The organism is Serratia sp. ME47 (assembly GCF_903970925.1).
Taxonomy (GTDB): Bacteria; Pseudomonadota; Gammaproteobacteria; order Enterobacterales; family Enterobacteriaceae; genus Serratia; species Serratia ureilytica.
This window is the reverse complement of record NZ_CAJCKE010000010.1, coordinates 113,192-156,947: the sequence shown is the minus strand read 5'-3', so window position 1 is coordinate 156,947 and position 43,756 is coordinate 113,192. Positions and strand designations below refer to the sequence as shown.

41 protein-coding genes, 1 pseudogene and 1 riboswitch (1 of these 43 only partly in view) are annotated in these 43,756 nt (G+C 61.1%); of the genes and pseudogenes, 25 read left to right on the top strand and 17 right to left on the bottom strand.

Annotation, left to right across the window (positions count from 1 at the left end; genetic code table 11):
* The 3 genes from alkA to H7A77_RS12680 all read right to left on the bottom strand — a co-directional run.
* A partial coding sequence (gene alkA / locus H7A77_RS12690; RefSeq protein ID WP_182074280.1) for a DNA-3-methyladenine glycosylase 2 occupies positions 1–1,423 on the bottom strand: 1,423 nt, incomplete at its 3' end.
* Between the two features lie 161 nt (positions 1,424–1,584).
* Entirely contained in the window at positions 1,585–2,424 is an 840-nt protein-coding gene (locus H7A77_RS12685) for an oxidoreductase (RefSeq protein ID WP_182074279.1), read from the bottom strand.
* Between the two features lie 147 nt (positions 2,425–2,571).
* The gene (locus H7A77_RS12680) at positions 2,572–3,582 is read right to left on the bottom strand and encodes an AraC family transcriptional regulator (protein ID WP_033644051.1); all 1,011 of its coding nucleotides are present in this window, start codon (positions 3,580–3,582) and stop codon (positions 2,572–2,574) included.
* Positions 3,583–3,853: 271 nt separating this feature from the next.
* Between H7A77_RS12680 and yegD the strand changes: the two genes are divergently transcribed.
* Together yegD and H7A77_RS12670 are read left to right on the top strand one after the other, a co-directional pair.
* The gene (gene yegD / locus H7A77_RS12675; protein ID WP_047025612.1) at positions 3,854–5,206 is read left to right on the top strand and encodes a molecular chaperone; all 1,353 of its coding nucleotides are present in this window, start codon (positions 3,854–3,856) and stop codon (positions 5,204–5,206) included.
* 51 nt (positions 5,207–5,257) lie between these two features.
* Positions 5,258–5,824 (top strand): GNAT family N-acetyltransferase, encoded by a 567-nt coding sequence (locus tag H7A77_RS12670; RefSeq protein WP_142002800.1) that lies wholly within the window; start codon positions 5,258–5,260, stop codon positions 5,822–5,824.
* On the opposite strand, the gene H7A77_RS12665 is transcribed toward H7A77_RS12670, so the two are convergent.
* Positions 5,821–6,438 (bottom strand): pyridoxamine 5'-phosphate oxidase family protein, encoded by a 618-nt coding sequence (locus H7A77_RS12665; RefSeq protein ID WP_033651545.1) that lies wholly within the window; start codon positions 6,436–6,438, stop codon positions 5,821–5,823. The two genes, H7A77_RS12670 and H7A77_RS12665, sit on opposite strands and share 4 nt — an antisense overlap.
* Positions 6,439–6,499: 61 nt before the next feature.
* A complete protein-coding gene (locus H7A77_RS12660; RefSeq protein ID WP_060660366.1) occupies positions 6,500–7,453 on the bottom strand; it encodes an aldo/keto reductase in 954 nt (317 codons plus the stop codon).
* 269 nt (positions 7,454–7,722) lie between these two features.
* Between H7A77_RS12660 and H7A77_RS12655 the strand changes: the two genes are divergently transcribed.
* From H7A77_RS12655 to baeR, 6 genes are read left to right on the top strand one after another with little or no spacing between them, the layout of a single operon-like run.
* A complete protein-coding gene (locus H7A77_RS12655) occupies positions 7,723–8,976 on the top strand; it encodes an MdtA/MuxA family multidrug efflux RND transporter periplasmic adaptor subunit (RefSeq protein ID WP_033644057.1) in 1,254 nt (417 codons plus the stop codon).
* Positions 8,976–12,095 carry an MdtB/MuxB family multidrug efflux RND transporter permease subunit gene (locus tag H7A77_RS12650; RefSeq protein WP_182074278.1) on the top strand — a complete coding sequence of 1,040 codons (3,120 nt, stop codon included), beginning with the start codon at positions 8,976–8,978 and terminating at the stop codon, positions 12,093–12,095. Before H7A77_RS12655 ends, H7A77_RS12650 begins: the two co-directional genes overlap by 1 nt.
* On the top strand, positions 12,092–15,172 hold the full coding sequence (gene mdtC / locus H7A77_RS12645; protein ID WP_033651548.1) for a multidrug efflux RND transporter permease subunit MdtC: 3,081 nt from the start codon (positions 12,092–12,094) through the stop codon (positions 15,170–15,172). Before H7A77_RS12650 ends, mdtC begins: the two co-directional genes overlap by 4 nt.
* A 10-nt stretch (positions 15,173–15,182) precedes the next feature.
* Positions 15,183–16,613 (top strand): multidrug transporter subunit MdtD, encoded by a 1,431-nt coding sequence (gene mdtD, locus H7A77_RS12640; RefSeq protein ID WP_042785191.1) that lies wholly within the window; start codon positions 15,183–15,185, stop codon positions 16,611–16,613.
* Positions 16,610–17,992, top strand: a complete 1,383-nt coding sequence (gene baeS, locus H7A77_RS12635; protein ID WP_033644061.1) for a two-component system sensor histidine kinase BaeS — start codon at positions 16,610–16,612, stop codon at positions 17,990–17,992. The genes mdtD and baeS overlap by 4 nt, the downstream gene beginning before the upstream one ends.
* Positions 17,992–18,708 (top strand): two-component system response regulator BaeR, encoded by a 717-nt coding sequence (baeR, locus tag H7A77_RS12630; protein ID WP_033644062.1) that lies wholly within the window; start codon positions 17,992–17,994, stop codon positions 18,706–18,708. Before baeS ends, baeR begins: the two co-directional genes overlap by 1 nt.
* On the opposite strand, the gene H7A77_RS12625 is transcribed toward baeR, so the two are convergent.
* Complete coding sequence (locus tag H7A77_RS12625; protein ID WP_046687632.1) at positions 18,705–18,887, bottom strand: hypothetical protein; 183 nt, start codon at positions 18,885–18,887, stop codon at positions 18,705–18,707. The genes baeR and H7A77_RS12625 overlap by 4 nt on opposite strands.
* A gap of 285 nt (positions 18,888–19,172) precedes the next feature.
* Here H7A77_RS12625 and H7A77_RS12620 point away from each other — a divergent pair, with 285 nt between their 5' ends.
* Both H7A77_RS12620 and yegQ read left to right on the top strand, forming a co-directional pair.
* Positions 19,173–19,511 carry a YegP family protein gene (locus H7A77_RS12620; protein ID WP_033644064.1) on the top strand — a complete coding sequence of 113 codons (339 nt, stop codon included), beginning with the start codon at positions 19,173–19,175 and terminating at the stop codon, positions 19,509–19,511.
* 178 nt (positions 19,512–19,689) lie between these two features.
* Positions 19,690–21,042, top strand: a complete 1,353-nt coding sequence (yegQ, locus tag H7A77_RS12615; protein ID WP_046687633.1) for a tRNA 5-hydroxyuridine modification protein YegQ — start codon at positions 19,690–19,692, stop codon at positions 21,040–21,042.
* 216 nt (positions 21,043–21,258) lie between these two features.
* Here yegQ and H7A77_RS12610 read toward each other — a convergent pair whose 3' ends face one another.
* Positions 21,259–21,480 (bottom strand): hypothetical protein, encoded by a 222-nt coding sequence (locus tag H7A77_RS12610; RefSeq protein WP_127897175.1) that lies wholly within the window; start codon positions 21,478–21,480, stop codon positions 21,259–21,261.
* A 29-nt stretch (positions 21,481–21,509) separates the two neighbouring features.
* Between H7A77_RS12610 and yegS the strand changes: the two genes are divergently transcribed.
* The 9 genes from yegS to gutQ all read left to right on the top strand — a co-directional run bounded on the left by yegS (position 21,510) and on the right by gutQ (position 28,909).
* Positions 21,510–22,415, top strand: coding sequence for a lipid kinase YegS (yegS, locus tag H7A77_RS12605; RefSeq protein ID WP_033644066.1), 906 nt, complete (start codon positions 21,510–21,512; stop codon positions 22,413–22,415).
* Between the two features lie 261 nt (positions 22,416–22,676).
* Positions 22,677–23,726 carry a class I fructose-bisphosphate aldolase gene (gene fbaB / locus H7A77_RS12600; protein WP_015378749.1) on the top strand — a complete coding sequence of 350 codons (1,050 nt, stop codon included), beginning with the start codon at positions 22,677–22,679 and terminating at the stop codon, positions 23,724–23,726.
* 236 nt (positions 23,727–23,962) lie between these two features.
* On the top strand, positions 23,963–24,511 hold the full coding sequence (locus H7A77_RS12595; RefSeq protein ID WP_004941528.1) for a PTS glucitol/sorbitol transporter subunit IIC: 549 nt from the start codon (positions 23,963–23,965) through the stop codon (positions 24,509–24,511).
* Between the two features lie 15 nt (positions 24,512–24,526).
* Positions 24,527–25,510, top strand: coding sequence for a PTS glucitol/sorbitol transporter subunit IIB (locus tag H7A77_RS12590; protein WP_042785195.1), 984 nt, complete (start codon positions 24,527–24,529; stop codon positions 25,508–25,510).
* 22 nt (positions 25,511–25,532) lie between these two features.
* Positions 25,533–25,895: a PTS glucitol/sorbitol transporter subunit IIA gene (gene srlB / locus H7A77_RS12585; RefSeq protein ID WP_004941520.1), complete on the top strand. Its 363-nt coding sequence runs from the start codon at positions 25,533–25,535 to the stop codon at positions 25,893–25,895.
* Positions 25,896–25,905: 10 nt separating this feature from the next.
* Positions 25,906–26,685 (top strand): sorbitol-6-phosphate dehydrogenase, encoded by a 780-nt coding sequence (gene srlD / locus H7A77_RS12580; protein WP_047025605.1) that lies wholly within the window; start codon positions 25,906–25,908, stop codon positions 26,683–26,685.
* A gap of 46 nt (positions 26,686–26,731) precedes the next feature.
* Complete coding sequence (gene gutM / locus H7A77_RS12575; RefSeq protein WP_004941515.1) at positions 26,732–27,088, top strand: transcriptional regulator GutM; 357 nt, start codon at positions 26,732–26,734, stop codon at positions 27,086–27,088.
* A gap of 83 nt (positions 27,089–27,171) precedes the next feature.
* Positions 27,172–27,945: a DNA-binding transcriptional repressor gene (locus H7A77_RS12570; RefSeq protein WP_033644070.1), complete on the top strand. Its 774-nt coding sequence runs from the start codon at positions 27,172–27,174 to the stop codon at positions 27,943–27,945.
* Positions 27,938–28,909: an arabinose-5-phosphate isomerase GutQ gene (gene gutQ, locus H7A77_RS12565; RefSeq protein WP_047025604.1), complete on the top strand. Its 972-nt coding sequence runs from the start codon at positions 27,938–27,940 to the stop codon at positions 28,907–28,909. The genes H7A77_RS12570 and gutQ overlap by 8 nt, the downstream gene beginning before the upstream one ends.
* A 39-nt stretch (positions 28,910–28,948) precedes the next feature.
* On the opposite strand, the gene H7A77_RS12560 is transcribed toward gutQ, so the two are convergent.
* The 3 genes from H7A77_RS12560 to thiM form a co-directional block, all read right to left on the bottom strand.
* Complete coding sequence (locus tag H7A77_RS12560; RefSeq protein ID WP_033648850.1) at positions 28,949–29,407, bottom strand: inhibitor of vertebrate lysozyme family protein; 459 nt, start codon at positions 29,405–29,407, stop codon at positions 28,949–28,951.
* Positions 29,408–29,491: 84 nt separating this feature from the next.
* Complete coding sequence (gene thiD / locus H7A77_RS12555; protein ID WP_025303881.1) at positions 29,492–30,292, bottom strand: bifunctional hydroxymethylpyrimidine kinase/phosphomethylpyrimidine kinase; 801 nt, start codon at positions 30,290–30,292, stop codon at positions 29,492–29,494.
* Positions 30,292–31,083: a hydroxyethylthiazole kinase gene (gene thiM, locus H7A77_RS12550; RefSeq protein ID WP_033651555.1), complete on the bottom strand. Its 792-nt coding sequence runs from the start codon at positions 31,081–31,083 to the stop codon at positions 30,292–30,294. Before thiM ends, thiD begins: the two co-directional genes overlap by 1 nt.
* Positions 31,084–31,118: 35 nt before the next feature.
* Positions 31,119–31,215: riboswitch (TPP riboswitch) on the bottom strand.
* Between the two features lie 142 nt (positions 31,216–31,357).
* Here thiM and H7A77_RS12545 point away from each other — a divergent pair.
* Positions 31,358–31,783, top strand: coding sequence for a GNAT family N-acetyltransferase (locus H7A77_RS12545; protein ID WP_033644074.1), 426 nt, complete (start codon positions 31,358–31,360; stop codon positions 31,781–31,783).
* Here H7A77_RS12545 and H7A77_RS12540 read toward each other — a convergent pair.
* Positions 31,780–33,003 (bottom strand): MFS transporter, encoded by a 1,224-nt coding sequence (locus tag H7A77_RS12540; protein ID WP_182074277.1) that lies wholly within the window; start codon positions 33,001–33,003, stop codon positions 31,780–31,782. The two genes, H7A77_RS12545 and H7A77_RS12540, sit on opposite strands and share 4 nt — an antisense overlap.
* Before the next feature lie 95 nt (positions 33,004–33,098).
* Here H7A77_RS12540 and H7A77_RS25745 point away from each other — a divergent pair.
* The 3 genes and pseudogenes from H7A77_RS25745 to rluF form a co-directional block, all read left to right on the top strand.
* Positions 33,099–33,536: pseudogene (locus tag H7A77_RS25745) on the top strand (winged helix-turn-helix transcriptional regulator); the annotation flags it as partial.
* Positions 33,537–33,578: 42 nt separating this feature from the next.
* Positions 33,579–34,382 carry an aminoglycoside adenylyltransferase family protein gene (locus H7A77_RS25740; protein ID WP_369334399.1) on the top strand — a complete coding sequence of 268 codons (804 nt, stop codon included), beginning with the start codon at positions 33,579–33,581 and terminating at the stop codon, positions 34,380–34,382.
* Positions 34,383–34,520: 138 nt separating this feature from the next.
* Entirely contained in the window at positions 34,521–35,390 is an 870-nt protein-coding gene (gene rluF, locus H7A77_RS12530) for a 23S rRNA pseudouridine(2604) synthase RluF (protein ID WP_033651557.1), read from the top strand.
* Between the two features lie 119 nt (positions 35,391–35,509).
* Here the strand turns inward: rluF and H7A77_RS12525 are convergent, their stop codons facing one another.
* The 4 genes from H7A77_RS12525 to H7A77_RS12510 form a co-directional block, all read right to left on the bottom strand.
* A complete protein-coding gene (locus H7A77_RS12525) occupies positions 35,510–35,962 on the bottom strand; it encodes a DUF943 family protein (RefSeq protein ID WP_033644077.1) in 453 nt (150 codons plus the stop codon).
* A complete protein-coding gene (locus H7A77_RS12520) occupies positions 35,955–36,758 on the bottom strand; it encodes a DUF3289 family protein (RefSeq protein WP_182074276.1) in 804 nt (267 codons plus the stop codon). Before H7A77_RS12520 ends, H7A77_RS12525 begins: the two co-directional genes overlap by 8 nt.
* Positions 36,759–36,939: 181 nt before the next feature.
* On the bottom strand, positions 36,940–39,987 hold the full coding sequence (locus H7A77_RS12515) for an autotransporter domain-containing protein (protein ID WP_182074275.1): 3,048 nt from the start codon (positions 39,985–39,987) through the stop codon (positions 36,940–36,942).
* 195 nt (positions 39,988–40,182) lie between these two features.
* Positions 40,183–40,497 (bottom strand): hypothetical protein, encoded by a 315-nt coding sequence (locus H7A77_RS12510; RefSeq protein ID WP_025303891.1) that lies wholly within the window; start codon positions 40,495–40,497, stop codon positions 40,183–40,185.
* A gap of 175 nt (positions 40,498–40,672) precedes the next feature.
* Between H7A77_RS12510 and H7A77_RS12505 the strand changes: the two genes are divergently transcribed.
* Both H7A77_RS12505 and H7A77_RS12500 read left to right on the top strand, forming a co-directional pair.
* Complete coding sequence (locus H7A77_RS12505; protein ID WP_033644079.1) at positions 40,673–41,305, top strand: response regulator transcription factor; 633 nt, start codon at positions 40,673–40,675, stop codon at positions 41,303–41,305.
* Complete coding sequence (locus H7A77_RS12500) at positions 41,302–43,083, top strand: hybrid sensor histidine kinase/response regulator (RefSeq protein ID WP_182074274.1); 1,782 nt, start codon at positions 41,302–41,304, stop codon at positions 43,081–43,083. Before H7A77_RS12505 ends, H7A77_RS12500 begins: the two co-directional genes overlap by 4 nt.
* Positions 43,084–43,180: 97 nt before the next feature.
* Here the strand turns inward: H7A77_RS12500 and H7A77_RS12495 are convergent, their stop codons facing one another.
* Together H7A77_RS12495 and H7A77_RS12490 are read right to left on the bottom strand one after the other, a co-directional pair.
* On the bottom strand, positions 43,181–43,375 hold the full coding sequence (locus tag H7A77_RS12495; RefSeq protein WP_127897174.1) for a hypothetical protein: 195 nt from the start codon (positions 43,373–43,375) through the stop codon (positions 43,181–43,183).
* 159 nt (positions 43,376–43,534) lie between these two features.
* Positions 43,535–43,756: the 3' portion of a peptidase domain-containing ABC transporter gene (locus H7A77_RS12490; protein ID WP_033644081.1), read on the bottom strand. It continues 1,893 nt past the right edge of the window; the window shows 222 of its 2,115 coding nt (coding positions 1,894–2,115); the start codon falls outside the window, past its right edge — the gene reads right to left on this strand; its stop codon occupies positions 43,535–43,537.

Sequence of the window (43,756 nt, the reverse complement as noted above, 5' to 3'; positions counted from 1 at the left end):
GGCGCCAGCGCTCGGCGTAGCGTTCAATCTGGCGCGGCGTCATGCCGGGGAAACGCTGTTTGATCAGGTAGTCGCCGGCCAGGAACACGTCCGGCCACGACCAGGCGCGCATCGCGATATAGCTGGCGGTCCAGTTGCCGATGCCCGGCAGCGCGGTCAGCGCCTTGATGCCCTGTTCGATATCCAGCACGTTGTCGAGCTGCAGCCGCCCTTCCCCCAGCGCGCGGGCGATCTCGATCAGCGCCGCCGCGCGCTTCACTTGCACCCCGAGCGGGCGCAGTTCTTCAGGCTGCAGCTGCGCCACCCGTTCTGCTGTGGGGAAAACGTGGGTGATGCCCTCATGCGGCGTCGCCAGCGCTTCGCCCCAGCGTTCGGCCATCCGCCCGGCGAAGGTCGCCGCCATTTTCACGCTGACCAACTGCCCCAGCACCGCACGCGCCGCCTGCTCGAAACTGTTCACGCAGCCCGGCAGGCGCAGCCCCGGCGCATCGGCCGCCAGCGAGCCCAGCGCCTCATTGATGCGATCCGGCGCGGCGTCCAGATCAAACAGCAGGCGCACCCGGCGCAACACCTCCGTCGTCACCAGACTGAGCGTCGGCGCAATCTCGACCCGAACCCGATTGCGCGCCTCTTCCGGCTGCACGCTGAGCCAGCCGCGGTGTTCCGTGCCGCCCTGGCTGACGGCGATCGAGCGCAGGTAGCGGCGCCCCTCGACCCGCTCCACGCCCTGCACGGCGCGCGCCTGCAAGAAATTCAGCATGCGCGCCCAGTCATAGGGCGGCCGATAGCCCAGGTGAAACACCAACCCGCTGGCGGCGGCCCGTTCACCGCGCGCGCCGCCGCTGCGCAGCGCCGACGGGATCAGGCGGTAACGCGCCTTGAACAGCTCGTTGAAACGCCGCAGGCTGCCGAAACCGGCGGCGAACGCCACTTCGCTGAGCGGCAGATCGGTGTCCGCCAGCAGGCGCTTGGCCTGCAGCAACCGGTGCGACTGCGCGTAATCGATCGGCGAGGCGCCAAACTGTTCGGCGAAGATGCGCCGCAGATGGCGATCGGAAATGCCCAGCCGCGCCGCCAGCGCTTCGCAGCTGTGTTCGGACAGATACCCCTGCTCGATGAGCTGCACCGCCACCTGGGCATAGCGGTTGCCCAGGTCGATCAGCGCCAGGCCGGGCGCCAGTTCCGGTCGGCATTTGAGGCAGGGGCGAAACCCCGCCAGTTCAGCCGCCGCCGCGCTCGGATAAAAGGTGCAGTTTTCCAGCTTCGGCGTGCGGGCGCTGCACACCGGGCGACAATAGATGCCGGTGGAAGAGACGCCGACGAAAAAACGGCCGTCGAATTTGCGGTCACGCGCGCGCAGCGCGTCGTACAACGCTTGCTGTTGAGTATTCATGGCAACGCTCGGGTTCGGTTTTTTCTGCATTATGGGACTCGGCTAGCGCGCTGACGTGCGGAATTCGGACATTAAGTTACGCACCTTCCCACCGTCCAGATTAGCGATTGTCTTTAATGATTATGCGTCTGAACAGCGTTCAGACGCACCATTTTCACCGCCACCGACATAAAGCCCCGCTGCCCGACGACTTATTGCCCCTGGCGCGGTACCCCCAATGCCCGGCGCATCAGCCCATCGAAGGCGCGATCGGACAACAAGCGCCGCAGAAAAATCAGCGGTTTCGCGCCAAACCCCACGACATAGCGCGTTTTCGGACGATGGGCGGCGACGGCTTTGGCGATCGTATCGGCAATCACGCTCGGCGGCGATTGCCGTTTCTTGCTGGCGTCGCTGACCATGGCGTGGGCGACAGCGTGAGCCTGAGCGGCGTACTCGCTCTGGCCGGAAACGCCGATCAGTTTTTCCGCGGCGATATCCGCCCATTCACTCTGGATGCCGCCGGGTTCGATCACCACGACGTCGATGCCGAAAGGTTGCACCTCCATGCGCAAACAGTCGCTGATGGCCTCCAAGGCGAATTTGGTGCCGTGATACCATCCGCCCAGCGGCGTATGTATTTTCCCGCCCATCGACGTAATATTGATGACGGTGCCGGAGCGCTGCGCTCGCATGTGCGGCAAAATCAGCTGCGTCAGCCGAACCGCACCGAACACATTCACATCAAATTGAGCGCGAGCCTCATCCGCAGAAACGTCTTCAATAGCGCCATAGGAGCCGTAACCGGCGTTATTGACCAACACATCGATACGCCCCGTTTCGGCGATGATGGTCTTTACCGCCTGCGCCATGGAAGCATCGTCGGTGACGTCCAACGGCAAAACGCGAATGCCGGCGGCAGCCAGAGCCTGCATGCGTTCAACCCGGCGGGCGGCCGCATAAACGGTATGCCCGCGCTGCTTTAACGTGACGGCGGTGGCTTCGCCAATACCGGACGAGGCGCCGGTCACCAGGATCACTTTGGACTTCATACTGACTGCTCCTTATTAGGATGATTGCGTTGGCGACTGCCTGCGCAGTCTGTATGTTGTCCACTTTAAGCGACGGGCCCTGCCGCAACCATGTCGAACCGCGCCAATCAACTCGCAGAATGCGCCAACGTGAACAGCGCCTCTCGGCTAATTCAGCCGCATCGCCTGGCGAGCCGCTTCCGGCGTTTGCCCTGTCCATTCGTGAAAGGCGCGGAAGAAAGAGTTCGGCTCTTCAAAACCGAGCAAAAAGGCAATCTCTCCGCTGGTAAGGGTCGAATGCTTAAGATAGTGGCGCGCCAATTTTTCCCGGGTGCCGTTGCTCAGCGAACGAAAACTCTCGCCCTCATCTTCCAGACGCCGCTGCAGCGTCCGGCGGCTCATGCCCAATCTTGCCGCCACCGCGTCGATGCCGGCGGTATTGCTGGGAATCAACTCCAGCAGCACCGCACAAACGCGCTCTCCGGTGGTTGCCGTGGCGTCCAGTTCACTGAGGCGACGACGCAGCTCGGGTTCGAAAACGCGCCACATGCCCTCATTCACTGTCAAAAAGGGACGCAAGGCATCTGCGGAGGAGAAAGTAATGCCCGGCCCTGCCCCAGGCGTTACCGCGCAGCCGAAGAAGGCTGCCAAGGGGCGTGAAAGGGCTGCAGGCGGCAGTTCAGGCAAGGTGATACGGCGCGCTTTTACCGGTTCGCGCGTGGCAAGCTGCGCCAGCCGAACATAAAATGCCAGCTCAGCCACCAGCAAAGACGCCGGTACCGCCTCCTCCGCCAACAACCAGCGGGGTGAAATCGTCATTTCGCCTTCAGGGCCGATGGCGAGCTCCAGGCTCATCGGCGCCGTAAGTTGCTTGTATTTCGCTAACCGCTGGACAGCTTGCGCCAGATTGGCGCTGCACAGGGCGGCGAATATCGGAGGGTCAAACGATTCCGTTGACATCAGCGCAACGATTTTCAACGGAAACAACGGGTCGCCCGTTCCTTCCTCCATCGCGCGCCAGAAGCGGAAATATTCTTCCGTAGTGATCCCTTCAGCGGTGCGTGACAACAGATCTTCAGGCAATGCAGCCCGGCGTAAAACATCTGTCGGCTGGAGCCCCAGATCTTTCAGCAGGGTTCTCCAGCCGATATTCATGAGAAAGGTCGAGTTGCGCGTCATGAAATCCTCATCACAGAGTCATAGGGAAAGGCATTCCCCGCTCGGAATACCTGTTGAGTATAAAGAAATGGCGTGCGTCTTGATGGGCGAAGCACGCCATTTTCATAGCCGACTGTGCCATTGCTGCGGCTTGAGCGTTATCCGCACTGAGAAAGTTCGCGCACGCCGCCGCGCCCGCTAAATTTTTCGACACTCGCGCATTGGCGCATTGCCCGCCGGCCCCGTCTCGGGTAAAGTCGCCCCCCTTCATTGGCATGGGGACAAAAAAGAGATGTTTATTGGATTCGATTACGGGACAGCCAACTGTTCCGTTGCAGTGATGCGCGACCACGGCCCCGAGCTGTTGACGCTGGAAAACAACGCGCCCTATCTGCCTTCGATGCTGTGTGCGCCGACCCGTGAAGCGGTGAGCGAATGCCTGCACCGCCATTGGCAGATCCCAACCGGCAGCGAAGAAAACCAGCAGTTGCTGCGCCGCGCCATCAGTTACAACCGCGAAGAAGACATTCCGGTCAACGGCGACAGCGTGCTGTTCGGCCTGCAGGCGCTGGCGCACTACATGGAAGATCCGGAAGAGGTGTACTTCGTGCGCTCGCCGAAGTCCTTCCTCGGCGCCAACGGCCTGAAGCCGCAGCAGATCGCGCTGTTCGAAGACCTGGTGTGCGCCATGATGTTCCACATCAAACGCCAGGCGGAAAAGGTGCTGCAGACCGGCATCGATCAGGCGGTGATCGGCCGGCCGATCAACTTCCAGGGCATCGGCGGCGACGAAGCCAACCGGCAGGCGCAGGGCATTCTGCAACGCGCCGCCGAACGCGCCGGTTTCAAGGACATTGAATTCCAGTTCGAGCCGGTGGCGGCGGGGCTGGACTTCGAAGCGACGCTGAGCGAAGAGCAAACCGTGCTGGTGGTGGACATCGGCGGCGGCACCACCGACTGCTCGGTGCTGCTGATGGGGCCGCAGTGGCGCAACCGCGCCGATCGCCAGCAGAGCCTGCTGGGCCACAGCGGCTGCCGGGTCGGCGGTAACGATCTGGACATCATGCTGGCCTTCAAGCAGCTGATGCCGCTGTTCGGCCTGGGTGGCGAAACCGCGAAAGGCATCGCCCTGCCGGCGCTGCCTTACTGGAACGCGGTGGCGACCAACGATGTGCCGGCGCAAAACGATTTCTACAGCGCCGCCAACGGCCGCGTGCTGCGCGATCTGATCCTCGACGCGGCGGAGCCGGAAAAGGTCAAGCGCCTGCTGAAAGTGTACCAGCAGCGCCTGAGCTATCGATTGGTGCGGGCGGCCGAAGAGAGTAAGATCGCCCTGTCCGGCCAAACGGCCATCAGCGCGCCGCTCAATTTCGTGCAGGCCGATCTGGCGGAGAACATCAGCCAGGATCAGCTCGCCGACGCCATCTCGCAGCCGTTGATGCGCATTCAGGAGCAGGTCAGCGCCGCGCTGGCCAGCAGCCAGACCGCGCCGCAGGTGATCTACCTGACCGGCGGCAGCGCGCGTTCGCCGCTGCTGCGCGCCGCGCTGCAACAGCAGCTGCCGGGCATTCCGATCGTCGGCGGCAACGACTTCGGCTCGGTCACCGCCGGGCTGGCGCGCTGGGCGCAAACGCTGTTCCGTTGACAGCCCGCGGGCGCGGCTCGCCGCGCCCTTGTTCATTGGAGGCTATGCATCATGTCGACCATCCTTACCCTCGACAGCGCCAGGCTGCGGCTGCGCCCCTGGCGCGACGACGACCTGCCGGCCTTCGCCGCGCTCAACGCCGATCCGCAGGTCATGCGCTATTTCCCGGCGACGATGACGGCCGAGGAAAGCCGCGCGCAGGCCGAACGCATCCGCGCCTTCCTGCAACAGCACGGCTGGGGGCTGTGGGCGGTGGAAGTGAAAAGCGGCGCGCCTTTTATCGGTTTTGTCGGGCTGGCGCAGCCGGGCGACGATCTGCCTTGCTCCCCCTGCGTGGAGATCGGCTGGCGGTTGGCGGCGGCCCACTGGGGCAACGGCTACGCCGCTGAGGCGGCGCGCGCCGCGCTGGCGTGCGCCTTCGACACGCTGCATTTGCCGGAAGTGGTGTCCTTCACCGCCGAAGATAACCAGCCGTCGCGCCGGGTGATGACGCGCATCGGTATGCGCTTCGACGGCGAAACCTTCCTGCACCCGCGTCTGCCGGCGGGCCATCCGCTGCAAAAGCACGTCTTGTACCGGCTGAACCGACAAACGTGGCGCGAACGCCACGGCGATTAATACAGCGTATCCTTCAGCCGCTGCGGCAGCGCGCTGTCGTACTCCTCACCGTCGAAGCGCGTTTGGCTCACCGCGGCCAAAATATGGCCGGGGCTGGGCAGCGCCGAACGCTCGAGGCGGCTGGCCTCTTCCCATAACCCCGAACGCAAGATCGCCCGGCTGCACTGGAAGAACACCGCCTCCACCCGAATGCGCAGCACCGAACGCGGCAGCTGGTTACGGTGGGCGAAACGCTGCAACACCGCCGGCGCCACCACGATCTCCGCCCGCCCGTTAATCCGCAGCGTTTCGCCGATGCCGGGGATCAGCAGCAGCAGCGCCACCCGGTTGTCGTGCAGGATATTGCGCAGGCTGTCGATGCGGTTATTGCCGCGCCGATCCGGCAACAGCAGGGTTTTCTCGTCTTCGATATGAATGAAACCGGCCGGATCGCCGCGCGGCGAGACGTCCATGCCGTCCGGCCCCACCGTCGAGAGGGCGGCGAACGGCGCCGCCTCGATAAACGGACGGTAAGCCGGGTGGATGTAGCTGACTTCTTTAAAAACCGAGGGCGCGGCGGGCTTGCCGTACAGCTGTTCCAGCGCCGCGAGGTCGTTGATGATATCGCCAGACATTGCAGTTTCCTGAATGAGTCATATTGACCCCTTCAGCATAGAGCAAAATCGCCGGCGGCTCTTACTCGGCGCTGGCGTGGTTCAGCGTCTGAATGTCGTCCGCATCCAGCGTCAGACGCGTGGCGCTGACCAACTCATCCAGCTGCGACAACGAGGTGGCGCTGACGATCGGCGCGGTGATGCTCGGACGCGCGATCAGCCAGGCCAGCGAGACCTGCGCCGCAGAGACGCCGTGTTTGCCCGCCACCTGATCCAGCGCCGCCAGGATGCGGAAACCGCGCGGGTTCAGGTAGCGTTCGACGATGCGATCGCCGCGCTGACTTTTGCCCTCATCCGCTTTGCTGCGGTATTTGCCGGTCAGAAAGCCGCTGGCCAGCGCGAAGAAGTTGATCACCCCGAGGCCATGGCGCTGCGCCACCCGCTCCAGCTCGGCTTCATACCCTTCGCGCGCATACAGATTGTATTCCGGCTGCAGGGTTTCGTAGCGCGCCAATCCGTTGCTCTCGCTCACCCGCAGCGCTTCTTCCAGGCGATCCGCCTGATAGTTGGAGGCGCCGATCGCCCGCACCTTGCCGGCCTTAATCAACGCATCGAACGCCGCCAGCGTCTCTTCCAGCGGCGTATCGCGGTCATCGTCATGCGACTGATAAAGATCGATATAATCGGTTTGCAGGCGCCGCAGCGAATCTTCCACCGCCTGCTGAATATAGCGCGGCGACAGACCCTGTTTGCCTTCGCCCATCGGTTTACCCACCTTGGTGGCGATGATCACCTGGTCGCGCTTGCCGCTCTTCTTCAGCCATTCGCCGATGACGGTTTCCGATTCGCCGCCCCGGTTGCCCGGCGCCCAGCTGGAATAAACGTCGGCGGTATCGATAAAGTTGAGCTGATTGTCCACCAGCGCATCCAGCAGGCTGAACGAGGTCGCTTGATCCGCCGTCCAACCGAACACATTGCCGCCAAAGGTCAACGCCGGCACCTGAATGCCTGAGCGGCCCAATTCTCTGTTGCTCATCACCTGCTCCTGTGGGAAAAGATTCGCGGGTTAATTATTAGCGCCAACCAGGATAGAACGCTAAAACGGATTGGCTATAAGCTGAAACAAATCACTTATAAACATAGCACGCTCAAATCACCCACTTATTAGGACAATGCTGACGGTTCCTCCATATTTCCTTCATTTTTATGCCGTCCCCGCTGGCTAAACTAGTATCCTGTAAGGAGTGTCATTTTTGTGGCAATGATTGCCCGCACCCCTGCCTTTTGGAGAGAATTTTCGCCGCCATGAATGCAAAACCCCAACGCCGTTCCCTGATGCCGCGCCTGCTGGTTGCGGCCATCCTGGTCATCGCCGCCGTCTTCGCCTGGCGTTATTTTAACGCCGCTCAACCGCCGGCCGGCACGGCCCCGGGCGCGCAGCAGGCCGGCGGCAAAGCGGGGGCCGGTCGCGCGGCGGGCGGGCGGCGCGGCGCGCCGATGTCGCCGGTGCAGGCCGCGACGGCCACGCAACAGACGGTGCCGCGCTATCTTTCCGGCTTGGGCACCGCCACCGCCGCCAATACCGTCACCGTCACCAGCCGGGTCGACGGCCAACTGATGGCGATCCACTTTACCGAAGGCCAGCAGGTCAAAGCCGGCGATCTGCTGGCAGAAATCGATCCCCGGCCGTTCCAGGTTCAGTTGACCCAGGCGCAGGGGCAGTTGGCGAAAGATCAGGCCACGCTGGCCAACGCCCGGCGCGATCTGGCGCGCTATCAGCAATTGGTGAAAACCAATCTGGTTTCCCGTCAAGAGCTGGATACGCAGGCCTCGCTGGTGCAGCAAACCGAAGGCGCCATCAAAGCCGATCAGGGCGCGGTCGACAGCGCCAAACTGCAGATAACCTACAGCCGCATCACTGCGCCAATCGACGGCCGCGTCGGGTTGAAACTGGTCGACGTCGGCAACTACGTCACCAGCGGCAGCACCACCGGTTTGGTGGTGATCACGCAGACGCACCCGATCGACGTGGTGTTCACGCTGCCCGAAGGCAACATCGCCGATCTGCTCAAGGCGCAAAAAGCCGGGCCGGTGAGCGTCGAAGCCTGGGATCGCACCAACCAGAACAAGCTGACGACCGGTTCGCTGCTGAGCCTGGACAACCAAATTGATACCGCCACCGGCACCATCAAGCTGAAAGCGCGCTTCGCCAACGAAGACGACGCGCTGTTCCCCAACCAGTTCGTCAACGCGCGGCTGCAGGTGGATACCCTGCACGATGCGGTGGTGATCCCGACCGCCGCGCTGCAGATGGGCAACGAAGGCAACTTCGTCTGGACGCTCAGCGAAGACAACAAGGTCAGCAAACACCGGGTCACCGCCGGCGTGCAGGACAGCCGGCAGGTGGTGATCAGCGCCGGCCTCAACGCCGGCGATCGGGTGGTGACCGACGGCATCGATCGCCTGACCGAAGGCATGCAGGTGGAAGTGCTGGCGCCGAACGACGCGCCTGCGGCGTCAAAAGCCAAGCGCGAACCTGACGTTCAGAGGAAGTCCTGATGCAGGTGATGCCACCGACCCGCGGCGGCGGCCCTTCCCGCCTGTTTATCCTGCGCCCGGTCGCCACCACCCTGCTGATGGTGGCGATACTGCTGGCGGGGATCATCGGCTATCGCGCGCTGCCGGTTTCCGCGTTGCCGGAAGTGGACTACCCGACCATCCAGGTGGTGACGCTGTACCCCGGCGCCAGCCCGGACGTGGTCACCTCCGCCATTACCGCGCCGCTGGAACGCCAGTTCGGCCAGATGTCCGGCCTGAAGCAAATGGCGTCGCAAAGCTCCGGCGGCGCCTCGGTGGTGACGCTGCAATTCCAGCTGGCGCTGCCGCTCGACGTCGCGGAGCAGGAAGTGCAGGCGGCGATCAACGCCGCCACCAACCTATTGCCGAACGATCTGCCCTACCCGCCGATTTACAGCAAGGTTAACCCGGCCGATCCGCCGATCCTGACGCTGGCCGTCACCTCCACCGCCATGCCGATGACGCAGGTGGAAGACATGGTGGAGACGCGCGTGGCGCAGAAAATCTCTCAGGTGACCGGCGTCGGCCTGGTGACCCTGGCCGGCGGCCAACGCCCGGCGGTGCGTGTAAAACTGAACGCCGCGGCGGTCGCCGCCTATGGCCTGAACAGCGAAACCATCCGCACCGCCATCAGCAACGCCAACGTCAACTCGGCGAAAGGCAGCCTGGACGGCCCGACCCGCTCGGTCACCCTGTCCGCCAACGACCAAATGAAATCCGCCGACGACTATCGCCAGCTGATCGTCGCCTATCAGAACGGCGCGGCGATCCGCCTGCAGGATATCGCCACCATCGAACAAGGGGCGGAAAATACCCGACTGGCGGCCTGGGCCAACCAGCAACAGGCGATCGTGCTGAACATTCAGCGCCAGCCCGGCGTCAACGTCATCACCACCGCCGACAGCATCCGCGAAATGCTGCCGACGCTGATTAAAAGCCTGCCCAAGTCGGTCGACGTCAAGGTGTTGACCGATCGCACCACCACCATCCGCGCCTCGGTCAGCGACGTGCAGTTCGAGCTGCTGCTGGCGATCGCGCTGGTGGTAATGGTGATCTACGTGTTCCTGCGCAACGTGCCGGCGACCATTATCCCCAGCGTGGCGGTGCCGCTGTCGCTGGTCGGCACCTTCGCCGCCATGTATTTCCTCGGCTTCTCCATCAATAACCTGACGCTGATGGCATTAACCATCGCCACCGGTTTCGTGGTGGATGACGCCATCGTGGTGATCGAGAACATCTCGCGCTACATCGAGAAAGGGGAAAAGCCGCTCGACGCCGCGCTGAAAGGGGCCGGCGAGATCGGCTTCACCATCATCTCGCTGACCTTCTCGCTGGTGGCGGTGCTGATCCCGCTGCTGTTCATGGGCGACATCGTCGGCCGCCTGTTCCGCGAGTTCGCCGTGACGCTGGCGGTGGCGATTTTGATCTCCGCCGTGGTATCGCTGACGCTGACGCCGATGATGTGCGCCCGCATGCTCAGCCACGAATCGCTGCGCAAGCAGAACCGCTTCTCCGCCGCCTCTGAGCGCTTTTTCGAGCGCGTGATCGCGCGATACGGCCAGTGGCTGAAAACGGTGCTTAACCACCCCTGGCTGACGCTCGGCGTGGCCGTGGGCACCCTGGCGCTGACGGTGTTGCTGTACCTGCTGATCCCGAAAGGCTTCTTCCCGGTGCAGGACAACGGCATCATTCAGGGCACGCTGGAGGCGCCGCAGAGCGTTTCGTTCAGCAATATGGCCGAGCGCCAGCAGCAGGTCGCGGCGCAGATCCTCAAAGATCCGGCGGTGGAGAGCCTGACCTCGTTCGTCGGCGTCGACGGCAGCAACGCCACGCTCAACAGCGGCCGGCTGCAGATCAACCTGAAGCCGCGGAGCGAACGCAGCGACCGCATTCCGGCGATCATCAGCCGGTTGCAGCAGCAAACGGCGCAGTTCCCCGGCGTGAAGCTGTACCTGCAGCCGGTGCAGGATCTGACCATCGATACCCAGGTCAGCCGCACCCAGTACCAGTTCACCCTGCAGGCGATGTCGCTGGACGATCTCAGCCTGTGGGTGCCGCAGCTGATGGATGAGCTGAAGCGCACCCCGCAGCTGGCGGACGTCACCAGCGATTGGCAGGATCAGGGGCTGGTCGCCTACGTCAACGTCGATCGCGATTCGGCCTCGCGCCTCGGCGTCACCATGAGTGACGTGGACAATGCGCTGTACAACGCCTTCGGCCAACGTCTGATCTCCACCATCTACACCCAGGCCAATCAATACCGGGTGGTGCTGGAGCACGACGTCAGCGCGACGCCGGGGCTGGCGGCGCTCAATGAGATCCGTCTGAGCGGCAAGGACGGCGCCGTGGTGCCGCTGAGCGCCATCGCCAAAATCGAAGAACGGTTCGGCCCGCTGTCGGTCAACCACCTCGACCAATTCCCGTCGGCCACCGTCTCGTTCAACGTCGCCGCCGGCTACTCGCTCGGCGAAGCGGTAGACGCGGTCACCCAGGCGGAAAAAAATCTCGCCATGCCGAAAGACATCACCACCCAATTCCAGGGCGCGACGCTGGCCTTCCAAGCGGCGCTCGGCAGCACGCTGTGGCTGATTTTGGCGGCGGTGGTGGCGATGTATATCGTGCTGGGCGTGCTGTATGAAAGCTTCATTCATCCGGTGACCATCCTCTCCACCCTGCCGACCGCCGGGGTCGGCGCGCTGCTGGCGCTGATGCTGGCCGGCAGCGAACTGGACGTGATCGCCATCATCGGCATCATCCTGCTGATCGGCATCGTGAAGAAGAACGCCATCATGATGATCGACTTCGCACTGGCGGCGGAACGCGAACAGGGCTTATCGCCGCGCGACGCCATTTATCAGGCCTGCCTGCTGCGTTTCCGGCCGATCCTGATGACCACGCTGGCGGCCTTGCTCGGCGCGCTGCCGCTGATGCTGAGCACCGGCGTCGGCGCGGAGCTGCGGCATCCGCTCGGCGTCTGTATGGTCGGCGGCCTGATCATGAGCCAGATCCTGACGCTGTTCACCACGCCGGTGATCTACCTGCTGTTTGACAAACTGGCGCGCAACACGCATCGCCAGCCGGATACGCAGGAGCTGCCGTGAAATTCTTCGCCCTGTTCATTCACCGGCCGGTGGCCACCACCCTGCTGACGCTGGCCATCGCCATCAGCGGCGCGATCGGTTTTCGCCTGCTGCCGGTGTCGCCGCTGCCGCAGGTGGATTTTCCGGTGATTTCGATCAGCGCGTCGCTGCCGGGCGCCTCGCCGGAAACCATGGCCTCCTCGGTGGCGACGCCGCTGGAGCGCGCGCTGGGCCGTATCGCCGGGGTCAATGAAATGACCTCGATGAGCTCGCTCGGCAGCACCCGGGTGATTTTGCAGTTCGATCTCAGCCGAGACATCAACGGCGCCGCGCGCGACGTGCAGGCTGCGATTAACGCCGCGCAAAGCCTGTTGCCGACCGGCATGCCGAGCCGCCCCAGCTATCGCAAGGTCAACCCTTCCGACGCGCCGATCATGATCCTGACGCTGACGTCGGACACCTACAGCCAGGGGCAGCTTTACGACTTCGCGTCCACCCAGCTGGCGCAGAAGATCAGCCAGACCGAAGGCGTCGGCGACGTTTCCGTGGGCGGCAGCTCGCTGCCGGCGGTGCGGGTAGAGTTGAACCCTTCGGCGCTGTTCAATCAGGGCGTTTCACTGGATGCCGTGCGGCAGGCCATCAGCAACGCCAACGTGCGCCGCCCGCAGGGCGCCGTCGAAAACCCGCAGCAACGTTGGCAAATCCAGGCCAACGACGCGCTGAAAACCGCCGACGCCTACCGCCCGCTGATCGTTCATTACAACAACGGTTCGGCGGTGCGGCTCGGCGACGTGGCCGAGGTCAAAGATTCGGTGCAGGACGTGCGCAACGCCGGGATGACCGACGCCAAGCCGGCGATCGTTCTGGCCATCAGCCGCGCGCCGGACGCCAACATCATCGAAACCGTCGATCGCATTCGCGCCGAGCTGCCCGCGCTGCAGGAAAACATTCCGGCCGCAATCTCGCTCAACGTCGCGCAGGATCGCTCGCCGACCATTCGCGCGTCGCTGGCCGAGGTCGAACAGTCGCTGGCGATCGCCATCGGGCTGGTGATCCTGGTGGTGTTCATCTTCCTGCGCTCCGGCCGCGCCACGCTGATCCCGGCGGTCGCCGTGCCGGTGTCGCTGATCGGCTCGTTCGCCGCCATGTACCTGTGCGGCTTCAGCCTCAACAACCTGTCGCTGATGGCGCTGACCATCGCCACCGGCTTTGTGGTGGACGACGCCATCGTGGTGCTGGAAAACATTTCCCGCCACGTCGAGGCCGGCATGAAACCGATCAACGCCGCGCTGCTGGGCGCGCGGGAGGTCGGTTTCACCGTGCTGTCGATGAGCGTTTCGCTGGTGGCGGTGTTTATCCCGCTGCTGCTGATGGCGGGCCTGCCCGGCCGGCTGTTCCGCGAATTCGCCGTCACCCTGTCGGTGTCTATCGGGCTGTCGCTGATCGTCTCGCTGACGCTCACGCCGATGATGTGCGCCTATCTGCTGCGCCACCAGCCGGCGCGTTCGCAGCGGCGCGCGCGCGGCTTCGGCAAAATGCTGCTGGCGCTGCAGCAGGGATACGGACGCTCGCTGAACTGGGTGCTTGGCCACTCGCGCTGGGTGCTGGCGGTGTTCCTCGCCACCATTGCGCTCAACGTCTGGCTGTATATCAGCATCCCGAAAACCTTCTTCCCCGAACAGGATACCGGCCGCCTGATGGGCTTTATCCAGGCCGATCAGAGCATCTCGTTCCAGGCGATGCGCGGCAAACTGGAAGATTTCATGAAAATCGTGCGCGAAGATCCGGACGTGGAAAACGTCACCGGCTTTACCGGCGGCTCGCGCACCAACAGCGGCTCGATGTTCATCTCACTGAAACCGCTGTCGGTGCGCAGCGACGACGCGCAGAAAGTGATCGCCCGCCTGCGCGCTCGCCTGGCCAAAGAACCGGGCGCCAGCCTGTTCTTGATGGCGGTGCAGGATATCCGCGTCGGCGGCCGCCAGGCCAACGCCAGCTACCAATATACGCTGCTGGCGGATGACCTCGCCGCGCTGCGCGACTGGGAACCGAAGATCCGCGCCGCGCTGGCGGCATTGCCCGAGCTGGCGGACGTCAACTCGGATCAGCAGGATAAAGGCTCGGAGATGGATCTGGTCTACGATCGCGAGACCATGGCGCGCCTCGGCATTTCGGTGTCCGACGCCAACAACCTGTTGAACAACGCCTTCGGCCAGCGACAGATTTCGACCATCTATCAACCGCTCAACCAATACAAGGTGGTGATGGAAGTGGCGCCGCCTTACACTCAGGACGTCAGCTCGCTGGACAAAATGTTCATCATCAACAACGAAGGCAAGGCGATACCGCTCTCCTACTTCGCCAGTTGGCGACCGGCCAACGCGCCGCTGTCGGTCAACCATCAGGGGCTGTCCGCCGCCTCGACCATCTCCTTTAACCTGCCGGACGGCGGCAGCCTGTCGGACGCCACCGCCGCTGTCGAACGCACCATGACTCAGCTCGGCGTGCCGTCCACGGTGCGCGGCGCCTTCGCCGGCACCGCCCAGGTGTTCCAGGACACCCTGAAGTCGCAGCTGATCCTGATCCTGGCGGCGATCGCCACGGTGTATATCGTGCTCGGCGTGCTGTACGAGAGCTATATCCATCCGCTGACCATCCTCTCCACCCTGCCTTCCGCGGGCGTGGGGGCGCTGTTGGCGCTCGAGCTGTTCGGCGCGCCGTTCAGCCTGATCGCGCTGATCGGCATCATGCTGTTGATCGGCATCGTGAAGAAAAACGCCATCATGATGGTCGACTTCGCGCTCGAGGCGCAGCGCAACGGCGGCATCAGCGCCCGCGAGGCGATTTTCCAGGCCAGCCTGCTGCGCTTCCGGCCGATCCTGATGACCACACTGGCGGCGCTGTTCGGCGCGCTGCCGCTGGTGTTGACCAGCGGCGACGGCGCGGAGCTGCGCCAGCCGCTCGGCATCACCATCGCCGGCGGTCTGGTGATGAGCCAGTTGCTGACGCTGTACACCACGCCGGTGGTCTATCTTTACTTCGACCGGCTGCAGGCGAAGTTCCGCCGCAACAAGCAGCTGACCCCGCTGCCGCACTAATGGCCGACCGATGCTGATGAAACACACCGCCACGGTACGTTGGCAACTCTGGATAGTGGCGTTCGGCTTCTTTATGCAGACGCTGGATACCACTATCGTCAATACCGCCCTGCCCTCGATGGCCGCCAGCCTGGGGGAGAACCCGCTGCGCATGCAGTCGGTGATCGTCGCCTATGTGCTGACGGTGGCGGTGACGCTGCCGGCCAGCGGCTGGCTGGCGGACAAGGTCGGCGTACAGCGGGTGTTTTTCAGCGCCATTGTGCTGTTTACCCTCGGCTCCTTCCTCTGCGCCCGCTCGGCAACCCTGAACGAGCTGATCGCCTCGCGCGTGCTTCAGGGCATCGGCGGCGCGATGATGGTGCCGGTCGGCCGACTGACGGTGATGAAGATCGTGCCGCGCGAGCAGTACATGGCGGCGATGACCTTCGTGACGCTGCCGGGCCAGATCGGCCCGCTGATGGGGCCGGCGCTGGGCGGACTTCTGGTGCAATACGCCAGCTGGCACTGGATTTTCCTGATCAATATTCCGGTGGGCATCGTGGGTGCCATCGCCACGCTGCTGCTGATGCCCAACTACCAAATGCAGACCCGCCGTTTCGATCTCAGCGGCTTTTTCCTGCTGGCGATCGGCATGGCGTCGCTGACGCTGGCGCTCGACGGCCACAAAGGCATGGGCCTGACCGGCGGCGCCATCGCCGGCCTGGTGGCGCTGGGCGCGGCGGCGTTGTTGGGGTATGTTTGGCATGCCTACGGCAATAGCCGCGCCCTGTTCTCGCTGCGGCTGCTGCGCACCCCGACCTACAAGATCGGGCTGCTGGCCAGTCTGCTGGGGCGCATCGGCAGCGGCATGCTGCCGTTCATGACACCGCTGTTTCTGCAGGTGGGCATGGGCTTCACGCCGTTCCACGCCGGGCTGATGATGATCCCGATGATCATCGGCAGCATGGGCATGAAGCGCATCGTGGTGCAGGTGGTCAACCGCTTCGGCTACCGCAACGTGCTGGTGGCCGCCACGCTGCTGCTGGCGCTGGTCAGCCTGAGTTTCCTGCTGGCGGCGATGCTCGGCTGGCTGTGGCTGCTGCCGGTGATACTGTTCTTCCAGGGGATGGTCAACGCATTGCGCTTCTCGGCGATGAATACCCTGACGCTGAAAGACCTGCCGGACCGGCTGGCCAGCAGCGGCAACAGCCTGTTGTCGATGGTCATGCAGCTGTCGATGAGCCTCGGCGTCAGCGTCGCCGGCATCTTGATCGGCAGCTTCGCCCATCACCAGGCGGTGGCCGACAGCCCGGCCATCCACAGCGCATTTATTTACAGCTACTGCTGTATGGCGTTGATTATCGCCCTGCCCGCGCTGGCCTTCGCGCGCGTGCCGGCGGATAGCGCGCCTAACCGCACGCTGGCCAAAGAGCCGGGCACCGGCTCAACGAGGTTGCAATGAAGATAGGCATTACCGGGAAGCTGTTCCTGGCCATTTTCGCCACCTGCATGCTGGTGTTGATCACCATGCACTGGGGGGTGCGCGTCAGCTTTGAGCGCGGTTTTATCGACTACATCAAGAGCAGTAACGAGCAGCGCATCAACATGCTGAGCGAAGCGCTGGAGGAGCAGTACAGCCATCATGGCAACTGGATATTCCTGCGCAACAACGATCAGGTGGTCTACCAAATCATGCGTTCGTTCGAGCAGAACAGCGACAGCAGCCACAACCTGCCGCCCAAAGGCTGGCGCACCCAGTTTTGGGTGGTGGACAGCCAGTTCAATCGGCTGGTCGGGCATTCCGGCCCGTTGCCGAAAGAGGGGCCGCGCCACCCGATCCGCTACAACAACGAGATCGTCGGTTGGGTGCTCACTACCCCGGTCGAACGCCTGACGCGCAATACCGACATCAACTTCGATCGCCAGCAGCGCCGCACCAGCTGGATCATCGTCGCGCTCTCCACCCTGCTGGCGGCGGCGGTGACCTGGCTACTGTCGCGCGGCATGCTGGCCCCGGTTAAACGCCTGGTGGCGGGCACCCATCGATTGGCGGCGGGCGACTTCACCGCCCGCGTGGCGGTCAGCAGCCAGGATGAGCTGGGCAGGCTGGCGCACGACTTCAACCAGTTGGCCACCTCGCTGGAGAAAAATGAACAGATGCGCCGCGCCTTTATGGCCGACGTGTCGCACGAACTGCGCACGCCGCTGGCGGTGCTGCGCGGCGAGCTGGAGGCGCTGCAGGACGGCGTACGCCAGCCGACGCCCGCGTCGCTCAGCTCGCTGCAGGCCGAGGTGTCCACCCTGACCAAACTGGTCGACGACCTGCACCAGCTTTCGCTCTCCGATCTCGGCGCGCTGGCCTATCGCAAATCGTCGGTGGACTGCGTGCATCTGCTGCAGATCGCCGTCGCCGCCTTCCGCGAGCGCTTTCGCGCCAAAGGGCTGGAGATCGTCACCCATCTGCCGCCCCAGGCGCCGCTGTTCGGCGATCCCGATCGCCTGAATCAGCTGTTCAATAACCTGTTGGAAAACAGCCTGCGCTACACCGATGCCGGCGGCCGGCTGGAAATCAGTGCCGAGCTGCAGCCGGGGCGGCTGTCCCTCTGCTGGCAGGACAGCGCGCCGGGCATCAGCGATCAGCAACTGACGCGCATTTTCGAACGTTTCTACCGGGCGGAAGGCTCGCGCAACCGCGCCAGCGGCGGTTCCGGATTGGGGCTGGCGATCTGCCACAACATCGTGGAAGCGCACGACGGGAAAATCCGCGCCGAGCATTCGCCTTTAGGCGGCGTGCGCATTACAGTAGAATTTGCTACCCCGATAAAAAATAAGGCGCCCTGATGGACATTCAGAATCAACCCGTGCAGATCATGATTGTTGAAGATGAGCCCAAGCTGGGTCAACTGCTGGTGGATTATCTGCAGGCGGCGGGCTACGCCACCCGTTGGCTGACCAACGGCAACGAAGTGGTGCCGACCGTGCACCAGCATCCGCCGGCGCTGATCTTGCTCGATCTGATGCTGCCGGGCGCCGATGGGCTGACGGTGTGCCGTGAGCTGCGCCGCTTCAGCGACGTACCGATCGTGATGGTGACGGCGAAAATCGAAGAGATTGACCGCCTGTTGGGACTGGAGATCGGCGCCGACGATTACATCTGCAAACCCTACAGCCCACGCGAGGTGGTGGCGCGGGTGAAAACCATCCTGCGCCGCAGCTATCGGCCGCAGGAGAATGCGCGGGAAGATGACCTGTTGCACATCGATGAGCCGCGTTTCCAGGCCAGCTATCAGGGGCAATTGCTGGATCTGACGCCAGCGGAGTTCCGCCTGCTGAAAACGTTGGCCAGCCAGCCGGGCAACGTGTTTTCGCGCGAGCAGCTGCTGAACAACCTGTATGACGACTATCGGGTGGTCACCGACCGCACCATCGACAGCCACATCAAAAACCTGCGCCGCAAGCTGGAGCTGATCGACGGGCAAAAATCCTTTATCCGCTCGGTATACGGCGTCGGTTACCGCTGGGAAGCCGAACCCTGCCGGCTGGTGAATGGGGTTTAGGGGAGAGAATCGACCGCGTTCCACCAAGGCGCGCGGTCAGCCACACCCTGTTGTCGCTCATCCGACAGCAGGAAGTCGTGTGGTAGGGCTGTGTTAGCGATCATTCTCAACAGAGGCTCCCAATCTTTATCGCTGCCCTCGCTTTTATCATTTCCTACTGACCGTTCGATTTTTTCCATCCTTGGCGCTCCTGTGCAAAATTTGCCCTATTTTATCTCTGCGAGGTGAACCCGCCAAGATGAAATCGCGAGTGTTCCACGGCTTAGACGTCCCAAATACTGCGCTGCGCAATCACCGCCCCTCCCTTAGCTTCCCGTGCGGCGCCGGGCTTCTCGGGCGAAAACTCCGCGCCGGCGCAAAAAAATTGCGCATTTTTTCGACTAAGCTGCTGTGAGGTTTAGCCACCGATTTTCAAGCGATTGGCTACACTTACATCACGAATCGGAACCTACAGGAGAAGAACCATGGCAATCGGTCATTACGAGCTGAAAAAAGCAAAGAACGGACAGTACCACTTCAACCTGAAAGCCAGTAACGGCGAGATCATTCTGGCCAGCGAGATGTACGCCAGCAAAGCGTCGGCGGAGAACGGCATCGCCTCGGTGCAGACCAATTCGCCGCATGAAGCGCAGTTTGAACTGAAGCACAGCACCAGCAACCAGCCCTACTTTGTGCTGAAGGCCAAGAACCATCAGGTGATCGGCGTCAGCGAAATGTACAGTTCCGAAAGCGCAGCCAAAAACGGTATCCAGTCGGTGATTAAAAATGGCCCGACCACCGATATTCGCGATTTGAGCGCCTGATCTCCCGTTTCGCCCGCGCGGTGGCCGCCATCGCGCGTTTTCCGTTTGACCGGGATCAATCTCCCTTGAATAAATCCGGTTAACTGCTGATTTTTTGCCGCGCCGCGGCTACAATCCCCCGCTTTTACTGCGCCATCAGGTGGCGTGGTGCTGACCTGAAATCAGACCGAGACACACTATGTTTACACCGGAACTTCTCTCCCCGGCCGGAACGCTGAAAAACATGCGTTACGCCTTCGCCTACGGCGCCGATGCGGTTTACGCCGGCCAGCCGCGTTACAGCCTGCGGGTGCGCAACAACGAGTTCAACCACGAGAATCTGGCGCAGGGCATCAACGAAGCGCACGCGCTGGGTAAAAAATTCTACGTGGTGGTCAACATCGCCCCGCACAACGCCAAGCTGAAAACCTTCCTGCGCGATCTGAAACCAGTAGTCGATATGGGCCCGGATGCGCTGATCATGTCCGATCCTGGCCTGATCATGATGGTGCGCGAAGCCTTCCCGCAGATGGACATCCACCTGTCGGTGCAGGCCAACGCCGTTAACTGGGCGACGGTGAAGTTCTGGAAACAAATGGGCCTGACCCGCGTGATCCTGTCGCGCGAGCTGTCGCTGGAAGAGATCGCCGAGATCCGCGCCGAAGTGCCGGACATGGAGCTGGAGATCTTCGTCCACGGCGCGCTGTGCATGGCCTACTCCGGTCGCTGCCTGCTGTCCGGCTATATCAACAAGCGCGATCCCAACCAGGGCACCTGCACCAACGCCTGCCGTTGGCAGTACAAGGCGGAAGAAGGCAAAGAGGACGACACCGGCAATATCGTGCACCTGCACGAGCCGATCCCGGTGCAGACCGTCGAGCCGACGCTGGGCATCGGCGCGCCGACCGACAAGGTATTCATGCTGTCTGAGGCGCAAAAACCAGGCGAATATATGAGCGCCTTCGAGGACGAACACGGCACCTACATCATGAACTCCAAGGATCTGCGCGCCATCCAGCACGTAGAGCGTCTGACGCAGCTCGGCGTGCATTCGTTGAAGATCGAAGGACGCACCAAGTCCTTTTACTACTGCGCGCGTACCGCCCAGGTCTACCGCCGCGCCATCGACGACGCCGTTGCCGGCAAACCGTTCGATCCGACCCTGCTCACCACGCTGGAAGGCCTGGCGCACCGCGGCTATACCGAAGGCTTCCTGCGCCGCCACGTGCACGAAGCGCAGCAGAACTACGACTACGGCTCTTCGCTCTCCGAGCGCCAGCAGTTCGTCGGCGAGTTCACCGGCGTGCGCCGCGAAGGCTGGGCGGAAGTCGACGTGAAGAATAAATTCTCACTCGGCGACAGCGTCGAGATGATGACGCCGGGCGGCAACGTGCTGTTCACCCTCGAAAGCATGCAAAATAAGAAAGGCGAGCCGATTGAGGTCGCGCCGGGCAACGGCCATATCGTTTATTTGCCGATCCCGCAGGATATCGATCTCAATTATGCTTTGCTGATCCGCAATTTGGCGGAAGAAAATAGCGCCGGAGCCTAACAATGAATCGCCGTCATTCGGCGGCGATTTTTAGCAAATATTAGAATTGGATCACATCAATGTGCCCGCAGCTTGGTTACTATCACGCTGCTTAAAACGAACAACGAAAATATTTGCATAGCAATACTAGGAACCACCTCCTTAGCCGGCCCAATCTCCCTTGGGCTGGCTTTTTCTTTATGGGCCCGCCATTGCCGCCGGCGCGCCTATTTCTCATTACGTTTTCCCGTTATCCATTTTAATAAAAATAATAACGCCACATCGATATATAAATAACGCTATAGCGATTAATCCTGCCGCCATTAAAATTGCGCTTATTGTCAGGTTAAATTCAGATAAATTCGCATCGTCTTCATATTCACGGCGCAATGGGAAATAACCGGAATTAGCTGAATATTCTGATGGCTTGGCGGCCTGGGCTGGTTTATCTTGAGGCATTATTGGTTTTCCGCCGGAGGAGCTCGGCAATGCCTCAACACTCACATGCACCAGCACTGCTTATCATCAACGGCAAGGGCGCCGGCAACGAAGAGCTGCGCCAGGCCGTCAACCGGCTGCGCGAAGAGCAGATAACGCTGCACGTGCGCGTCACCTGGGAACACGGCGACGCCGCGCGCTACGTCGCGGAAGCCGCTCGGCTCGGCGTCGGCACCGTCGTCGCCGGCGGCGGTGACGGCACCATCAACGAAGTGGCCGCCGCGCTGGCGCAACTGCCGGCGCAAGGTCGGCCGGCGCTGGGCATTTTGCCGCTCGGCACCGCCAACGACTTCGCCATGGCCTGCAACATTCCCCTCTCGCCCGAGCAGGCGCTGCAGCTGGCGATCAAGGGCCGCTCGGTGCCTATCGATCTGGCCAAGGTCAACGGCGAGCGCTACTTCATCAACATGGCCACCGGCGGCTTCGGCACCCGTATCACCACTGAAACGCCGGAGAAGCTGAAGGCGGCGTTGGGCGGCGTGTCCTACTTCGTTCACGGCTTATTGCGCATGGATACGCTGCAGGCCGACCGCTGTGAAATCCGCGGGCCGGACTTCCGCTGGGCCGGCGAAGCGCTGGTGATCGGCATCGGCAACGGCAAACAGGCCGGCGGCGGCCAGGAACTGTGCCCCAACGCGCTGATTAACGACGGGCAGTTGCAGCTGCGCCTGTTAATCGCCGATGAACTGCTGCCGGCGCTGGTGGCCGCCCTGTTCAACGACGAAGAGAGCAACAGCATCCTCAGCGCCGCGCTGCCGTGGCTGGAGATCGACGCGCCGCATGAGATGACCTTCAACCTCGACGGCGAGCCGCTCAAAGGCCGCCATTTCCGCATCGAAGTGGTGCCGCAGGCCATCGAATGCCGCCTGCCGCCGAACTGCGCCCTGCTGGGCTAATCCGGCTCTGCGCCCGCTCGCCGCTCGGAACGCCAAGGCAGGCGAGATCGAACAATCAAGCACTTAACGCACCGGGGGCGATCGCCCCCGCGTATTTGGCCACGCCAATGGCATTTCCTCTCAATCGCATCTATTGTTTGTCCTTGCCGGATCAAGTTCGGTAGCATCGCTTTACAGCTTCAATCACCGCTTTTTTACTACGCCGGTGGTCAAAAACCCTTGCATTGCCGGTGTATGAAGAAGCTTAATCGGGAGTGAATCATGACTGATATTGTGCAGTTGCTAGGAAAGGAAGCGGAAGATCTGCTGCAACACCGCTGTACCACTATCCCCGCCGAGAATCTCTACCTGCCGGGCGCCGACTTCGTCGACCGCGTAATGATCGATAACAACCGCCCCAACAGCGTGCTGCGTTCGATGCAAACCCTGTTCAACCACGGCCGCCTGGGCGGCACCGGTTACCTGTCGATCCTGCCGGTCGATCAGGGCATCGAGCACTCCGCCGCCGCCTCGTTCGCCGCCAACCCGCTGTATTTCGATCCGAAGAACATCGTCGAGCTGGCGATTGAAGCCGGCTGTAACTGCGTCGCCTCCACCTACGGCGTGCTGGCGTCGGTATCGCGCCGCTACGCGCATAAAATTCCGTTCCTGGTCAAACTCAACCACAACGAAACGCTGAGCTACCCGACCCAGTACGACCAGACCCTGTACGCCAGCGTCGAGCAGGCGTTCAACATGGGCGCAGTGGCGGTTGGCGCCACCATTTACTTCGGCTCCGAGCAGTCGCGCCGCCAGATCGAAGAGATCTCGATCGCCTTCGAGCGCGCGCATGAGCTGGGCATGGTCACGGTGCTGTGGGCCTATCTGCGCAACCCGGCGTTCAACAAGGACGGCGTGGACTACCACTCCAGCGCCGATCTGACCGGCCAGGCCAACCACATCGCCGCCACCATCGGCGCCGACATCGTCAAACAGAAAATGGCCGAAAACAACGGCGGTTACCGCGCGGTGAAATTCGGCTATACCGACGATCGCGTCTACACCAAGCTGACCACCGATCACCCGATCGATCTGGTGCGCTACCAGCTGGCCAACTGCTACATGGGCCGCGCCGGGCTGATCAACTCCGGCGGCGCCGCCGGTGAGAACGATCTGCAGGAATCGGTGCGCACCGCAGTGATCAACAAACGCGCCGGCGGCATGGGCCTGATCCTGGGGCGTAAAGCGTTTAAGAAATCGATGAAAGACGGCGTGGCGCTGATCAACGCCGTACAAGACGCCTACCTGGACAAGAAGGTCACCATCGCCTGATGTGACAGACCGCCTGTCCCAAAGCCCGGTTCGCCGGGCTTTTTTGTGCCCGTTATCCCGCCTCTCGCGCCGTTCACCTTCTCTTTCTTTCACTTTAAACTTTCAAAATAAAATATTTATCTTTCAAATTGTGATCTATTTAAAACAAATAGCCCAACAAAGTGACTACTGTAAGGCCCATGGCGACAGAGCCGCCGTTCGCTCCAGGCCATATCAGTCCATTACAGGAGAACATAATGATTGAGCTAATCACCCACGGCGCCGAGTGGTTTATCGGCCTGTTTCAGAAAGGCGGTGAAGTGTTTGTCGGCATGGTGACCGGCATTTTGCCTTTATTGATCAGCCTGCTGGTTATCATGAACGCGCTGATCAAATTTGTTGGCCAGGAACGTATCGAACGATTGGCACAGCGCTGCGCGGGCAACCCCGTTTCGCGTTATCTGCTGCTGCCGCTGATCGGCACCTTTGTCTTCTGCAACCCGATGACCCTCAGCCTGGGGCGTTTCATGCCAGAGAAATACAAGCCGAGCTACTACGCGGCGGCCTCCTACAGCTGCCACTCGATGAACGGCCTGTTTCCGCACATCAACCCCGGCGAGCTGTTCGTTTACCTCGGCATCGCCAGCGGCCTGACCACCCTCGGCCTGCCGCTCGGCCCGTTGGCGGTGAGCTATTTCCTGGTGGGGCTGTTCACCAACTTCTTCCGCGGCTGGGTCACCGATCTCACCACCAGTCTGTTCGAACGCAAGATGGGCATCCGTCTGGATCGTCAGGTGCAACTTTAATTCGTGGAGTGCAGCATGAGTGCTTATATCCGTATTGAAAAAGGCGCCAGCGGCTGGGGCGGCCCCCTGGAACTGCCGATAGAACCCGGCAAAAAAGTGGTGTACATCACCGCCGGCACCCGGCCTTCCATCGTCGATCGCCTCAGCGAATTGACCGGCTGGCCCGCCGTCGACGGTTTCAAAGAGGGCGAGCCGCCGGCGGAAGAGATCGGCGTGGCGGTGATCGACTGCGGCGGTACCCTGCGCTGCGGCCTATACCCGAAACGCCGCATTCCGACGGTCAACATCCACGCCACCGGCCAGTCCGGCCCGCTGGCGCAGTTTATCCTCGAAGACATCTATGTCTCCGGCGTGCGCGACCACAACATCAGCCGAATCGACGCGACGGAGAACCCACCCGCCGCCGCCGCCGTTGCCGCGCCGCCCAAGGCGCGCGACTACGACACCAGCAAGAAGATCACCGAACAAAGCGACGGGCTGCTGGCGAAGGTCGGCATGGGCATGGGATCGGTGGTGGCGGTGTTCTTCCAGGCCGGGCGCGACACTATCGACACCGTGCTGAAGACCATTCTGCCGTTTATGGCGTTCGTCTCGGCCTTGATCGGCATCATCATGGCCTCCGGCCTCGGGGACTTTATCGCTCACGGCCTGACGCCGCTGGCCAACAGCCCGATCGGCCTGGTGACGCTGGCGCTGATCTGCTCATTCCCGCTGCTGTCGCCGTTCCTCGGCCCCGGCGCGGTCATCGCCCAGGTGATCGGCGTGCTGGTCGGGGTGCAGATCGGCCTCGGCCATATCCCGCCGCAGCTGGCGCTGCCCGCGCTGTTCGCCATCAACGCGCAGGCCGCCTGCGATTTCATTCCGGTCGGCCTGTCGCTGGCGGAAGCCAAACAGGACACCGTACGGGTCGGCGTGCCTTCAGTGCTGGTTGGCCGCTTTCTGACCGGCGCGCCAACGGTCCTGATCGCCTGGGCCGCCTCGGCCTTTATTTATCAATAGCATGATTTCCAGGGAGACGTTTATGCACACCATTTTTCATACCACCATCACGCAGATCGGCGGCTGCGCCCGCGACGCGTTGCTGGACAACATGCTGATCACTTTCCGTGAAGGCGCGCCGGCGGATATCGAAGAGTTCTGCTTCATCCACCGCCACGGCGCGACCGCCGGCGAGCTGCAGGTGGGCGGCGTGATGGAGCTGGCGCAGCAGCGCTACGCCATCACCGCCGTCGGCAGCGTCGCCACGCAGAATCTGCGCGAGCTCGGCCACATCACCGTACGCTTCGACGGCGAAGCCGAAGCCGAATTCCCCGGCTCGATCCACGTTTCCGGCCCGACGCCGACCGATATCCCGTTGGGCAGCACGCTGTCATTTATCGCATAAGGAGTAGACCATGTCTGAAGTAGCTGTAGTGATCGGCGGCGGCCAAACGTTAGGCGCCTTTTTGTCCCACGGGCTGGCGCAGGCCGGCTATCGGGTGGCGGTGGCCGATCTGAACGCCGACAACGCCAATCGGGTGGCGCGGCAGATCAACGAAGAGTACGGCACAGGCAGCGCCTGCGGTTTTCAGGCCGACGCCACCGACGAGCAGAGCGTGCTCGCACTGGCGGCGGCGGTTGACCGGGAATTTGGCCAAACCAACCTGCTGGTCTACAGCGCCGGCATCGCCAAGGCGGCGCCGATCACCGACTTCCCGCTGGGCGACTTCGACCGCTCGCTGCAGGTGAACCTGGTGGGCTATTTCCTCTGCGCCCGCGAGTTCTCGCGCCTGATGATCCGCGACGGCATCGCCGGGCGCATCATTCAGATCAACTCCAAGTCCGGCAAGGTCGGCAGCAAGCACAACTCCGGCTACAGCGCCGCCAAGTTCGGCGGCGTGGGGCTGACGCAGTCGCTGGCGCTCGATCTGGCGGAATACGGCATTACCGTGCATTCGCTGATGCTCGGCAACCTGCTGAAATCGCCGATGTTTCAATCGCTGCTGCCGCAATACGCGCAAAAATTGGGCATCGCGCCGGACCAGGTGGAGCAGTACTACATCGACAAAGTGCCGCTGAAGCGCGGCTGCGACTACCAGGACGTGCTGAACACCCTGCTGTTCTACGCCAGCGATAAGGCCTCTTACTGCACCGGCCAATCGATCAACATCACCGGCGGCCAGGTGATGTTCTGACGCCACCGACGCCCCCTTCCGCGGAAGGGGGCATAAGGAGAACCCCATGACACAAGCTTTGATCGCCTTCGCGCTGCTGGCCTGGCTGCTGCAAATCGCCTTCGGCTGGTGGCAACTGCAACGTTTTAACCGCGCCTTCGACGGCTTATGCCGACTGGGCGCCGTCGGCGTCGGCCGCTCCGGCGGCCGTTTCCGCCCGCGGGTGGTGCTGGCGCTGGCCTTCGACGCCGATCGGCGGGTGTGCGGCAGCCTGTTGCTGCGCGGCCTGACCGTTTTCGCCCGGCCCCGCCCGCTGCCTCATTTGCACGGTTTGCATCAGCGGGATTTGCGCCCGGATGTGATCTTCCCCGAGGATCGCGCATGCCAGTCTGCACTATCGTTAGCGATTGAACCCAAATCGTGATATTTTCACATTAAAAGGCATTACCTTTCATAGTGAATTATTCAGCGAAGGGAAATGCCCCACTCTTGTGAACGGGAATCGCGATGAAACCAAAGCAGCGGCAGGCCGCTATCCTTGAATATCTGCAGCAGCATGGCAAAACGGCAGTGGACGCCCTGGCCGAGCATTTCTCCACTACCGGCACCACCATCCGCAAAGATCTCACCCTGCTGGAAGAAGAAGGCGAGGTGATCCGCACCTACGGCGGCGTAGTACTCAGCCGCGACGACGGCGATCAGCCGATCGACCGTAAAACCCATATCAACACCGAGAAAAAACGCCGCATCGCCAGCGCCGCCGTGGCGCTGATCGCCGACGGCGACTCGCTGATCTTCGACGCCGGCAGCACGGTGCTGCAGATGGTGCCGCACCTCGCGCAGTTCAATAACATCACGGTGATGACCAACAGCCTGACCATCGTCAACGCGCTGGTGGAACTGGACAACGATCAGACCATCCTGATGCCCGGCGGCACCTACCGCAAAAAATCGGCCTCGTTCCACGGCAGCCTGGCCGAATCGGCGTTTCAGCAATTCAGCTTCGACAAGCTGTTTATCGGCGCGGACGGCGTCGATCTCAACGCCGGCGTCACCACCTTCAACGAAGTGCACAACGTCAGCAAAGCGATGTGCGAAGCCGCCGGCCGCATTATTTTGTTGGTGGACTCCTCGAAATTCGGCCGCAAGAGCCCGAACGTGGTGTGCGAACTCAGCGCCGTCGATACGCTGATCACCGACCGAGACATCAACCCCGATTACCTCGCCGCCCTGCAGGCGAAAGGCATCAATATCATTCTGGTAGGAGACCCCGATGAGTAACGCCAACGCCCTGCTCGCCTTCGCCCGCGAAACGCTGGAGATCGAGTTGACCGAAGCGCAGCGCCTGCTGGCGCGCCTGGATGACAATTTCGTCTGCGCCTGCGAGCTGCTGCTGAACTGCCGCGGCAAAGCGGTGATTTCCGGCATCGGCAAGTCCGGCCATATCGGCAAAAAAATCGCCGCGTCGCTGGCCAGCACCGGCACGCCGTCGTTCTTCGTTCATCCGGCGGAGGCGCTGCACGGCGATCTCGGCATGATCGGCGCCGAGGACGTGGTGGTGTTCATCTCCTATTCCGGCCGCGCCAAAGAGCTGGACCTGATCCTGCCGCTGCTGGCGGAGAACGGCATTCCGGTGATCGCCATCACCGGCGGCAAAGAGTCGCCGCTGGCGCAGGCCGCGGCCTGCGTACTGGATATCGGCGTCGAGCGCGAAGCCTGCCCGATGGGGCTGGCGCCCACCTCCAGCGCGGTCAACACCCTGATGATGGGCGACGCTCTGGCGATGGCGCTGATGCGCCAGCGCGGTTTCAATGCGGAAGACTTCGCCCGCTCGCACCCGGGCGGCAGCCTGGGGGCGCGCCTGTTGAACCGCGTGCATCACCTGATGCGCACCGGCGATCGCCTGCCGCGCGTGAGCGAAAGCGCCAACGTGATGGAAGCGATGCTGGAACTGAGCCGCACCGGGCTCGGGTTGGTGGCGGTATGCGACGCGCAGCAGCGGGTAGTGGGCGTGTTTACCGACGGCGACCTGCGCCGCTGGCTGGTGAAGGGCAACAGCCTGCAGGATCCGCTCAGCCCGGCGATCACCCGCCCCGGCTATCGGCTGCCGGAGCAGTGGCGCGCCGGCGAAGCGCTGGAAGCGCTGCACGAACAGCACATCAGCGCGGCCCCGGTGGTCAACATGGATGGCGTGCTGGTGGGGGCGCTCAACCTGCACGATCTGCATCAGGCCGGCATCGGCTGATCGACGCCGGGGGCGACATCGTCAGCGCCCCCGGTCAGATCATTTCCAGTCGGGATTGTTCTCGAACTGCTGCTTAAGCAGCGCTTTCATGTCGTCATCCGGCTTGCCGAGCCACTGGTACTTGGCGTATTTCTTCGGATGATCGACGGCTTCCGGCCGATCTTCCACCGCGACTCGCACGCCCCAGGCCTGGGATTTATCCGCGCTGAACGCCACGATCAAAAAGTTGTTGCCGCAGTCGTGCGGTTTGCACAGATTGCCGACCAGATACTCTTTGCCCTTCCAGCTCAGGTTTTGCGCCGGCGTAGAGGTGCCGACGCCCTTGCGCGCCCAGCCCGGCATCCGCGCCTGGCCTTTGACCATGTTTTGCCAGCTGGCCTGATACCCCGGCTGCTGAATCAAATCCGATGTGGTGACGATCTGCTGAGCGAAGCTGCCCGCGCTGAAGCTGAGCAGTGCGCCGAAGAGGGCGCAACGCAGCGCCTGGTGTCCCGTCATAGTCCTTCTCCCTAGGTTAAATCAGGTTTCGCCCGTAAAACCGGGCCTGAACTAGTCAGACCACGGTGGCAGCAAAAAGTTGACTCACCACCAGGCGTGAAAATGATGCACCGGCCCGATGCCGTGCCCCACTTCCAGCGTATCCGCCTGTTGCAGCGCGTGTTGCAGGTAGTCCTTGGCGGCGGCCACCGTGGCCGCCCAGTCGGCATGGCGTGGGCGCAGCGCCGCCAGCGCGGCCGAGAGCGTGCAACCGGTGCCGTGGGTGTGGCGGGTGGCGACGCGCGGCGCGGTAAAGCGCTGCTCGCCTTCGGCGGTAAACAGCCAGTCCGGGCTCTCGCTTTCGCTCAGGTGGCCGCCCTTCATCAGCACCGCCCGGCAGCCCATCGCCAACAGCGCCCGCCCCTGCTCGCGCATCTGCGCTTCATCTTCCGCCGGCGCGCACGCCAGCAACGCCGCCGCTTCCGGCAGGTTCGGCGTAATGATCGACACCAGCGGCAACAGCTCGCGCCGGATAGACGCCACCGCCTCCGGCGCCAACAGCGGATCGCCGCTTTTCGCCAGCATCACGGTATCCAGCACCACGAATTCCGGCCGGTAATGGCGCAGCCGTTCGGCCACCGCCTGCACGATATCGGCGTTGGCCAGCATGCCGATCTTGACGCTGTCGATGCGCACGTCGCTGAACACCGAGTCCAGCTGCGCGGCGACGAACGCCGGATCGATGTAATACACCGACTGCACGCCGCGGGTATTTTGCGCCACCAGCGCGGTGATCACCGAGGTGCCGTAGGCGCCAAGCGCCGAGAAGGCCTTCAAATCGGCCTGAATGCCGGCGCCGCCGCTGGGATCGGTGCCGGCGATGGTCAGGGCGTTAATGCGTTTCATCACAGATCCTCCCCGCGCAGCTGATACAGCGCGTCAAGGAACGCCGGCGTAAAGCTGCCCGGCCCGGCGGCCTGCCTGGCCGCCAGACCGCCGCAGTGGGACATCACCCGGCAGGCGGTCGCCACGTTGTCCAGGCGATCGCCCGGCAGGGCGCAAAACGCCGCCACCACCGCCGACAGCGCGCAGCCGGTGCCCACCACCCGCGTCATCAGCGGGGAGCCGCCTTCGATCGCCCAATCGCGTTGGCCGTCGGTGACGTAATCCACCGCGCCGGTGACCGCCACCACCGCGCCGCTGCGCTGCGCCAGCTCACGCGCGGCGGGCAATGCCGCCAGCGAGTCGTCGCCGCTGTCCACGCCGCGGCCGCTGGCCAGCAACCCGCTGAGCGCCATGATTTCCGAGGCGTTGCCGCGTATCGCCGCCGGTTTCTCGTCCAGCAGCTGTTTGGCGAAGGCGGTGCGGTAGGAGAGCGCGCCGACCGCCACCGGATCCAGCGTCCAGGGCTTACCGGCCCGATTGGCGGCGGCCACCGCCGCCCGCATCGATTCAGCGCGCAGCGCGTTGAGGGTGCCGACGTTGATCAGCAGGCCGTCGGCCAGCGCGCTGAACTGAGCTGCCTCTTGCGGCTCCACCACCATCGCCGGAGAGGCGCCGAGCGCCAATAGCACGTTGGCGGTCAGCGACTGCACCACTTCGTTGGTCAGGCAGTGGATCAGCGGAGGCCGCTGTTGGAATTGGGTCAGGCAGGCCGCGGCGCGGGCGCCGGGTAGTGCATCAGGTCGAGCGATCATATTCCTCCCAACCGGCGTTCAAGAAGGCGGCGCCGGTTGAGCGGCCGTGACTTCCCTACGCTGGCATTATCCAGATCAGGTAATACGGGTATTTCTCAGCCTTCACGCGGAAGGGCACCCCGAGTCATGAAAATCAATAGGTTGTGATCAACGTTGCGTTAATCCCTGCAGGGGATCATGCCAGCGGCGGCGCGGACAAACAAGCGATTAAATTGGCCCAGCGGGCATACGCCGCGCAATGCGCTATAGTGAGCACAAACCACCGGGAGATGCCATGCAGATAAGACCCTACCAAGAGACCGATCGCCCCTTCCTGCGCACGCTGTACCTGGCGTCGCGCAAGGCGGCGTTCGGCTGGCGCGATACCTCAAACTATCAGTTGGAAGATTTCGACGGCGCGACGCTGGGCGAAGCGATTTGGGTGGCGGAAGACGGCGGCGCGCTACTGGGATTCGTCTCCGTCTACCGCGAAGATAACTTCATTCATAACCTGTATGTCGATCCCCATCAGCCGCCGCGCGGCGTCGGCAGTGCGCTGCTGCATGCGGCGCAAGCCACCTTCACCGCCACCGGTTCGCTGAAATGCCTGGTGAAAAATGAAAAAGCGCTGGCGTTCTACCGCAAGCACGGCTGGCGCATCATCTCCACTGGCAACGACGGCGAAGAAGATTATTACCTGATGCACTCACCGGCCCGCTAGCCCTTACCCGCCGCATCCGGCATCCCGCGCAGCGTCAGCCGCCAAAACAGCAATGCGCTCAGGCTGACGCCCGCCCCCAGCCAGCAGACGCCGCTCCAGCCCGCCCAGGCGTACACATGGGTGCCGACAAAGGCGCCCAGCCCGCTGCCGACGGCGTAAAACAGCATGTAGCAGGCCACCAGCCGGCTGTGCGACTGCGGGTGCGCGCTGAAAATCATGCTCTGGTTCAGCACGTGGATCGCCTGACCCGCCAGATCCAGCAGCACGATGCCCGCCACCAGCCAAACCAGGCCGCTGCCGAGCAAACCGAGCGGCAGCCAGGCCAGCGTCAACAGCAGCAGACATGCGCCGCTGGCCGCCTGCCCCAACCCGCGATCCGCCAGATGCCCGGCGCGCACCGCCGCCAGCGCGCCCACCGCGCCGACCAGGCCGAACGCTCCCACCGCGGCATGGGTGAAGTTGAACGGCGGCCGGCTCAGCGGCAACACCAGCGAACTCCAAAAGAGGCTGAAAGCGCCGAACATCAGCAGCGCCAGCATGCCGCGAATTTGCAGCGTGCGGTCATGCAACAACAGGCTCAACATTGAACCCAGCAGCGCGGGATAACTCAGCGTGCTGGGAACGGTGCGTGGCGCTGGCAGCAGGCGCGACAGGATCGGCAGCAATACCAACGTCACTCCGGCAGAGAAGAAGTACACCGTGCGCCAGCCGCCGACGTCCGCCAGCGCGCCGGACAAGGTGCGCGCCAGCAGCAACCCCAGCACCACCCCGCCCTGCGCCGCGCCGACTACCCGCCCGCGCTCCTGCGGCGGCGCCAGGGCGGCGGCGAACGCGATCAGGCCCTGCGTCATGGCGGTGCCCAGTAGCCCCACCAACATCATCCCCACCAGCAGCCAGGCCGCACTGGGCGCCCAGCCCACCAGCAGCAGCGCAGCGATCAGCCCCAGCTGTTGCCCCGCCAGCAATCGATGCCGGTTCAACCGATCCCCCAGCGGCACCACCAACAGCAACGCCAGCGCGCAGCCCAACTGAGTCACGGCGATCACCATGCCGACCGCCGCCAGGCTGATGGAAAAATCGCGGGCGATGGCGTCTAACAGCGGCTGCGCATAGTAAACGTTGGCCACGCTAAAGGCGCTGGCGGCGGCCAACAGCAGCACCAGGGCGGCCGGCAGGCGCCCCAATGCCGCACAGGGAGGATCCAGCAGTTTGTCGCTCATCGCACACCTCAATGTGGTTTCATTATTAAACCCAATGAACTTTAGGTGCAGAGGTTTTATAATGCAACCAGAATATGCAGCAGGAGATAATCGTCGTGAAACGTAAGAGCCTGGAAGACGCGCCGTGCCCGGTGGCGCGCACGCTGGATGTGATTGGCGACTGGTGGTCGCTGCTGATCGTGCGCGACGCCTTCGACGGCGTCACCCGCTTCAGCGAATTTCAAAAAGGGCTGGGGATGGCGAAGAACATCCTTACCACCCGGCTGCGCGCCCTGGTGACGCACGGCGTGCTGGAGATCGTGCCCGCCGCGGACGGCAGTGCCTATCAGGAGTATGTGCTGACCGAGAAAGGCCGCGCGCTGTTTCCGGTGATCGTTGGCCTGCGCCAGTGGGGGGAAGATCATTTGTTCGCCGAGGGAGAAGCGCACTCAACGCTGGTAGAAAGCGACAGCGGCCGCCCCGTGCCGCGCCTGACGCCGATCGGCAACGCCGGGCAGACGCTCACCCCGCTTAACACCCGGGTGGTGAAGGTGGGGGAACGGTTTGAGCCATCTTTTAACAATCGCCAATTAGCTATAAAAGAAACACTTCCAACCGAAATCGCCGCACAGATCGACGCCGCATACAATGTGCTGACAGAGCAACTCGGCGAGACACTCTTGGGCATCCATCTGTATGGATCTGCGGTCGATGGCGGTCTTAAACCCAACAGCGATATCGACATATTGGTCGTCATCAGCAAGCCGCTGATGTCAACCACTCGGGCCGCCCTCATGAAAGCTTTGCTGACCGTGTCGGCTCCGCCAGATGCCGACAGTATTTTTCGCCCGCTGGAAGTCACCGTGCTGGTACAGACCGACATCAAACCTTGGCGCTATCCGCCACGACGTGAGTTACAGTTTGGCGAATGGCTGCGTGAAGAGTTGCTGGTGGGAATTGTCTCCCCCGCCACCTTGGATCCTGATGTGGCGATCCTGCTTACCAAAGCCCGGCAGCATCATCGACATCTGTTCGGCGCCTCCTTTGAACTCCTGTATGACAGCGTCCCTCGCAGTGACTTCATCGCCGCGCTCACCGATACCCTGAGTCAATGGAAAGAACCTGATGACTGGCATGGCGACGAATGCAACATTGTGCTTGCGCTAGCGCGCATCTGGTTCAGCGCGGCAACCGGTCGGATCGCCCCCAAAGATGTGGCCGCCGAATGGCTGCTGGAACGCTTGCCATCTGAACACCAGCCGGTACTTAGCACCGCGCGGCGAGTTTATCTCGGACAAGCGATAGATGACCTGTCTCAGCATCAGCAGCCGTTGGCGGCATTCATCGGCTATGCCAAAACGACGATCGCAAGTCTATTGACGACAACAGCATCGCAATAAGACGCAGGCCTGTCGACACCACTTATCGTCTGCACTTTTTGATGCAGGGACGGATTTTGTTCATAGCCGCCGCCTCCTGCATGATTCGCTTCGCAGCGCCATCCGGGTAATGTATAGTCCGCGTTTTACGGAGATCCCATGCTGACTAACTCATCCATTCGTCTGAACAAATACATTAGCGAGAGCGGTATCTGCTCACGCCGCGACGCCGATCGATACATCGAACAGGGCAACGTTTTCATCAACGGTAAACGCGCCACCGTTGGCGCCCAGGTATTTGCCGGCGATGTGGTGAAGGTTAACGGTCAGCTGATCGAACCGCGCAATGAAGAAGATCTGGTGCTGATCGCGCTGAACAAACCGGTCGGCATCGTCACCACCACCGAGGACGGCGAGCGCGACAACATCACCGACTTCGTCAACCACAGCAAGCGCATCTTCCCGATCGGCCGCTTGGACAAGGATTCGCAGGGGCTGATCTTTCTGACCAACCACGGTGACCTGGTCAACAAGATCCTGCGCGCCGGCAACAATCACGAGAAAGAGTATCTGGTGACGGTCAACAAGCCAGTGACCGACGAGTTTATTCGCGGCATGGGTGCCGGCGTGCCGATGCTTGGCACGGTGACCAAAAAGTGCAAGGTGAAGAAAGAAGCGCCGTTCGTGTTCCGCATCACGCTGGTGCAGGGGCTGAACCGCCAGATCCGCCGCATGTGCGAACACTTCGGCTATGAGGTCACCAAGCTGGAACGCACGCGCATCATGAACGTCAGCCTGAAAGGCTTGCCGCTGGGCGAATGGCGCGATCTGACCGATGACGAGCTGATTGAGCTGTTCAAGCTGATTGAAGGCTCTTCGTCCGAGGCTAAACCGACGAAGAAAGCCCCGGCCAAATCTGCCCCGGCGAAAAAACCGAGCGCCGGCGGACCGAAAAGCGCCGATAAAACCGCTGCGCCGGCCGGCCGCAAGCGCTTTACCCAGCCAGGACGCAAGAAAAAAGGGCGTTAAACGTCCTTCCCTTTCGTCCTCGCTCAGCCCGCCGTTGCGCGGGCTTGGCGAGGGCGAAACCCTGACCACCACCTAGACGAGTCTGATTGAAAACGAGGAAAATCAGGGGGTAAGAGTCACTATTTTTTTAACAGCGTGGTCTTACCGTCAGGCTCTTGAGCAAAAGTCTTCCCATCCAGACTGATAAAAATCCTTTTATTAGCATCACCATTAATAATCATCGCTATATCCTTATAGATACATTTGTTCTTGGCATCGCCCTCGGCAAAACAATGATAGTCATCAACACTTCCATCATTGCTACCCGTCGGAGCGGCAACATAGCCGTCAAAATTCATTACGGCAACGGTAAAGTGACTCTCGTCTTTGATAATATGATATTTTTCCTGAAGTTTATCTTTATTATCATTCCACCAAGATATTTTACCTTCCGTGGTCAACGGAAGGTATTGAACATAAACAGCAGCACCATCAACCCGCACAACATTAGCCGGCCTGACAAGCACCCAAACCAACCAAAAAGCCGCTACGGCAACCAAAGAAAAGAACGCAACCTTTTTCTTGTTAAGCATAGTTTTCACCTGTCACTATTACCTTCGCGCCAAAGTTGGTGAAAAAGGGTCTAAACGCGAACTCTTTATACCTTTGAAGTACAAACCAAATCCTGAAAAAACCAATAGAATTAAACTTTAACTTGCTAATATCTTCTTTATCCAATCCAAAATGATCCTGAGCTTTATAGCTAATCACGGCAGTATATCTATTACCTTGAAAAACCAAAGAATCAACACTGATCTCTGTACTGTTGACCTCATGTACACTGACTCCCATTCCATTTATGCAGTCTTCCCAGCGAACATACTTTGGCAAACGGCTCTGTGATAACTGAAGAGCGAATGCCTCTTTATTCAGCCGATATGAGTTAAAGTCAAAGGTGTCGAGAACACTTTTAATTCGAATTAGCGTACTATTTTCTGATTTATCGCTCAGTATCAGCCTTTTATAGGCTAAATCCATTTGAACATCTTGAAAGTCAGTTCCGTTATTGCACTGCATATGATTGAAAAGCTTAACTATCAAGCCTTGATAAACGCCAGTAAAAGAAAAGTATCTCGATGCAGCTCTCAGCTCATCAAAAAGCATGGCAACCGCCTTTTCTTTTCCTGCTGCCGGAATATTTCGCGTTGCCGGATGATCATAGGGCGATTTATAAGTACTCCAATCGATAAACGTTGATACTTGCCCCAAGCGATACCGTTGCTTAAGTGTACGTTCATCCATATCGCCATATTGCATATCATCCGCAAAACGGTCGTTAAAAGGCTTCTTGCTGGTGAAAATCGTTAACGGCCTTGTCAATTCACGCATTGGAAAATCAGTCCCTTGCCCATACCAATAAGAGCATTAATCATACAGGCAATCCCGCCCTGCTCATATCGGGAAATGTCTTAGCGCCCCCTTACTCAGGCTCACGGGAAACTTAATGCCCACCATAAAAAAGGCCCGCATCAAGCGGGCCTGCAAGTACCAGAGAAGTCTAGAGGAAAAATCAGAACGACCAGCGCAGGTTGGCGTTGACCGAATTGACGCGGGTATCGGCGCCGAATTGCCCCTGATAGCCGACATCCAGCGTCGCAGCGCGCGACAGCTTCACGCTCACGCCGATATCGCCCACCATCACGTTGTCATCCACGGCCTGGCCCTGAGTGACGAACGCGTCGCTGCCGGCAAACGCCATGCGCGATGAGGTGTTCTTATCGCCGTAGGCATGTTGCCAGCCGAGCGAGCCGTAAAGGCTGACGTTCTTCGGCAGTTCAGTCACGCCGCGCACCCCGAGCGTGGAGTAGAAGGTGTCCATCGTTTCATTGCGCACGCTCAGCGCCGCCGCGCCACCCGACTCCTGGAAGCTGTCGGTATGCAGGCGGATGTAGCTCAGGTTGATGAACGGTTCGACGTTCATCTCCGGTTGGCCGAAACGGTAACCCGCTTCGGTGAACGCCAGCAGCGAGTTCGCGTCATAATCCGACTTCAGCCGATCCGAGAAGCCGCTGAAATCGACGTTGCGCTTGCCTTCAATCTTGTGCCAGGTGTAACCCAGCGCGCCGCGCAGCGAGAACGCATCCTGTTGCCCGGCCGCATACAGGCCGAGGTGGTAGTTGTCGGTATCGGCCTTGGAGCGGCGGCTGTCGACGTCATAATCGCCGCGGCTGTAACCGAAGTAACCGCCGATGCGCACGTTATGGTCCGCCAGCTTGCGATCCGCCCCCAACAGGAAACCGGTGGTGTTGCCATCCAGCTTGCCCACGTTGCCGTTGCCGCTGTTCCTGCCCCAGGAACTGAAGGTCTGGCCCCAGACGCCGCTGTTTTGCGCCTGCGCCGGTTGCACCAGCGACATCGCCAACGGCGGTACCGGCAGACTGTCGTTATCGAACAGGCGCAGCATGCGCTGGTTCAGCACGTTGAACAGCTGGGTGCTGCCGGCGATCAGGTTAGACTGCATCGACGGATAGACTTCGCCGGACAGCTGATTGAACGCCTCGCGCGCTTCCGGCGCGCTCAGCAGCAGCAGCGAGTTGTACAGCGCCAGTGAAGGACCGCGCTGCGCCAGCGTGGAGAGCGCGCCGGCGGTATTCCACTGGTTGCCGCTCTCGGCCACCGTTTGGAAAATGCCCGGCTTGCCGCTGCCTGGATTCTCGCCCCCCGGATTTTCCCCGCCAGGGTTTTCTCCGCCCGGATTCTCGCCCCCTGGATTCTCACCGCCAGGGTTTTCTCCGCCCGGATTCTCACCACCTGGATTTTCCCCACCCGGATTCTCACCGCCCGGGTTTTCACCGCCGGTGTCTTTCTGCGCGATGGTCAGATCCACGGCGTTGGCGCTGTGCTTCAACGCCACATCGAGGAAGGCGGACTTGGAGACCGCCGACGCGAACTGGCCGTCAATGCCGCCGTCCGAGGTCAGAATGCGGTAGCTTTGGCCGGTTTTATAGCTGGTTTGCGGATCCAGCGCCGTAACCTGCACCTTGGCCCGATCGCTGATGGTGGTTTTGCCCGCCACCAGCAGTTGATCGCTGCGGCCGTCGCCGGCGATATCGACGTCATAGAAGGATTCGCCGATAAAGTTCAGGTAGCGTTTCAGCGTCAGCGTGCCGATATTGCCGTCGCCGGGCGAGATATGGCCGCCGGACTGGATCTCGGTCTGACCCAGCGTGCCGTTGCCGCCCAGCGTGCCGCCGGCCTTGATCGACGCGGCGCTGCTGTAGCCCAGCCCGTTATTGACGTCGGTGCCCGCCGTCGCGTTAAGGATCAGCGTGCCGCCGTTCTCGGCGCCAAGGGTTTGGATCTCGAAGATGTCGTCTTCTTTCTGGGTATTGATGTCGCTGGCGATGATGAGCTTGCCGCCGCGCGCGGTGACGTTCGCCTGCAGCTCAGAGAGATCGCCGTTCAGCGTCGTGTGCCCGGCGCTGTTGATCACCTCGCCTTCGCCGCTCATCTTGTTGCTGAAAACGTAATTGCCGTCGGTATGGTTAAAGTACACATAGCTGCGGAACAATCCGCCTCGCAGGGCGATCGCCGTCTGGGCATCGATGGCGCCAGCGGCGCCCGCCGCGCCGAGCGTCGGTTCGGTCAACCCGGTGCCGGTGTCCATATTGCCGCGGCTGCCGATAATCAGTGCGCCGCGGTTCGAGCCGGAACCGGTCTTGCCCAGCACTACTTCGTTGCCGCCGGCGGAGAATGTCCCGCCGTCCATGACCGCCAACACGCCATTGCCGTAATCGCCGACGTTGACGCTGCTGCCGCTGGTAAACCGTGAGCCGTTGCCGGCGATCGTCAGCTCGGCGGTTTTACGCGCGCCCGAGACGCCCGCCACCTGAATATTACCGACGTTGACCGCAGCGCCGTTCAGCACGTCCAGATCGCCGTAGAGCGTGAGCGCACGGCCGACGTTCCACTGGGAATTGGCCCCCTTGACCGTGGCTTTCGGGCTCAGCGTATCGGTCTCACCCGGCCCGCTGCCATTGCCGATGCGTGCGTCAAAGGCAGTGTTCAGCACCGCGCCGTCTTCAATCGCCAGCGTGGAACGTGCCCCCAGATCGGTGCCGACGCTGAGAAAATTGCTGGTAACGCGAGAACCGGCGCCGGTGGCGATAAGGTGGCTGTCATAGCCACGGGTGGTGCCAACCACGATCTCTTTCGCGCTGGCCAGCGCACCCTCTTCAACCCGCAAAGTGCCCCGCCCCAGATTGAGGCCGCCGCGCAGCACGAACTGATCGTTCACCGCATTCAGCTCGGCGTTCGGCCCGCGGACCGTGACTACGCTGTCATGAATTTGGCCGTTGAACATCCGGCCGATATTGATGTTATAGGCGCTGATCTTGCCATTCTCGATCAGCAGGTTGCCGCTTTGGTTACGGCCGACGTAAACGTCCCCGGTGTAGGCCAATGATTCGGTAATTTTTGAGTCGCCGTCAAAAATGGCATCGTCTGCGCGAGCGATATCGGCGGGCGCCAGCATCAACAGCGGCGCGGAAAATAGAGCGAGGTAAAGTTTGGAAAGCGGTGTTTTAACCGCTAAAGAATGCGATGTCGTGTCATTCACGGGCTATCTCCGTACTCGTTAGCGTGATGTCGCGGAATGTATTGTTATAAGAAAACTCAATGCGCTAGAGGAGGTATGAGGCGTTATTCCGCGCACGCAGGTTTATTGATCGTCGAAGCAAAAGCTTATTGCCCCCCGGCGCTGGCGCTCCGACGATGGAAAACCAGGAAGCGGCAATACCGCCTCCAAAGCGAATTATTTATGGGTGACTACCGGTGTACAGGTCGGCGCGCTCAGCGACGGCGAGGAGCCTAAAATTCCCGGCATCATCAGCGATGAACAATCGAAAATTCGGCCTTTTTCTGTGGTGGCGCGATAAGAAAGTTTTTGGCCGCCCAGCGCATCCGGCTGCGCGCCATTGACATTGGTCACGGTAATTTCGTCCGATGAACCCAGGCCCAGCATTTTAGCGGTTTCCGCCTGCAGCAGCGGAATGGCCTGATCGGTTTTCAGGGTGGAACAACCGGCTATCATCATCGTAACGGTTAAAGCGATAAGTGGTTTCTTCATAAATTATCCTTTATAACCAATCAGTTAAAATTACCGATTGGCTTTATGTTTTCTCTTATCCAAATCCTCGAATAATATATTTCCCTTTCCTAAACGAAAAAACCCTCCTAAAGTAGGGAGGGTTGATAATAACTCATCAGACCTATCTGATATTTGAAGGCGAAAGGAGAATCCTTTGGGGCAGGATTATGCGTTGGTCGTTGATGACCATCCATTGGTAGCAAGCGGCATCGCTAATTTTCTCAGCACGCATTGCCGATTCAAACAGGCGCATGTGGTGACCACAGAAGAGAATTGCTACCGTCATATTAGGGAAAACGGCCCGCCGCGTTTACTGGTGATCGATTTTTGGCTCTCTTCCGGTACGGCGTTGAAATTACTCAAAGAAGTAAAGCAACTTTATCCTCAGGTGCGGATCTTGGTGGTTAGCGGCGACGAGAATAACGATATCTGGCAGAAAGTGCACACTGCCGGCGGACATGGATTTGTATTAAAAAACGAACCTCCTGAATTATTCGCCAAGGCGGTCTTTGCGCTGAACGATAATCAGGAATGGTTTCCTGATGGGAATGAATTCGCCGTTAAAAGCAACCACGAGCATTTAAAAAAATTTAATTTAACCCCACGACAAATTGACGTATTAAATATGATGATGCGCGGCCTGCCCAATAAAAGGATCGCCGCGCAGCTGTCTATTTCCGAACCCACCGTCAAAGAACACATCAGCAATATTTTGAAAAAGATCGGCGTCAACAGCCGAGTGGAAGCCATTACGCTGTTGCACGGCAAACGGGAGCCGTCGCAATGAGGTTTTTCCAGAATTTACAAAATGATGGCATCTCACCACGCGCGCAGATCCGCCTGCTGGACAACACCTTCATGCGATTGGTGTTCAGCTTTACCGCCGTACCTTTCGTCGGCATCCCTTTCGCCATCTGGATTTATTTGCTGGGGGATGAACTTGGCCCAACCATTGCCTGGATCATGGTTTACCTGCTATGCGCCGTGGCGATCAGAATATGGCATCGGCGCTACCTGCGCGAGGCCAAAGAAAATGATGAAGACACCGTGCTGCGCCGCTGGCTGCCGCGCATTAATAAGGTGGCCTTTATTCACGGGCTGGGGATCTCCTCACTCTATTTAATTACCCCGCAGACCCATAACTTTGATTTTTTCCTGCTGCTCAATATCAGCATCGCCGCGATCGTCGCCGCCAACGCAACGCACCTGACGCCCGTCATCAGCACCTTTACGCGCTTTTTCTTCGCCTCCTGGGGGCTGCTGAACATCGGCATCATCTGGCGGCTGGAAGACGTGATGTTCATCGTGCTGATGCTGAACTTGCTGTACGGCTTCGCCATTTATCGCCACGCGTTAACCTCACATGCGTTCTTTATTCAGCAAGCACTGCTCGAAGAGCAAAGTTCGCGCCTGGCGGAACAGTTCCGCCAGGCCAAAGAAGAGGCGGAACAGGCGCTGTTGGACAAGAACCAGTTCCTGACCACCGCCAGCCACGATCTGCGCCAACCGGTGCACGCCATGGGTTTTCTGATCGAAGCCATCATCCACAAAAACCGGGACGACAGCCTGACGCCGCAGCTGCTGGATCTGCAGCAGAGCGTGCGCTCAGTGCATCTGATGTTCAATTCGCTGCTTGATCTCAGCAAGATCGAATCCGGCAACGTGCGCACCGCCGCCACCCATGTGGATATCGGCGCACTGCTCGACTCAGTGATCACCCTGTTCCGCGAAGAGGCCAACAGCCGCTCGCTGGCGCTGCGCACCTGGCGGCCCAGGCGGCGCATCAGCGTGATGGGCGATCCGCTGCTGGTGCGGCAATCGCTGATCAATCTGATCCAAAATGCCCTGCGCTACACGCAACGGGGCGGCGTACTGATCGCCATCCGCCCGCGCGGCGCCGAGTGCCTGGTGGAAGTGTGGGATACCGGCGTAGGCATCGCCGACGAAGAGAAAAGCAAAATCTTCTCCCCTTACTACCGCCCCGAGCTGGCGTGGAAGATAGACAGCGCCGGGCACGGGCTGGGGTTGGCGGTGGTAGCGCGCTGCGCCAAGCTGATGAAGGTGGAGTACGGCATGCACTCCGTCGAGGGCAAAGGCTCGCGCTTCTGGATGCGCTTTGCGCAATACCTCGGCGAAGACAAAGCGCCGGAGAGCGCGGCGACGTACGACAACACCGCCACGCCCACCCGCTACGCGCCGCTGCGGGGATCCTGCCTGGTGGTGGACGACGATCCTTTGGTGACCTCCGCCTGGGAAAGCCTGATGAGCACCTGGGGCATCACCGTGCGCTGCGCGGCCTCCGCCGAGGAAGCCTTCGCCATCGTCGACGACGGCTTTACGCCGTTCGCCGTGCTGTGCGATCAACGCCTGCGTTCCGGCGAGAGCGGTTTCGACATCCTCAAAGCGTTGTTCGAACGCCTGCCGGACGTGAGCGGCGCCATGGTCAGCGGCGAGTTCAATTCGCAAGTTCTGCAAGAGGCCGAGCAGGAAGGCTATCTGGTGCTGCGCAAGCCGCTGGAACCGGCCAGGCTGCATGCGCTGTTGACGCAGTGGGGGGCAAGTTAACTACACAGATGGCGCAGGTTATCCGCCAGCAATAAGACAGGCTCAATGAATAAAACATTAAGCCTGCCGCATTTTACGTGGCGTTATCTAAATACGATTAATCGCATTTAGGCGGTTCTGGTTTGCAGACCGGCGGCTCAGGTTTACATACCGGCGGTTTTGGCGTGCAACCGCCCCAGGCATTATTCCACGCGTTTCCCCAGCTGTTAACAACCTTGCCGATAATAGCCAGACCCAGGCCAATCGTTGCGCCGTTCACCTGCTGAACTTCTGTTGAGTTTAATTCTCTCATTTTTCATCTCCATTCACTAAAAAGAATCAATTAAAAAAGACTGCTTTTTATGAACCGTCGGTTCACGCTTTAGGTATAAGGTGCTCGATAAATTAACTCAATAACGAAAATCTTAATTAAAGATGAAATAAATATAAAATTTTATATTTCATCAAACAACTACGCCATTGCATTTACAGGTTGCAATGTAATTACCCGATCTGCCGATGCAATCGTCGATGGCCGATGAGCAATGATAACGCGGGTCATTTTCAACGAGGATATGGCTTCGTTCACCCTTTTTTCATTGTCCAGATCCAAATGACTGGTGGCTTCGTCCATAAACAGAATACTGGGCCTTCGATATAACGCGCGGGCGATAAGCACCCGCTGTTTTTGCCC

Excerpts from the sequence above, each read along its gene's own strand:
- H7A77_RS12525 (WP_033644077.1), bottom strand. The coding sequence starts at position 35,962 with ATGCTTAACAAGAAAAAGGTTGCGTTCTTTTCTTTGGTTGCCGTAGCG.
- H7A77_RS12650 (WP_182074278.1), top strand. The coding sequence starts at position 8,976 with ATGCAGGTGATGCCACCGACCCGCGGCGGCGGCCCTTCCCGCCTGTTT.
- H7A77_RS12545 (WP_033644074.1), top strand. The coding sequence starts at position 31,358 with ATGCAGATAAGACCCTACCAAGAGACCGATCGCCCCTTCCTGCGCACG.
- baeS (WP_033644061.1), top strand. The coding sequence starts at position 16,610 with ATGAAGATAGGCATTACCGGGAAGCTGTTCCTGGCCATTTTCGCCACC.
- H7A77_RS12685 (WP_182074279.1), bottom strand. The coding sequence starts at position 2,424 with ATGAAGTCCAAAGTGATCCTGGTGACCGGCGCCTCGTCCGGTATTGGC.
- yegQ (WP_046687633.1), top strand. The coding sequence starts at position 19,690 with ATGTTTACACCGGAACTTCTCTCCCCGGCCGGAACGCTGAAAAACATG.
- H7A77_RS12625 (WP_046687632.1), bottom strand. The coding sequence starts at position 18,887 with ATGGAAAAAATCGAACGGTCAGTAGGAAATGATAAAAGCGAGGGCAGC.
- H7A77_RS12495 (WP_127897174.1), bottom strand. The coding sequence starts at position 43,375 with ATGAGAGAATTAAACTCAACAGAAGTTCAGCAGGTGAACGGCGCAACG.
- fbaB (WP_015378749.1), top strand. The coding sequence starts at position 22,677 with ATGACTGATATTGTGCAGTTGCTAGGAAAGGAAGCGGAAGATCTGCTG.
- srlB (WP_004941520.1), top strand. The coding sequence starts at position 25,533 with ATGCACACCATTTTTCATACCACCATCACGCAGATCGGCGGCTGCGCC.
- H7A77_RS12540 (WP_182074277.1), bottom strand. The coding sequence starts at position 33,003 with ATGAGCGACAAACTGCTGGATCCTCCCTGTGCGGCATTGGGGCGCCTG.
- H7A77_RS12560 (WP_033648850.1), bottom strand. The coding sequence starts at position 29,407 with ATGACGGGACACCAGGCGCTGCGTTGCGCCCTCTTCGGCGCACTGCTC.
- mdtD (WP_042785191.1), top strand. The coding sequence starts at position 15,183 with ATGCTGATGAAACACACCGCCACGGTACGTTGGCAACTCTGGATAGTG.
- H7A77_RS12620 (WP_033644064.1), top strand. The coding sequence starts at position 19,173 with ATGGCAATCGGTCATTACGAGCTGAAAAAAGCAAAGAACGGACAGTAC.
- baeR (WP_033644062.1), top strand. The coding sequence starts at position 17,992 with ATGGACATTCAGAATCAACCCGTGCAGATCATGATTGTTGAAGATGAG.
- H7A77_RS12510 (WP_025303891.1), bottom strand. The coding sequence starts at position 40,497 with ATGAAGAAACCACTTATCGCTTTAACCGTTACGATGATGATAGCCGGT.
- H7A77_RS12655 (WP_033644057.1), top strand. The coding sequence starts at position 7,723 with ATGAATGCAAAACCCCAACGCCGTTCCCTGATGCCGCGCCTGCTGGTT.
- H7A77_RS12500 (WP_182074274.1), top strand. The coding sequence starts at position 41,302 with ATGAGGTTTTTCCAGAATTTACAAAATGATGGCATCTCACCACGCGCG.
- H7A77_RS12595 (WP_004941528.1), top strand. The coding sequence starts at position 23,963 with ATGATTGAGCTAATCACCCACGGCGCCGAGTGGTTTATCGGCCTGTTT.
- gutQ (WP_047025604.1), top strand. The coding sequence starts at position 27,938 with ATGAGTAACGCCAACGCCCTGCTCGCCTTCGCCCGCGAAACGCTGGAG.
- rluF (WP_033651557.1), top strand. The coding sequence starts at position 34,521 with ATGCTGACTAACTCATCCATTCGTCTGAACAAATACATTAGCGAGAGC.
- H7A77_RS12520 (WP_182074276.1), bottom strand. The coding sequence starts at position 36,758 with ATGCGTGAATTGACAAGGCCGTTAACGATTTTCACCAGCAAGAAGCCT.
- H7A77_RS12680 (WP_033644051.1), bottom strand. The coding sequence starts at position 3,582 with ATGACGCGCAACTCGACCTTTCTCATGAATATCGGCTGGAGAACCCTG.
- yegS (WP_033644066.1), top strand. The coding sequence starts at position 21,510 with ATGCCTCAACACTCACATGCACCAGCACTGCTTATCATCAACGGCAAG.
- H7A77_RS12665 (WP_033651545.1), bottom strand. The coding sequence starts at position 6,438 with ATGTCTGGCGATATCATCAACGACCTCGCGGCGCTGGAACAGCTGTAC.
- thiM (WP_033651555.1), bottom strand. The coding sequence starts at position 31,083 with ATGATCGCTCGACCTGATGCACTACCCGGCGCCCGCGCCGCGGCCTGC.
- gutM (WP_004941515.1), top strand. The coding sequence starts at position 26,732 with ATGACACAAGCTTTGATCGCCTTCGCGCTGCTGGCCTGGCTGCTGCAA.
- H7A77_RS12610 (WP_127897175.1), bottom strand. The coding sequence starts at position 21,480 with ATGCCTCAAGATAAACCAGCCCAGGCCGCCAAGCCATCAGAATATTCA.
- H7A77_RS12670 (WP_142002800.1), top strand. The coding sequence starts at position 5,258 with ATGTCGACCATCCTTACCCTCGACAGCGCCAGGCTGCGGCTGCGCCCC.
- H7A77_RS12570 (WP_033644070.1), top strand. The coding sequence starts at position 27,172 with ATGAAACCAAAGCAGCGGCAGGCCGCTATCCTTGAATATCTGCAGCAG.
- thiD (WP_025303881.1), bottom strand. The coding sequence starts at position 30,292 with ATGAAACGCATTAACGCCCTGACCATCGCCGGCACCGATCCCAGCGGC.
- H7A77_RS12590 (WP_042785195.1), top strand. The coding sequence starts at position 24,527 with ATGAGTGCTTATATCCGTATTGAAAAAGGCGCCAGCGGCTGGGGCGGC.
- yegD (WP_047025612.1), top strand. The coding sequence starts at position 3,854 with ATGTTTATTGGATTCGATTACGGGACAGCCAACTGTTCCGTTGCAGTG.
- srlD (WP_047025605.1), top strand. The coding sequence starts at position 25,906 with ATGTCTGAAGTAGCTGTAGTGATCGGCGGCGGCCAAACGTTAGGCGCC.
- H7A77_RS12660 (WP_060660366.1), bottom strand. The coding sequence starts at position 7,453 with ATGAGCAACAGAGAATTGGGCCGCTCAGGCATTCAGGTGCCGGCGTTG.